This is a genomic window from Nonomuraea zeae (genome assembly GCF_005889725.1).
Taxonomy (GTDB): Bacteria; Actinomycetota; Actinomycetes; order Streptosporangiales; family Streptosporangiaceae; genus Nonomuraea; species Nonomuraea zeae.
In genome coordinates this window covers 1-54,852 of record NZ_VCKX01000047.1, presented here as the reverse complement: position 1 = coordinate 54,852, position 54,852 = coordinate 1, and the positions used below count along the sequence as shown (strand labels likewise).

Below are 54,852 nucleotides of genomic sequence, written 5' to 3'. Positions count from 1 at the left end.
CCCGCGACTGGGCCGACCCGCCCGCCGAGCCCCGCCCGGCCGAGGTACCGGTGGCGCTGCTGCTCTGGACGTCCAAGGGCTGGGTCCTCGACACCTGGACGGTGCGCCGCGAGCGGGTGGACCCGCCCGCCCGGCGCGGCTGGGAGAGCCGGCTCGGCCTGCGTCCGTGGAACGTGTTCCTGGCCCAGCTCCTGCAGTTCGAGGACATGCTGTCGGACGCCATGCGCCGGGCGGCGCCTCGTGACGCCACCGACGAGTACGTTCTCGGCCGGCTGCGGACCGCGCACAGCCGGTTGAGCCGGGGCCGTTCCGCGAGCCTGCGCGACGTGACCGAGGCGATGGACGCCATGGAGGCCCTGCAGTCCACCCAACTGCGCGATCTCGGCATCGTCGAGCTGCCGCCGGCCGGATTCCTGCCTCTCGTCCCGGGGCGGGGCAGCGCCGAGCAGCAGGTGAGCCGGTTGTTCGGCGGCTCCGCCACGCTGCGCTTCCGCCGCTGCCCGGCCGACGCCGTGCCGGAGGCCGTGGAGGAGGCTCGGCACCGGGACCGGATCGTGCTCTCCGATGCCGGGACGGCCGTCGAGATCCTCATCCCGCGGGCCTGTGGACGCGAACCGGGCTGGGTCGGCTTTCGCCGCCTGGCCGAATGCGAGTACGACGAGCCCTCCGACCTCGTGGACGTCTACCTGTGCACGGTGGGCGACGTGTCCGCGTTCGTGACCTCCTTCCTCGCCGATCCGGAGCTGCCGCCCGTCGAGTGGGCCATGCTGCGCGAGGTGGCCTACCCGCCCGGCGGCTGGGCGCTGCCCGAGGGCCAGGAGGAGATCGAGAGCTGGCGGAGCCTGACCGGGGAGATGGCCGCCGTCGCGCTGACGCCGAGCGCCGGGCGGCTCCCGCTCGCCGCCGGACGGGCCGCGATGCTGCTCGACCCGTTCGGGCGCACTCCCAGGGGAGCTATGCCCGACTATCACGCCCGGGTATGGGACGAGCTCGACCGGGACGTGATCGTCCTGGCCAAACCTGTGGAAATCGGCTGAGCTGGATCAGGAGTGGCGGAGACCCCGCACCCGCCTGATCCGGCTCAGCCGCCAGCGGGGGCCGACTGCGTGTCCGGTTGCATCCGGTCCAGCCGGCGGCGGGGCCCACGTGCCTGGGGCCCAGGTGCCCGGGGCCCAGGTTGTGGACAGGGTGCGGGTAGCGCGCATCCGTGGCCCGGGCCCCGGGTGGGTTGTGGGGATCGTGTGTCCGGTTGGTGGGGGTTGAGTCGGTGGCGGGGGTTGTGCGTCCGTTGCCCCGAACAGGGTTGCGGGGACCGAGTGTCCGGTTGGAGCGGGCTCAGCCGGCGGCCGGGACTGCGCGTCCGTCGCCCAGGCCGCGGACCGGTTGCGGGCGGCGTAGCAGGGCGGTGAGCTCGCTCGACGGTCGCACCCCCAGCTCACGGTTGAGCGTGCGGGCGTACCTCTCGAAGCTGCGCCGGGCCTCGTTCCAGTTGCCCTCGCTGAGATGCGCCTCCATCAGCACCCGCTGCGCGCTCTCCCGCAGCGGGTCGGCGAGCACCGCCACCATCGCCACGTCCACCGCGTCCCCATAACGCCCCGCCGCGGTCAGGGCGCGGCACTGCGCCTCCAGGGCGTGCAGCAGCCGCTGCCTGATGCGCTCGCGCTCCATCAGCGCCCAGTCGTCGTACCAGCCGGGCAGCAGGTCGAGGTCGCTGACGTCACGCAGCGGCGTGCTCAGGTCCTCCGGTTGCGCCAGGCCGCTGACCACCCGCCCCGCCCACGACGTGACCAGGTCGAGGTCGACCAGGACGTCCGGGTGCAGCATCAGCGAGTGCTGGTCGACGGCCAGCAGGTTGACCCCGGCCTTGCCGAGCCGCCACAGCGCCGAACGCAGGTTGCCGGCCGCCCGGGTGTCGTCGCCGACGGGCCAGAGGGCGCCGGCCGCGTACCGGCGCTCCACCGGCCCGCGACGCAGCGCCACGAAGACGAGCAGCCGCTTGCTACCCTCCGGGACATCGATCCTGCGGGCGCCCAGCGAGACGTAAGGGCCGCTGAACAGATGCAGGACCGGCCGCTCCACGGTGGTGTGCCGGCGAATCAGGATTTGAACGATGTCCGGGAACATCACGGCTACCCCCCTGTGAAGTCCACGCCGGTCCAGCGACCGTAACGGTATCGCCGTCACCGGGCCGTCACATCGCCTTCAGACCGTTTCGGTTTGGCTACTCTCCGTAAAAGAAGTCAAAAAGGCGCGGACGGTGTCCACAGCCTCCTCCACCCCCGCGACGGTGATCACTCGCTCGGCCGACTTCTGGCTGATGTCCTGCGTGAGGTGAATCGTGATCATGACCAGGTTCGCTTGGGCTTCCGCACGTATCAAACAGATGCCTGTCTGGTTCGCTTTGGGATGCATGTCCGCAAGGTTGCCACGCCGGTGTCACCAGACCGTCGGTATTGCGTCAGGGAGTGAAAGCCCGGCGGTAGGCGGTGGGGGTGGTGGCGAAGGTTCGGTGGAAGTGGGCACGCAGGTTGGTGGCGGTGCCCAAGCCGGTACGCCGGGCGACTTCGTCAACGGTGATGTCGCTGTCTTCCAGCAGGGCGCAGGCGGCGCGCAGCCGCTGCTGGATCAGCCAGGCGCGCGGGCTCATGCCGAACCGGGTCTGGAAGTTGCGGTGCAGGGTGCGAGTGGACTGCATGCCTCTGCGGGCGAGGTCGGTGACGGTGATGGGCAGGTGCAGGTTGGCGCTCGCCCACGCGGTGACGTCGGCCAGCTCCGCGCCTTCGGCCGACTCGCTGGAGGGGATGAACTGCGCCTGGCCACCGGCCCGGTGCAGTGGCGTGACCATGTGGCGGGCCCGCTGGATGGCCGCGGACTGGCCGTGGTCGCGGCCGATCAGGTAGAGGCACAGGTCCAGACCGGCCGCCAGGCCCGCACTGGTCAGGACCTGCCCCTCGTCGATGTACAGGGCATTCGCGTCGACCTCGATCAGGGGATGCTCGCGGGCCAGCGCGCCGGCGTGAAACCAGTGGGTCGTCGCCCGCCGGCCGTCGAGCAGGCCCGCCTGCGCCAGCGCGAACGCGCCCGAGCAGATCGAGGCGATCCGCGCCCCGCGGCGATAGGCGCGGGCCAGGGCGGCGAGTGCCTGCTCCGGCGCGCGCCCGCGGGCGAACCCGGGCACGATGACGGTGTCGGCGGCGTCGAGAGCGTCGATGCCGGCCTCGACGGTCAGGCTGAGTCCGGCCGTCGTGGTGGGGATCACGCCGCTGTCCGGCGAACAGACGGTGATCGAGTATCGGCCCTGCCCCTCGTGCCCGAACACCTGCGTCGCGATCGTCAGGTCGAAGGCCACGACCGGTGGCAGGGCGAGGACGACGACGCGATGCGTGGCGGGTTTCTTACGCATGATGGCAAGCATGCCACTCGCTGGCCCGGCGGCCCTGACGGGATGCTGGCCGGGTGCGGATCGAGATCGTGGTCTTCGACGGCTTTGACGAGCTGGACGTGTTCGGGCCGCTTGAGGTGTTGTCCGTGGCAGGGCTCACCGTCGAGCTGGTCGCCGCCGAGCGGCCTGGCCCGGTGACCAGCATGCGTGCCGTCCGGATCGACGTGCCCGCCGTGCTGGGGGAGCCTGACGGAGTGATCGTTCCGGGGGGTGGCTGGCTGAACCGCGCCCCGGCGGGCGCCTGGGCCGAGGCGCAGCGCGGTGTGCTCCCGGCCCGGCTGGCGGCGGTGGCGCCGTCGACCCGGTGGATGGCCTCGGTGTGCACCGGCGGGCTGCTGCTCGCCGCCGCCGGCCTGCTGGCCGGCCGGCAGGCGACCACCAACCACAACGCGTACGAGGAGTTGCGGTCCTACGGCGTGGATGTCGTGGCGGAACGCGTCGTCGATGCCGGTGACCGCATCACCGCGGGCGCCCTCAGCGCCGGGCTGGATCTCGGCCTGTGGATCGCCGAACGAGAGCTGGGCTCCTCGACCGCCGACCGCGTCGCCACCTCCATCGGGTACGCGCGTACGGCCAGGGTCTTTCACGCCCAGAGGGAGTAGCGACCCCGGGGCCGCGCACGGGACCGAACCCGGCGCCGCTCCGTGCAGATCCTGCGCCCAGCTGATCCCGAAGGAGCATCGACGTGACCCACCGGCCCGCAATCCGCCCGTTCGCCGCCGCCGACACCGAGCGGGTGGTCGAGCTCTGGCACGCCTGTGGACTCATCCGTCCCTGGAACGACCCGCGCAAGGACATCGAACGCAAGCTCAAGGTGCAGCCCGAGCTGTTCCTCGTCGCGAACGAGGCCGGTGACCCGCCGGCCGATGACGTGGTCGGCACCGCCATGGCCGGCTACGACGGGCACCGCGGCTGGATCTACTACCTGGCGGTCGACCCCGCGTGCCAGGGCCGCGGTTACGGCCGTGCCCTGCTCGCCGCAGTGGAGTCGCGCCTGATCTCGCTCGGGTGCCCCAAACTCAATTTTCAGATTCGCAAGGACAACGGATCGGTGATCGCGTTCTACGAGGCGCTCGGCTTCGACGAGGACGACTGTTTCAGCTTCGGCAAGCGGCTCATCCCCGATCCCTGGCCGGCGTCGCAATAGGGGGAACTTATGTCGAGCCGCCGCAGCAGAACCACTCTGGCCTCGGTCGCCGCCTCGGCAGGCGTGTCCGTGGCGACCGTGTCCAAGGTGCTGAACGACCACCCGCAGGTCGCTCCCGGCACCCGCTCGCTCGTGCAGTCCATGCTGCGGGAACACGGCTACGTCCCGCGCGCGTCACGCCGGGAATCAGCGAAGGCGGCGCCCGCGGTCGAGATCTGGGCCAACGAATGGTGCACCTACTCCACCGAGATCATCGCGGGCGCGATCGCGGCCGGGGCGGAGTCGGACGTGGCGGCCGTGGTCACCACCATCGAGCATGCCGCCACCGGCGACGCCTCCTGGGCCCGCGACCTGGCCGCCGCCGGACGCCGAGCGGTGATCACCCTGGCCGACGGGCCATCCCCGTCCCAGCTCGCCGCGCTGTCCCGAGCTCGCCTGCCCGTGGTCGTCGTCGACCCGCTGAACCCGCCGCGGCCTCCCGCGGCCAGCGTCGGCGCCACCAACTTCGCCGGCGGGCTGTCCGCCACCCGGCACCTGCTGGAGCTCGGCCACCAGCGCATCGCCTATCTCGGAGGCCCCGCGACCACGGCCACCAACCAGGCGCGCATGCACGGCTACCGCGCCGCGATGGAGGCGGCGGACCTGCCCGTACCCACCGAATACGTCCGTACCGCGGACTTCTGCTACCCGCACGGCGTGAAGGCGGGAGCCGCCCTGCTCGACCTACGCCCCGCGCCGACAGCCATCTTCGCGGCCTGCGACTACATCGCTCTCGGCGCCATCGAGACCGCCAGGGCGCGCGGCCTGCGCATCCCGGAGGACCTCAGCGTCGTCGGCTTCGACGACACCCAGCTCGCCGCCATGACCTCGCCGCAGCTGACCACCGTACGCCAGCCGCTGCGTGCGATGGGCGCCCTCGCCCTGCGCATCGCGCTCCGCCTGGCCGGCGGAGAAGAGATCGCATCTCACCACATGGAGCTCGCCACCGAGCTCGTCATCCGCGACTCGACCCAGGCGGCCTGACGCGTACGACGATCTCCCCGGTCAGGCCATGCCGCCGGTGGCTCGGATGTTCTGGCCGGTGATCCAGCGGCTGTCGGGGCCGGCGAGGAAGGCGGTGATGTCGGCTATGTCGGCCGGCTGGCCGAGCCGGCCGAGTGGGGTCATGGCGGCGATCGCCTCCAGGTTCGCGGCGGGGTTGGTGCTGCGCAGGAGGTCGGTGTCGGTCGCGCCGGGGGAGACGGTGTTGACGGTGATGCCGCGGGCCCCGAGCTCGCGTGCGGCGGCGGCGGTGAGTTGTTCGAGCGCGCCTTTGCTGAGCAGGTAGGGGGCGATGCCGGGGGCGGGGCGGACGGTGTTGACGGTGGAGATGTTGATGATGCGCCCTTCGTCGCGCATGTTCCTGGCGGCGTATCGGGTGGTCAGGAACGCCGCCTTGACGTTGACGGTCATGACGCGGTCGAAGAGCTCTTCCTCGATCGCGGCGATGGGGGCCGGGGCGAAGCTCGTGGCGGCGTTGTTGACCAGGATGTCCAGCCCTTGGAGGTGCTCGTGGGCGGTCTGCATCAGCTGCTCCGCGGCGCCCGGCTCGGCCAGGTCGAGGTGGATGGCGTGGGCGCTGCCGCCGGCCGCCTCGACCGCGCATCCTCCGCGAATTGTGAGCCCGTCATCGAACACCCAACCTACGGACTGCAATCGATCAACGGCCGTCCGTTTTGCAGTGGGCGAACATGCCATGCCGGACAGCCCGGCTCGCGACGCGCCGGCGCGCCGCGAGCCATCAGGCGGCGGCCTTACCCGAGGTGCCGGGCGAAGAACCGCAGCGCGTCATCGGTTTCGTGCGGGGGGATCCCCCCGTGGTCGCCGGGGTTCGCGTGCAGCGTCTTGTCCTTCGAGCCCAGAGCGTCGAACAGCGCCAGCGCCTGGTCCCGCGACACCCGCGTATCGTCCCACTGGAGCAGGAACCGCACCGGAACGGTGACCCGGGCAGCGGTCCCGGCCAGCCCGTGCACGCCGAGCAGGCCCAGCACCGCGGCGCGGATCCGGGAGTCGGCGGCGAGCAGCGGCACACCGACCCCGCAGCCCATCGACACGCCCCAGTAGCCGACCGGGCCCTCGCCCACGTGGTCGAGCTCCTGGACCGCGGTCACCACGGCCTGCCAGTCGTCGACGGTCTGTCCGGCCAGCAGGTCGTGCATGGCCGCGACCAGCTCGGCCGGGTGCTCTCCCGCGGCCATGCGGGCCCGCATGTCGCCGGCGAACTGGATGAACTGCTCGTCTTTCGGCCGGTCGCCGTGGTTGGGGGCATCGATCGCCGCGACGGCGAAACCCCCTTCGGCGGCGAACCGATGCGCGCCGGCCAGGATGCCAGGGGCCCTCTTGTGCTGGCCGCCGCCGTGTCCCATCAGGATCAGCGGGCGGGGGCCGGTGGCGTCTCGCGGCGTGAACAGCACGCCGGGGATCTCGCCGAGAGTGAAGGATTGTTCGGTGACGCCGTCGGCGGACGGCTGTGAGGTCAAGCTGAAGCGCATAGCGTTTCAAGGCCTTTCGGGGTGCCTGCGGGCGCTCCCTAGACCATGCACGCGAGGGAGCCCCGACCTGTGATGACAGCGTTGATCGGTCTCACCTCCTTCAGCCGTGGTGCTGCATAGCATCGCTGAACTTATCATGCGGATCTCGCCGGGTTCGCACGGCAGCCAGGCGTGGTCAGCCCGGCTGGGTGAGGGCGGTGAGCACCGTCTGCGCGAGGGTCCGGCCGATCCTGCGGGGGGACCATCCGAGGGTGGTGGACAGGTCGACGATGACGCGCTCGTCGAAGACGGTGACCCACAGGAGCACGGCGTACTCGACGTTCTGCTCGGGGATCTCGTGCTCGGTGACGAGCTCCCCGAGCACCGGTGCGAGCGCGCCGTACAGGGCGGAGGTCGGCGGATCGCCGCGGCGCACGCGTTCGAGGAAGCCCTCGGCGCTGCGGATGTGGGTGGCGGCCCGGCCCCAGCTCGTGGCGAGGTCGCTCCAGAGGGCGCACACGGCCTCGAAACGCTGCCTGCCGTGGGCTCGTACCGAGATCTTCTCAAGATCCTCGACCAGCTCGCCCATCAGGCGGTAGTAGAACTCCCGATGGACGTCGTGGACGTCACCGAAGTGCCGGTAGACGGTCGCGGTCGCGACTCCTGAGGCGCGGGCGAGATCGGGCAGCGTGAACGCGGTGCCGCGCTCGGTCAGCAGCCGGCCCGCCGCGTCCAGCAGGCGGTCACGGGTCTGTGCGGTGTCCTTGCGCATCGGCCGCCGCGCGGTCTTCCCTTCCGGCATCGCTTTCATCCTCCCACGCCGCCGCCTCGGCGGAGTAGCCACGGCTGATCGGTGGATGGTAAACATGGGAAGATGTTCTCATCTTTAGCAGTGAACGGGGATGGCGAGAGGGTGGCGGTCGTCGGAGGCGGGGCGATCGGCGGCTACCTGAGCGCTCGGCTGGCCGAGGCGGGCCGTGCGGTGACGGTGTGCGTACGCCGCCATCCGGGCGGCCTCGTGCTGGAGAGCGGCGGGACCGAGCGCGCGGTGCCGGTCGCGTTCGCCGCCGCACCGGGCGAGACCGGGCCCGCGGACTGGGTGATCGTGACGGTCAAGGCCCACCACGACCCGTCGGCCTGGCTCGACGTGCTCGTTGCCGACCGTACGAGGGTCGTGGTGGTGCAGAACGGCATCGCGCACGCCAGGCAACGGCGAGGACTCGTGCCGGCGCTGGCCTACATCGCGGTGGAGCGCTCGTCCCCGGGCCATCTCGTGCACCGGACGGGCAACCGGCTCGTGGTGGCCGCGGGCGACACCGCCCGGGCTCTCGACGCCCTGTTCGCCGGCACGGTCGAGATCCGGGCAGAGGCGGACTTCCTGACGGCAGCCTGGCGCAAGCTCCTCACCAACGTCGCCGCCAACCCCATCACCGCCCTGACCCTGCGCCGCATGGACGTACTCTCCTCGCCCGGCGTTCGCGAGGTGTTCCGCCAGCTCGTCACGGAGGCGGTCGCCATCGCCGTCGCGGACGGCGCCCGCCTGTCCGAGCAGGACGTCGAGGCCACGATGGACTTCTACGCCCGCTTCAGCGGCGAGGACGGCACCTCCATGCTGTACGACCGGCTCGCGGGCCGGCCCCTGGAGTACGAGGCCATCACGGGGGCGGTGGTGGAGCGGGCGCACCGGTACGGCGTCCCCGCACCGATCAACGAGACCCTGCTCGCCCTGCTGCGTGCTTTGCGATCACCTTCAGACGCGCTCGGGTGAGTGCTCACCGAGTCCCGGCCAGAGGTCCAGCGCGGGAGCTGGGCCCGGGAGGTCACGCCGAGTTCGGGATAGGCCTGGTACAGGTGATAGCCGACGGTGCGCGGGCTGAGGATCAGCTGGGCGGCGATCTCCTTGTCGGACAGGCCGTCGGCGGCCAGGCGGACGATCCGCAGCTCCTGCGTGGTCAGGGGTGTCCGGGTGCGGTGGCTTTCCCGGGCCGGCTTGGCGCCGGTCGTCGGCTTCGACGTCGCCGTGCTGGCCGCCGACGGCCGGATCACCGGGGTCCACGGCTTTCTGGACAAGGTTCCGGCGGCCATCTGAAGACGATCGCCGCCATGGCCTCCCCCGGCCGAGCCGCCGGCGGCACGGCCTGGCCGGGGAGGCGGATCTGCCCGGCACTCGTCATCCCGGCCACGGGTGGCCGCTGCCACTTCGCCGAGCGACCTACTTCGAGAGGAGAGATGTCCATGTCCACGCGCGCGCTCATCGTTGGCCCGTCCGCCCCTACGAGCATGGCCTTCGGAGAGTTCGCCGGACCCGTCGCCGGTCCCGGGCAGGTGCTCGTCGAGGTGCGGCATGCCTCCCTGAACCACGCCGACCTCAACAACGCGCGCTCCGGACGCGTTCCGGTCGGGGCGCCGCTCGGCCTCGCCCCGGACGGCGTCGGGCTGGCCGAGGCGGCGGCGCTGCCGACGGCGGGCCTGGCCGCGCTCCGCTCGCTACGGTCCGCCGGGGTCGCGCCCGGCAGGCGCGTGCTGGTGCCCGGCGCCTCGGGCCGCCCAAGACCCTCACGTCCTACGTCAACGAGTTCGCCGCCGCCGATGCGCTGCGGGGCCGGTGCGTATCGGGAAAGGCGGTCTTCGACCTCGATTCCCGCACACTGTGATGACCGATCGGGCCTGTCGCCCGCTTCGATGTCGGCCGGAGCCGGCACGTGCAGAAAGGACAGTGACGCTGTGATCACCAGATGGACGGAGCTGGACAGGGAACGCTTGACGGAGCTGCTGCCAGGCTCGCTCGTGGTGCTGCCGGTGGGCGCGGTCGAGCAGCACGGGCCGCACCTGCCCACGTGGACCGACGCGCTGCTGGTCACCACCGTGGTGGAGCGGGCGCTCGAAGCCACGCCGGCGCGGACGGTGCTCGCGCCGACGCTGATGACCGGGGCCTCCGACCAGCACCTGCCCTTCGGCGGCACGTTGTCGCTGCGTCCTGAGACGCTGCTGGCCGTACTGCTGGATCTGGCCAGGAGCGTGGCCGAGTGCGGCGGGCGCAGGCTGGTGCTGGTCAACGGGCACGGCGGCAATCAGGGCGCGTGCCGGGACGCGGCGTCGGCGGCGGTGGTGCGTTACGGACTGTCCACCGCCTATCTGAATTACTGGGACATGGCGGGGGAGGCGCCCAGCCACGCGGGCGTGGTCGAGACGAGCGCGGTGCTGGCCCTTCGGCCCGATCTGGTCCAGGAACTGCCGGACCGGGCCGCCCCCGCGATTCCGCAGGTCCCGGACGTGCTCGTACAGCCGGCCACGTTCTGGCGCGACGCCGACGGCTACACCGAGAATCCGGCCCGCGCCACCGCGGCCCGGGGCGAGAAGTGGCTGGAGGCCGCGGTCACCACTCTGGCGGCGCGGCTGTCCGAGCTCGAGCGCGTGCTGTGACCTGCCGGCCCGAGGTCACGGCAGTCACTCGGTGATCTCGTGGCCGGCGGCCCGCAGGGCGGCGATGGCGCGGTCGCGGTGCGGCTCGGGCGCCAGGACCAGATCGGCTTGGTAGGTGGAGGCGACGAACACCGGCACCGCGGAGTCGGCCAGCGGCTGGACGACGGATGCCAGGAGACCGGGGACGTCCAGGCCGTGTCCCGCGTCGGCGTCATATATGCCGATCCAGCGGTCCGCTGCGGCGGTCTGCCCGGACGCCTCGCCGATCACGGTGAGGCCGTCGGGGGTGCGTACGAGTGCGTGCCACGAGTCGTCCTGGGGATGACGACGATCCGGGAGATGGTCGAGGGAGAACAGCGTCGGCAGGATCGTCAGACGAAGCGTGGGCCGGGTCCTCTCGTCACGGTCGCCGGCCTGCGGTTGAGCGTCGAGATCGAGCGTGCCGCCGGTCCGCGGTTGAGCGTCGAGATCGAGCGTGAGGACGACGCGGTCGAGGCCGGGGCCGTCGTAGTCCGGCTGAACCGGCACGTCGCCGTCCCCGGGCAGCATCTCGAACCCGAGCCGGCCGTGGAACGCCTGCGAGGCGGTGTTGCCGGGGCTGGTGACGCAGTGGACACGACGGCGGCCCTGCGCACGCGCCTGGTCGAAGAAACCCCGGTAGAGGGCGGTGGCTACACCGCGCCCGTGCAAGGCGGGATCCACGCCGGCGAAGTGGATGTAGGCCACCTCCGGGTCGCTCTGCGAGAAGAAGCCGATCAGGAAGGCGGCGAGGTCACCGTCAGGGCGCTCGGCCAGGAAACTGGTCGTGGTGAAATGCTGGAAGAACAGCCGCGGCAGCAGCAGCGCCCGCTCTTTCGACCCGGCTTCGCCGCCGAACCCGCCCCACCAGCGATCGAGCACCGCGAGCACACGGGCGTGGTCCTCGGCCACCGGGCGGCGTACGGTCAGACCTTCAGGAAATTCGTTTGTCACCCACCGATTCTCACAGCCCGCCCCGTGAGAGCCGGCCCGCGGTACGGAGGAGCCATGACGTACGAGATTCGTCCGATCGGAGTCGTCGAGTCGTCCTTGACGGATCGCGCGAGCGCGCCGAAGCAGGGTGTGGAGGGCGCCGGCGATGCCTGGCTGAGGTTCGATCCCGCAGTGGCCGACGGTATCCGTGACCTCGCGGCCGGCGACGAGGTGTTCGTTCTGACCTGGTTGCACCTTTCCGATCGATCCGTGGTGGCCGTGCATCCGCGCGACGATCCGCGGAACCCGCTGACCGGCGTCTTCAGCACGCGCTCCTCCGACCGGCCCAACCCCATCGGCCTGCACCGCGTGCGGGTGCTCGCGATCGACGGGCTTCGGGTACGGGTGGCCGAGCTCGAGGCCGTCGACGGCACCCCGATCGTCGACGTGAAGCCGGCCCTGGACGCGACGCGCTAGGCCGCCTCCCAGGCGAAGCCGTCCGGGTCGGTGAAGGGCCCGCCGTCGCCGCCGATGACGAGCCGGTGCGATCCGGTGCCGTCGGGAGCGACGCCGGCGACCTTGGCGAGGGCCCGACGCTTGTAGAGCGACAGCTTGACGGGATCCGACGGGGCGGCGAACTCGACGTACTTGCGGCCATAGCTCTTCGTCACGGCGAGACCGTGGTCGACGTAGAACTGCTTGCTCGCGGCCACGTCCTCGACGCCCAGCTGGAGCACGAACTCGTCGAACTGCCGGGTGGCCGGGCCGGTGTCCTTCTTCGACGAGGACGCGACCGTCCAGATCGTCCCGTCCGGCGCTTGGACGACGCCGCCGTAGCCCCACAGCGACTTCGCGGCCGGCTTCAACGCCGTGGCGCCGGCGTCGAGGGCGGCGCCGATGAAGGCGTCGACGTTGCCGGGCTGGGACACGATGAGCGACAGCGTGAACCCGCGGAAGCCGGTCGTCGGCTCCTCCGAGGCCCGCAGACGCACCCGGGTGCCCAAGTCGAACGAAGCGGCGTAGAAGCTGCCGGCCGCCGCGGGGTCGGCCACTTCAAGGGTGACGGATTCGATGGAAGCCATAGCCGTCACGGTAGGTGCGGGTCGGTGAATCGTGCTTCTCGATTTCTGATCAGTCTGGTCACGCGTTGATGCGACTTCCACCGTCCTGGGCCCGCCGACGCCGCGCGGGAGTCGCTGTTACGACAGTCGTTGCGAGATTGAGCGCCTTCGCGCCGGCGATGATCAGCCATTGCGCGATGTCGTAGTAGCCCCCTCCGTATCTGAACTGCTGCGCGGTGTTCTCGCATCCGTCGAGCGTGACAAGGTAGAGGTACTGCCCGTCGGCGCTCAGGCCGACACCGGTGCGCCCGGCGACCTCCTCGACCGGGCTCTGCTCGGGTGTCGCCTGGTTGGCCCCGTTCTCGACCAGCAGAAGCGGCTGCGCCGGCAGTTGCGGCTGAGGCGGCCAGCCACCACCTCCGTTCGGCTGCGGGCCGCCCGCGATCGCCGTGTAGGTCTCCGATTCGGGATAGTCCGGAGTGGCCTGCGTGACGAGCTGGAAAGTCACCGCGTTCTCCTCCGTGATCAGCATTGCGATCGCGCCGACTGCAGCTCTGGTCCGGCACGTCGGCTTCCGTCGCCGGAGGGTTGGGCCGCGGCGCGGGCTTCGTGGGATCGCACACGACATTTCCCTGCGAGATGGCGAGGCCCAGCAGCGAGAAGTTGTTCGCCTGGTCGTACCACGAGAAGTTCGCGTTGATCGCGACCAGCACGGCCGGCTCCGTGTCCAGGAACTCGATGACCGTCTGTCCGGCCGTCTGATAGGAGCCGCCCGTCGGCGTGGTGTAGAAGGCGACGTGCTCGTTCGTCAGATCGACGCGCAGCGCGTTGACGTACTGCTTTCGCGCGACCGGCGGGATGGCGTCGAAGGCCAGATCGGCCGTGCCGACCGCTCGATCGATCCCTTGATACCAGGGCTGCCAGTCGCGGCTGGGCTCAGGCGGTTTTCCGGACGTGTGACGCCGCGACGGAGAGCGGCGTGCCGTCCTGGCCGAGCGGGTGGAGCTCGGGAAGCTCCCGCCCTTGGTCGTCGACGAGAACGGAGTGCGGCTCGTCCGGGGCGAAGGCGTGGCGCTCGCCCCATTGGCGCAGGGCGACGACGGCCGTGAAGAGGTCCTGCCCGGCTTCGGTGAGCCGGTACGTCTGCCGCCTGCCGTCGTCGGCGGCCCCCTTGTCGAGGATGCCGTGCTCGACGAGCTTGCGGAGCCGGTCGGTGAGGATGTTGCGGGCGATCCCCAGCTGCTGGTGGAACTCGGTGAAGGTGGTGGACCCGTCCATCGCGTCACGGATGATCAGCAGGCTCCACCGGTCGCCTATCAGGTCGACGGTCCGTGCGACCGGGCAGGCCGGGTCGGTCCAAGCGCCGCCTGCCGCGAGTGTGACGTCCACTGGCCCCCTCCGCGATGAGTTGCAATCTGAAACCAGTATGCCCTAACCTCCGATGAGTTGCATTTTGCAACTTATTGGAGGGTGATATGTCGTCAGGTTTGACGGGAAGGCAGCGGGCCGTGCTCGCGGTGGTGTGCGCGGTGGCGGTGTCGACCATCTACGGCATCCAGCCGGTCCTGGAGGCGGCGGGTGAGGATCTCGGGCTGGGGGAAGGAGCGCTGGGGTGGCTGGTCGCCGCCGGCCAGATCGGCTATCTCGCGGGGCTGGTGCTGCTGGTACCGCTCGGTGACCTGTTCGACCGCCGCCGGCTCATCACGGTGCACCTGCTGCTCACGGCGGTGGGCGCGGGGGTGGCCGCCGCCGCGCCCAGCGGGGGCGTCGCGATCGCGGGTCTGGTCCTGGCCGGGCTGTTCGCCGTGGTCGTCCAGGTCACGGTGGCGTACGTCGCCGCCGTCTCACCGGCCGGCGAGCGCGGCCGCAACATCGGAGCGGTCACCTCGGGCGTGGTCATCGGGATCCTCGGGGTACGGGTGGTCGCGGGCACGCTGGGCGAGCTGGCCGACTGGCGCATGGTCTACCTCGTACTCGCTGGGCTTTGCGCGGTGCTCGCGCTCGCCGCCCGGTTCATCCTCGACGCGGATCTCCGCCGGCCCCAGGCCCGCTACGGGCAGGTGCTGTCATCGCTGGGGCGTCTGGTCGTCGGCGACCGGCTTTTCCTCAGCCGCGGACTGGTCGCGTTCTTCCTGTTCGCCTCCTTCGGCACGCTGTGGAGCGGACTGGCGCTCCCGCTCGGTGACGCGCCGTGGCACCTCGGCACTGCCGAGATCGGATTGTTCGGACTCGCCGGTCTCACGGGGGCGCTGGGTGCGGCCCGGGCCGGCCGGTGGGCCGACCGGGGCCTGGCGTCCTCGGTCACCGGCTGGTCGCTGGCCCTGCTCGCGGCCTCGTGGCTGCTGATCGCTCAGGCGGGGTCGTCGCTGTGGCTGCTGATCGCCGGCGTCATCGTCCTGGACTTCGCCGTACAAGCCGTGCATGTCAGCAGCCAGCACCTGCTCACCACCGCCCGGCCCGGCCAGAGCAGCAGCGTCATCGGCGCCTACATGGCCTTCTACTCCCTGGGCTCCGCGCTCGGAGCGATCACCACCACCTGGGCCTACAGCGCCATGGGATGGCCGGCCGCCAGCCTGCTCGGCGCCGCCTACGCCGCGCTCGGACTCCTCGTCGCCGTCTCGACCCGGCGCTTCACCGTCCTGCCTCGGACGCAACAGCCAGGCGCGTCCGTGACGGCCACGTCCCGCTGACCGCCGGCGGCGGATGTCGGTAGCTGGCGGCTGCGGGCGAATGGCAACAGAACCTGGCGCCTCGAACAGGATGCGCCACCACCACCACCACCACCCGCCGCCGCGGCGGGCGGCGGGTGAGGCGCGTACGGCCCGACTGTCCCGGACACCCCGGAAACTTCCTCGCCGGATCTACCTGGGGAGCTCAGTGCTGCACCGGAGGGTGTCGCCGGCGTAGGCCAGGCCGAAGACGGCGCCCAGCTTGCTCGGGCTGTCCGGCAGGTAGTCGGGCGTCCTGATCCCAGCGATGATCTTCGTGCCGGCGGGCATGGCCGACGGATCGAAGGTGATCATTACGCGCCCGTTCTCCTCCTTGCTGCTGTACATGACCTTCTCGAAGCCCGGGATGTCGGCCGGGGACTGGCAGAACTCGTTGATCCGGATGTCGGCAGGGATGCCCGCCTGAGCCAAGGTGCTCTCCAGGGCCGCCGGGTCGAGAGTCTGCTCCTTGGTGAGCTCGACGGTGACCGTACCGTCGGCGTTGCTGTTGACGGAGAAGGCGGCGAGCTGGACGTGCACGCCCGCGGGAGGCGCGTTGACCTGCGGACCGCCGGTCGCGACGGCCAGCGACAGCCCTCCGGCCACGGCGACCCCCGCCGCGATCGCCGTGACTTTCCTGCGGCGGCGCGCCCGGCCTGCCGCGACGATCCGCTCGACGGGGGTGTGCATGTGCACGCCCTCCATCGACTCCCTCATGGTGTCGAAGACGTCGTTCATGATTGGCCCTCCTGGGTGATGGCGATGGCGAGGTCGGTGCGCAGCGTGGCGACGGCCCGCGCCAGGTGTGCGGTGACGGTCCCTGGAGCGATGCCGAGGGTTCTGGCGGTGGTCTCGGTGTCCAGGTCGAGGAAGACCCGCAGCGCCACCACCTCCCGCTGCCGCCTGGGCAGGCGCCGCAGGGCGGCCGTCAGCGCAGGGTCGATGCCCTGCGCCTGCTGGCGTCCTTCGGCGTCCTGGTCGGCCAGGGCGATCTCGCGGCGGCGTCTTCGCCACCACGAGACGTGGGTGTTGAGCGCGGTGCGCACGACCCAGGCGCGCGGGGCGGGATGCGTCCGCACCTTGCGCCAGGCGCTCCACGCCTGCGCGTACGCCTCGGCGACCAGGTCCTCGGCGAGGTGCGGGTTCCCGGTGCCGACCACTACGGCACGCAGGCACGCGTCCCTGCTGTCCCGGTAGAACTCCTCGAACTCCAGTTGCTCCACACCCTCTACACGCCTGGGAGAGCCGGCACACTTACCGGAATTCTCACAATTGTTCGCGCGTGGATTTGGCCCGCTCCCGAGCTCGTCGCCGAGGAGCCGCGAGCCCGCTCAGGTGTCGGTGGGGGCCGGGCTGACGAGGCCGTGCTCGTAGGCGAGGATGACCAGCTGCACGCGGTCCCGAACGCCCAGTTTGGTGATGGCCCTGGTGATGTGGGTCTTCACGGTCAGCGGGCTGATCACCAGTGCGGCGGCGATCTCGTCGTTGGACAGGCCCGTCGCCACCAGCCGGACCACCTCGCTCTCTCGCGTCGTCAGCGCGTGCAGCGTCGCCGCGGGCCGCGGGCGGTGGGCGAAGCGCTCGACGACGCGGCGGGTGACGCTCGGTGACAGCAGGGCCTCGCCCGCCGCCACGACCTCGACCGCCCGGCGCAGCTCGGCCAGATCGACCTCCTTGGTGAGGAAGCCGCTCGCGCCCGCCCGCAGGGCGTCGAAGACGTTCTCGTCGGTGTCGAACGTCGTCAGGATGATCACTTTGGTCGCCGGCAACTGGGACAGGATGTGGCGGGTGGCGTCGATGCCGTGCATTCCCGGCATCCTGATGTCCATCAGCACGACGTCCGGCCGTAGCCGGATTGCCTGGTCTATCGCCTCCTCGCCCGTGGCGGCCTCGCCGACGACGGCCAGGGTTTTGGCGCGGGCGAGCAGGGCGCGGAAGCCCGCCCGTACGAGGGCCTGATCGTCGACGAGCAGCACGCTGATGGTCATGACGCCAGGCCGCTCATGTGCGCCGTCAGAGGCAGGACGGCCCGTACGGCGAAGCCGCCGGCGTCGGCGTCAATGTCCAGCGTTCCCCCGATGACCGTGACACGCTCGCGCATCCCGGTCAGGCCGTGCCCCGCGGTGTAGCCCGCCGTCGTGTTCCCGTCATCGGCGACCCGCACCACCAGGTCCCGGGCTCCGGCCTGCACCTGGATCGTGAGGTTGTCGGCGTCGGAGTGGCGCAGGGTGTTGATCACGGCCTCCTGGACGACTCGGTACGCGGTGAGGGCCTGGGCCGCCGGGACGGCGGCGAGGTCGCCCTCCGGTTCGTAGCGCACCTCCAGCCCGGCGGCCCGAGCCTGTGCGACCAGGTCGGCGATGGACTCCACGCCCTGCTGCGGGGTGTCGCGGAGCTCGCCCACGAACGCCTTGAGGTCCCTCATGGCCTGGTTGCGCACGTCGATCGCGGTGCGCAGGGCGGCCTGTGCCTCTTCGGGTGAATCGTCCAGGGCGGCGACGGCGACGTTCAGGTGAACGCCGACGACGGCCAGGGTGTGGGCGACCACGTCGTGAACCTCCCGGGAGATGTGCAGGCGTTGCTCGGCCAGCCGGGTCTGCTCCAGCTGCGCGAGGCGGGCCCGGTGCTCGGCCCGCCACCGGCCGTACTGGCGCGTGGCACTCGCCGCGGCCAGCACCAAGGCCAGCCAGAGCAGCTCGACGCCGCCCCGGGCGAGCACTTCCGGGGTGTCCAGCCCTTGCCGGCTCAGGCCGTACGCCAGCGTGAGGGCGCCGACGCCGGCCGCCCACCCGGGCCGGGCCAGCGCGGCGGTGAACAGGGCGGCCGACAGCGGCCAGATCCAGCCGCCCTCGAACAGGCCGGAGCTCTGGTAGCCGATGAGCACGACGGCGGACACGACCAGGACGAGAAGTGGGCGGCGTCTGCGGGCCAGCAGCAGTCCTCCCAGGAGGACGCCCAGGGCGAACGCGCCGTGCCACAGCAGCGGCGCGCCCATCACGGTCGCGCCCGCGGCCACGGCCACGCCGGTCAGCAACGCCAGCATGAGGTCCGCCAGCAGGGCCCGGCGCGGCCTGATCGTGCCTGCGCTCACGCTCTGTCGCCCGCCGTCACGTGGCCCTCCGAGCCCGTTGTCACGTTGCCCTTCGAGCCTGTCGTCACGTTGCCCTTCGAGCCCGCCGTCATGAAGCGGGTCTTGGACGGGCCGGTGGCGGCCAGGGCGAGCCAGAGCACGTTCAGGCCGAGCAGGACCCGCTCGGCCAGGCCCAGCGGGGCCGTGTGCGTGAACGCCATCGCGTCCGCCATCGCCACCGCGAACAGCACGAACGCCGCCGACGACGCCCAGGCCAGCACGGTCAGCCCCCGCGCCTTCGACGCCCACGCGGGCTCGCGCCGCCAGCGCCTGGTCAGCCCGACGATCGCGATCGCCAGCGCGAGCAGCCCCACCCAGGCGGCCACCCCGTGCACACTCTCCGACAGCGACGGGTTGGCCCAGTTGCCGGGCGGATCGGCCGGGAAGATCGCCGTGACCAGGGCGCAGCCGGCCCACACCCACAGCAGCCCTCCGCCCCATCCGCGGTCCGCGGCCGAGCTGGCCAGGGCCGCGGTCCCGACGGCGAACCCCAGCAGGCCGATGGTCACCAGCCATCCGTACGGGAGGTTGACGTACCTGCTGATCGTCTCGTCCATCGGGTCGTATCCCCGGTTGACCACGTCGGACATCACGAAAGAAAGGATAGCGATTGCGAAACCAGTCAAAGAGAACTTCTTGCTCATAGCCCCCAACGGTAGGTTTCGGTGACGGCCGGGCACATCAGCCTCAACGCGTCACCTGAGCCTGCGCCATCGGAGTACCCGGCTACACCAATCGATGTACTACTCCCGTGGTCGTAGATCGGCCGATCCTCATCCCGGCGTCGTACGTCTGGCAGCTCCCCCTGCGGGACGACCGGGCGGCACGGCCCGGAGGACGATCTCGAGTCATGACAGCCGCCCAGAAGGCCGCTCCGGCGGTCAGATATGTCCAGGGTTCGCCCTGCTGGCGACCGGATTGCTGGCGGGGGCGTTCGGATACGGCGCCGCCAACGTGATCCCCACCTTCCACACGGTCGCGCTGCCGGTGCGGCTGACCTTCCACACCGCGATGATGGAGGTCAACGAGCCGGTCATGCAGACCGCGATGGCGCTGGCGATCCTCACCTCGTTCGGCCTGGCGGTCCTGACCCGGGGTCCGTCCCGGTGGCTGGCCGGCGGAGCGGGCGCGCTGGTCATCGTCGTCGGCGTCCGCACCCGGCCCGCTGCGGGTGCCGGGAACTCGTCGGGCGCGGCGGCGCTCGGCCGCCCGTAGGCCGCCTGGGCTCGGACGGTTACCAGCGGGAGGGCCGGCTGCCAGGAGACGATGCGCGACCACGTCGCAGGCTGCCGGCGGGCAGGTCAGGGAGTGGCCAGGTGGATGGTCCCGGAGGGCAGGTTCGCTGGGCTCGCTCTCGTCAAGATCGCCTGCGTACCATGTCCGCACCGAGGAGGACTGGGACGGGGTGAGCGGGATGGCGGTTGACGGACGTATCGAGCACACCAGGCTCTTGTACGAGCGCACCATCTTCACCGGCGATGCCGGTGCGCTGGCGGAAGCGGACCGGGAGCTGGACCAGGTCGAGGCCGACCTGGCGATGGCTCGGGGCCGCATCCTGCACGGGCGCTTTCTGGAAGGGGGGCGCGAAGATCCGCTCGAGCTGACCTTGTTCGAGCGCGCGACGCAGCTGTACCGGATGCTCGGCGACGCGACGGGCGAAGCCGAGTCGCTGTTCTGGGTGGGCTGCTTTCACCAGGTCGTACGTGGTGACGCCGGGACCGCCGTTCCCCTTCTCGAGCAGGCATACCACCTGGCCACGCGGGCCGGAGACCGGCGTACGCAGGCCGAGGCGCTTCGGCATCTGGGAATCGCGGACCATTTCGCGGGCCGGTTGGATGCCGCGCGGGAGCGGTTGGAGGAATCGCTGCGGGTGCGCCGGGAGCTCGGGCTGTCGGCCGGGGCCGCGGCCAACCAGGTCGGGCTGATCTACATCGCCGCCGCACAGGGCCGTCATGGCGACGCGCTGGCGCTGGCGGAGGAGGCGTACGCCACCGCCGAGTCGTGCGGGGCGGAACGCGTCATGCGCCAGGTCGAGGAGGCGCGTGCCCAGATGGTGACGCCGGCCGGCGATCACGAAGATCGTCAGTGAGGCGACCTACCAACCGGCGGGAATCCCGGAGGAGCTCTATCTTTGTCCATCTTCATCGACTATCGTCGATTAACGATGAAGAGTGAAGAGGGGCCGCTGCCGCGGGCGGAGGCCGAAGAGTACGCCGGCTGGTTCAAGGCGCTGGCGGACGCGACGCGCATCCAGATCGTGTCGCTGCTGGCCCGGCGGCGCGTGCCGATGAGCGTGGGCGAGATCGTGGCCGCGTCCGGGGTGGGCCAGTCCACCGTCTCCCACCACCTGAAGATCCTGGCCGAGGTGCGGTTCGTGCTGGTGGACAAGCGCGGCACCGCGAGCTTCTACCGGATCAACGACAACTGCGTGAGCTGCTTTCCCACCGCCGCCGACGTGGTGATGGGCAACCCCGTCCCGGCAACGCCCACCTGCGGCTGAGGAGCATCGCCATGGCACACGACGAGATCATCGATCACTACTCCAGCCTGGCCAGGGCGGCGCTGACGGGCGAGACGGTCACCGACTGCGATCCGGAGTCCTTCGGCCAGGAGTGCTTCGGCGTCGCCGGCTACGACGAGGACGCGGCCTCGCTGCCCGAAGGGGTGGTGCGGGCCAGCCTGGGATGCGGCAACCCCGTGGCGGCCGCCGAGTTGCGCGCCGGCCAGACCGTGCTCGACCTGGGCTCGGGCGGCGGCATCGACGTGTTGCTGTCGGCCCGCCGGGTCGGCCCGCACGGCACGGCGTACGGGCTGGACGCCAGCGCCGACATGCTGGAGCTGGCCCGGCGCAACGCGGCACAGGCGGGCGTGCCGAACGCCGAGTTCCTGCACGGCACGATCGAGAAGGTGCCGCTGCCGGACCGGTCGGTGGATGTGGTCATCTCCAACTGCGTGATCAACCTGTCTGATGACAAGGCCGGGGTGCTGGCGGAGGCGTTCCGGGTGTTGCGTCCGGGCGGCCGGTTCGGCGTCAGCGACGTCGTGGCCGACGGCGCGCTGGACGTGACCCGCCGGGCCGCGGTCGAGGAGCGCATCGGCTGCGTGGCCGGGGTGCTGCCGGTGGCCGGGTACCGCGAGCTGCTGGCGGCGGCCGGGTTCGTCGGCGTGCGCATCACGTTGACCGCGGACCACGGCGACGGCGTGCACTCGGCGATCGTCCAGGCCGCCAAGCCGTCCGCCGGCCCCGCCCTGGAGATCCGGCCGATGCGTGCGGGCGATGCCGATCAGGTCCTGGACATCTATCAGGCCGGGCTGGACACCGGCCAGGCCAGCTTCGAGACCACCGCGCCGAGCTGGGCAGACTTCGACGCGGCCAAGCTGGCGCACCTGCGCTACGTGGCCGTCGACGCATCGACCGGCCACGTCGTCGGCTGGGTCGCGGGCTCCCCGGTGTCCGCCAGGCCCGTGTACGCCGGGGTGATCGAGCACAGCATCTACGTCCATCCGGGCTGCCAGGCGCAGGGCATCGGCCGCGACCTGCTCTCGGCATTCGTCGCCGCCGGCGAGGACGCGGGCGTCTGGACGATCCAGTCCGCGATCTTCCCGGAGAACACCGCCAGCCTGGTACTGCACCGATCCCTCGGCTTCCGGGTGGTGGGCACGCGCGAGCGCATCGGCCGGCATCACGGTGTCTGGCGCGATGTGATCTTCATCGAACGCCGCAGTCCGCACGTCTGACCCGCCGGCACTGCCGCCCAGCCCGCTCGCGGTTGCGAGGTCAGGCGCGGGCCGATCGCGCCAGTGGCGTGAACAGCGCCCCGAGCCGGGTCACCTGCTGGGGGATGATCCAGTAGTAGACCCAGGTGCCGCGTCGTTCGCCGTCGATCAGCCCGGCGGTGCGCAGCACCTTCAGGTGGTGGCTGATGGTGGGAGCGGTCAGGTCGAAGGCGTCGGTCAGATCGCAGACGCAGGCTTCGCCGCCGGCATGGGAGCCGATCATGGACAGCAGCCGTAGCCGGACCGGGTCGGCCACGGCCTTGAGCAGCACGGCCAGCTCGGTCGCCTCGCTTTCGCCGAGCGGCTGGCGGGCGATCGGCGCGCAGCACGCCGCGTCCTGCGTGCCCTTGCTGTTCGGGACGAGGGGCAGGGTGGTGGCGGTCATGCGGGAGCCTCCGGACCGGGCGTGGTGGTTCGATGCCTGTCTAAATGATAGGCGGTGGTAGCCGATCAGCGACCCGGCGGCGATGAGGCGGGCCGGTGGACGGGACCTGCCGGTCGGTGGGTCCCGTCCAGGCGCGGCCCCGCCCGTTGTGCGGCGAGTGTGACGTGCCTCCTCGAACGGGGGTCAGCCGCAGCAGCCGCCGCCCTGCGCGGCCCCGGCGGTCGCCAGCGGCAGCGGGGTGCCCAGCAGGCCGCCGCTGATCCCGGTGGCCAGGCCCACCCGCTGCTCCTGGGCCTCGGCCAGGCTGGAGGAGCACACCCCGGTCTCGGGCAGGTCCAGCCGCACGTCCCGGGCGGCCTCCCAGTCGCCGGCCAGGGCGGCGACGACCGAGCGGGCCTGCTCGTAGCCGGTGGCCAGCAGGAACGTGGGGGCGCGGCCGTAACTCTTGACCCCCACCGCGTAGTAGCCGGGCTCGGGGTGGGCCAGCTCGTCGGCCCCGTGCGGCGGGACGGTGCCGCAGGAGTGCGCGTTGGGGTCGATCAGCGGTGCCAGCGCGCGGGTGGAGCCGAGGACCGCATCGAGGTCGAGGCGCAGCTCACCGGCGATGGCGTGGTCGGGCCGGTAGCCGGTGGCGGCCACGATGCGCTCGGCGGTGATGGTCTGCTCGGCGCCGGACGGGTCGCGGCTGATCACCCGTACCTGATCGCCGTCGCGCTCGATGGCGTGGGTGAAGAAGCCGGTCACCAGGCGGATGCGGCCGGTGGTGACGTGGGCGTGCAGGCGGGTGCCGAGCGCGCCGCGGGCGGGCAGCGCGTCGGCCTCGCCGCCGCCGTAGGCGCGGCCGGCGTCGCCGGCGCGGATGGCCCAGGTGATCGGGGTGTCCTCCAGCTGGGCGAGGGCGAGCAGGGTGGTGGCGGCCGAGTGACCGGCGCCGACGACCAGGACGTGCCTGCCCGCGTAGCGGTCGCGGTCGGCGCCGAGCACGTCGGGCAGCGCGTGGTCGACCAGGTCTGCCGCGTCGCTCTCGCCGCGGGCGGGCAGGCCGCTCGCGCCGAGCGTGCTCGGGGTGGCGTAGGTGCCGGAGGCGTCGATGACCGCGCGGGCGTGCAGCTCGCTGCCGTCGGCCAGACGGATCAGGAACGGCGCCGCCTCACGCCCGGCGGTGCGGACCCGGTCGTAGCCGAGCCTGCTGATCGCGCTCACCTTCGCGCCCAGGCGGATCCGGTCACCGAACAGCTTGGCCAGCGGGGCCAGGTAGTCATCGATCAGCTCGGCGCCGGTCGGCAGCCACTCGGCGTCCGGGGCGCTCCAGCCGTCGGCTTCCAGCAGGCGGCGGGCCGCGGAGTCGATGTTGTACTTCCACGGGCTGAACACCCGTACGTGGCCCCATCTGGCCACCGACGCGCCCGCCTGCTCACCCGCTTCCAGCACCACGAAGTCGAGACCGCGTCCGGCCAGGTGGGCGGCCGCGGCCAGCCCGACCGGGCCGGCGCCGATCACCACGATGGGCAGCTCGTCAGGCCGTGCGGCCTGCGTGCTGGGCTCCAGCTCGACGGCGGTAGGACCGCAGCATCCGCTCATGGCGCATCTCCTCGCTGGTGCACGTGGGCCTGTGCCACGCGCTGTTTTGAAGTCTGTCTAAGTACGCTCGTCTGGCAGGATGCCGCACAACTTAGAGATATGTCAAATTAGAACTTCATCGAATCAGACAGGGTCGGGTAGCGCGGTGATCGGTGTCGCTCAGCTGTCTGTCAGGAAGGCCAGCGCGTCGGGGGCGAAGCGCTTGTCGGTGAACGTGCCGCTGTGCCCGCGGTCCGGGTAGACGACGAGCTGGGCGTCGGGGATCCCCTCGACCGTCTGTCTGGCCAGGTCCAGCGGGTAGACGAGATCCTTGCCGCCCTGGATCAGCAGGGTGGCCGCCTTGATGTCGGCCAGCCGCCCGCGCAGGTCGAAGCCGTCCTCGGCCTGGAGCACGGTGACGGCGTCGGTGTGGTCCTCGTGGCCGCTGTCCGACAGCCAGAGCAGCCCTTTGACCAGCCGGCGGCCGACGGCCGATTCCGTGACGATCTCGGCCAGCGCCGGGCTCGGCCGCTTGCCCTGCCGCGCGCGTTCCATGTAGGCGCGCTGGGCTCGCCTGCCGGCCGGGCCGAGGGTGGCGGCCGTGCCGCCCAGGACCAGGCGGTCGACCAGGTCGGGATGGTCGGCGGCGAGCTGGAGGGCGATGGATCCGCCGGTGGAGATGGCCAGCACGTTCACCGGGCCGTCGAAGGCGCTCGTGATCCCTCGCGCGTACACGGTGGCGAGGTCCGCCATCGTCGTGGTCGGTGGCAGGCCGGGCGGGCGGTTGACGATGTGGACGGTGAAGTGCTGGGTGAACGGTCGCACCATCCGCATCGTCGACCAGCGGGCCAGGCCCGTCGGGTTGGCCGCTCGCGGGGTGTAGAGCAGGACGACCAGGGGCGGGCCGGCGCCGGCCGACAGGTGTGGAAGGTCGTTCATCATGAGGTGAGCCCTTCTGTGACGGCGTCGATCAGGCGGTCCATCACGGCCGGGTAGACGTCGGCCCCCAGATGTTCGGCGTGCAGCGGGGTGAGCAGGACCGCGCGCAGCACGCCGAGCAGCACCTGGGGGTCGCCGTCCAGCCGGGTGCCGAGGAACTGGAGCAGGTCGGCCATGGGGCCGCCCGAGGCCGCGGCCATGCGTTCGGGGGTGAGCCTGGCGGCGACCGCGGCCATCTCCTGAGGATGGGACATCAGCCGCCGGTAGAGCGGGTTGGTGTCGAGCTCGGCGACCGTGGCGCGCAGGAAGCGGCGCAGGGCGTCGCGGGTGTCGGTGCCGCGGTTGAGCCCCTCGTCGATCACCCGCTGTCGCACCTGCTCGCTCTGGCGCAGCATCGCCTCGAAGTAGAGGTCCTCCTTGGAGGCGAAGAAGGCGTAGAGCGAGGACTTGGCGATCCCCGCGGGAGCGGTCAGCTCTTCCAGGGAGGTCTTGCGCAGGCCCTGGGCCGCGAAGAGCCGGGTGGCGGTGTCGAGCAACCGCTCGATGATCCGCGACCGCTCCTCCGGTGAGAATGCTGGAGGCATGATGTTTCCATATGAACAGATTAGTTTTTTGTTCACAGGGTAGCTCATGGCGGGTGGGCCGGCGCTGCCGTGCTGACGGTCGGCCCGGCTCATCGGAACCCAGCCCCAGGCTCGGTCGTTCAGCTGAACAAGCGGCTGATCCAGGTGAAGCAGGGAAACCACCGTGGTCTTCAAACGGATGCTCGGTGCCTTCGGCGACGGCGGGCCCTCGGTGGGCACTCTCCTGGCCATGTCACGGACGCAGCCTGGGGGCACGCTGTCCGGTGAAGTACGCCTGAAGGGCGGCGATCACGACGCCCGCGTCGAGCGGATCGGCCTCGGGCTGGTCGCGCGGGTGGAGCCGGCGCGGAGGGAAGGCGGGGAGCAGAGCGGGCTCGTGGAGCTCGCGCACGCCGAGGTCTCCGGCCCGTCCACGCTCGGGCAGGGACAGGACCGTACGATCGCGTTCCAGGTCGCGGTGCCGTGGGAGACCCCGATCAGCGAGATCGGCGGCCGGCACCTGGCCGGCCTGGCCTTGGGCGTCCGCACCGAAGTGGTCAGCGCCGCCATGGTGGTGGAGCAGGGCGATCTGGACATGGTCGCCGTCCGGCCGCTGCCCTCCCAGCAGCGCGTGCTGCACGCGTTCGCCCAGCTCGGTTTCCACTTCGTGTCCGCTGTCCTGCGGGCCGGCGGGCTCGCGGGTGTGCGCCAGGATCTGCCGTTCTACCAGGGGATCGAGTTCTATCCCCCGACCCGTTATGCGGGCTCGATACACGAGGTCGAGCTGGCGTTCGTCCCGAGCCCGTCCGGATTGGACGTGGTCTTGACGGTGAACGGGCATGCCGGCCGCCACTGGTCCGGCGGGGCCGTCGGACGCTTCCAGATGACTCATGCGGAGGCGCTGCGCACCGACTGGCCCAGCGAGGTCGACCGCTGGCTGGGCGGTCTGACCCGGCACGCCCGCGGCTAGGGCGATCTTCGCCGGCGATGCCGGCGCTCACCGTCCTGGAACGCCTCAGAGCCAGTCGCGTTTGCGGAAGGCGAGGTAGAGGCCGAGGGAGGCGGTGACGATGACGATGCTGGAGGTCCAGAACCCGATCGGCTGATCCGCGCCGGGATAGGGCACGTTCTGGCCGTAGAAGCCGGTGATCATGGTGGGGATGGCGATGATCGCGGCCCAGCTCGTCAGCTTCTTCATGATGGTGTTGAGCCGGTAGCCCTGCTGGCTCAGGTGGGTCTCGCGGATGTTGCTGACCAGGTCGCGCAGGGAGTCGGTCCATTCAGTCACGCGGAGCACGTGGTCGTAGACGTCCTGGTAGTAGGGGGCCATGGGCGGCTCGACCACGTGCAGGTCGCGGCGGAGCAGGCTGTTGATCACTTCGCGCATGGGCAGGACGCCACGGCGGAACTGGACCAGGCTCTTGCGCAGGGCGAAGGTGTGGCGCTGCATCTCGCGGCTGGGCTGCTCGCCGAACAGATCGCCTTCGAGGGTCTCGATCTGGTCGTCCAGCGCCTGGATGACCTCGAAATGGCCGTCCACGACGACGTCCAGCAGGCCGTGCAGGAGGAAGCCGACGCCGTGCTTGGCCAGGTCCCGGCTGGCGTCCCAGCGTTTGACCACCTCGTCGATGTCGAACTGGTCGTTCTCGCGCACGGTGACCAGGGCGGTGCGGGTGACGAAGATGTTGATCTCGGTGGAGTCCAGCTGTCCCGTGTCGGGGTCGAGCCGTTCGCCGTACACGGTCAGGAAGAGGTGGCTGTCATAGACGTCCAGCTTGGGACGCTGGCGGTCGTGCAGCACGTCCTCCACGGCGAGCGCGTGCAGGCCGAGCTCCTCGCTGATCACGTTGAGGTCCGCAGGGCTGGGGGAGCACAGGTCGAACCAGATGGCGCAGCCCGGATCGGCCACGAAATCTGACACATCGGACACAGGGAAGCCCTCGGCCTCCAGCACTCCGTGACGGTAAAGACGGGTACGAGCCATGCAAGGCAGAGTAAAGCCCCGGCATCGGCGGTCACTTCACAGGACGGTCGCCAGGCCAGGGGCGGGGAGCGGCACGCCCGCGATACGGCCCGCACTGAATGTGTCCCGGAAAGGACCGGATGTGTCAGCGCCTTCCATAATGCCGTGTCGACATATCCCCGAAAGCGACACTTAATGCCTCTGGTTGGGTTTCGGAGAAAAAGTGGATCAGTGTGCTTATAGAGCCTTACTTGTGCCGTTTCCGGGAGAGGTTGAGGGGCTGAAGTGGCGGCCGGGACGCTCGACGGTGCGCGGCCCCCGAGGGGGGCGGGCGTCTTGACGCCTTCTTGACGCCACCGGCTCTTGTCGCGCGATAGTCGCCTATACAACGATTAGCTGCGGATTGGCAATCAATGCGATGTGGCAATGGAAATCGATGACATCTCCTGGGACCACCTGCTCGAACTGATCCGTTCGATGCAGAGCGACCTGCTGCCCAGCCTGGTCCGGATGCACGAGGACGACGATCTGTCCCTGCTCGACGGCACGATGCTGCGGTTACTCGACCGCGGCGAGGACCCCACCGTGCGCGAGCTCGCCGCGCTCATCGGCCGGTCGGACTCACGGACGAGCCGCATCGTCGACCGGCTGGTACGGCGCGGCCTCGTGGCCAGGGAAGAGGACGAGCGCGACCGGCGGGTACGGCGGGTCCGCCTCACCGGGCGGGGTGAGGCGCTCCTGCAACGGATCGACCGGCTGCGGGTGGAGACCCAGGCGGAGCTCTGGCGCCACGTCACCGACGACGACCGGATCGTGCTGATCCAGGCCATGGAGATCTACGCGAAGGCAGCAAGGAGAATCAGGGATGAACGTGATCGGTCTGGCTGACGTCGACGCCGGCATGATCGAGCTCGTCGGTGGGAAGGCCGCCGGGCTGGGCGAGATGATCAGAGCCGGGGAGCGGGTGCCGGACGGTTTCTGCCTCACGACCGAGGCCTTCCGCGCGGGAGGCATCCCCGATCGAGAGGTCGCCGACGCCTACGAACGCCTCGGGAAGGGGCCCGTCGCCGTACGATCCAGCGCCACCGCCGAGGACCTGCCCGAGGCGAGCTTCGCCGGCCAGCAGGACACCTTCCTGGAGGTCGCCGGGACCGACGAGCTCCTGGAAGCCATCCGCAAGTGCTGGGAGTCGCTCAACACCGAGCGGGCGATCGCCTACCGCGCCGCGCACCACATCGACGAGTCGGCGATCGCCATGGCGGTCGTCGTCCAGCGCATGGTCGAGCCGCAGGCGGCCGGGGTGCTGTTCACCGCCAACCCGATCACCGGCACGCGCGGGGAAGGCGTCGTGGACGCCACCCCCGGGCTGGGGACCGCCGTCGTCGACGGCTCCACCGACACCGACCACTACGTGCTCGACGGGACCCGCCACGACCACGGCTGCCTCAGCCAGGCGCAGCTCGACGAGCTCGGCGCGGCGGGACGGCGGCTGGAGGAGCACTTCGGCTCGCCGCAGGACATCGAGTTCGCCTTCGACCATGACGGCACGCTGTGGCTGCTGCAGTCCAGGGCGATCACGACGCTGTTCCCGCTGCCGCCCGGGCGCGGCCTGCCGCAGCCGCGGGTCTACCTGGAGATCGGGCACATGCAGGGGCTGCTCCACCCGGCCACGCCGATGGGGATGTCCGCGCTGCTCCTGGTCACCGAGCAGTGGCTGGAGTCCATGAGGATGCGGAACGTCCAGGACAAGGTCAAGCAGATGATGGTGGACGTCGACGGCCACTTCTACGTCGATCTCACCCCGTTCGCGCGCAACAAGAAGATCCGTCAACGGCTGCCGGCCGGCATGGAGATCTACGGGCCCCGGGTCAGCACGGCGCTGGCCAAGGTGCTGGAGGATCCCCGCTTCGCGCCGGTCCCGGGCCGGCCGTACCGGCTCAGCACCGTGACGAAGGTGGCCACGCGCCTGGGGCCGACCATCGCCACCGGGATCGTCGGCGCCCTGATCAGGCCGGAGGCGGCGCGCACGCGTACCTTCGGCCTCATCGACCTGGCGCGGCGGACGAGCACGCCGCCGGCGGGCGACCTCACCCCCGTTCAGCGGCTGCGGTTCGCCGAGGAGGTCCAGCGCCCGCTGTTCGCCAAGGAGCTCAACCAGGCCATGGGGCCGCTCTTCGCCGGCATCATGTGCCGCCAGATCCCGGTCGGCCTGCTCAAGGGCGTGGCCACGCAGGAGGAGGTGGAGTCGACCACGCGCGGCCTGCCGTACAACGTCACGACCGACATGGACCTGGAGCTGTGGCAGGTCGCGGTCAACGCGCGCCCGCACCGCGACCTGTTCCTGAACACCCCGGCGGAGGAGCTGGCCGGACGCTACCGGGCCGGGGAGCTTCCCGACATCGGCCTGGGGGCCTTCCTCGACAAGTACGGCCATCGCGGCGTGGCCGAGATCGACCTCGGCGTCCCGCACTGGGCGGACGACCCGGCGCCGGTCTTCTCGACGATCGCGAACTACCTGCGGGTCACGGACCCCGAGCAGGCCCCCGACCGCCGGTTCGAGCGGGCCAGGCGCGAGGCCGAGGCGAAGATCGACGAGCTGGTACGGCGTGCGCGCCGCCGCCGCCCGATCCGCGCGGCCCTGGCCGGGTTCTTCATGCGCCGCGCCCGGCAGCTCGCCGGGCTGCGGGAGCTGCCGAAGTTCGTGTGGCTGATCCCGCTCGTGGAGATACGCCGCCAGATGCTCATCATCGGCGCCGCACTTGTCGAGCGCGGGCTGCTGGACGAGGCCGGCGACATCATGTTCCTGTACGTGTCCGAGGTCCAGCAGGCCCTGGACGGCACCGACCTGCGCGGGCTCGTCGCCGAGCGCAGGCAGTCCTACCGCCGCGAGATGCGCCGCAGGAACGTCCCCGGGCTGCTGCTGTCCGACGGCACCGACGTGGAGGCGGCGCTGCCCGCACCACCGGCCACCGAGGGGACGCTCACCGGTCTGGCCGGCGCTCCGGGGCAGGTCACCGGCCGGGCCCGCGTCGTGCTCAGCCCGGCGAACGCCCACATCGAGCCGGGAGACATCCTCATCGCGCCGACGACCGACCCCGGCTGGACCCCGCTGTTCATGACCGCCGGCGGGCTGGTCACCGAGACCGGATCCCCGATGGCCCATGGACCGACGGTCGCCCGCGAGTACGGCATCCCCGCCGTCATCTGCGTCCGCGACGCGACCAGGGAGATCAGGACGGGCCAGCTGATCACCGTCGACGGTGCGGCCGGCACGGTCAGGCTGGAGGAGGAGCCCGCCACGCCGTGACGCCGGGGTAGTCCGTCCTGGTTTGCGCCCCAGCTATTAAGTGTTGCTAGATACCGGTAGTCAGTGTTACTGTTTACCGGTAATCAGCAATGCTTAGTAGCTGAAGGGAGGTGTTCCGTGGGCAAGCTGGTGACGGAGATGCTCAAGGGAACGCTGGAGGGCATCGTCCTCGCGATCCTGTCCGCCCGGCCCGCGTACGGCTACGAGATCACGGCGTGGCTCCGCGATCGGGGCTTTTCCGACATCGCCGAGGGCACGGTCTATGCGCTGCTGGTCAGGATCGAGCGGCGCGGTCTCGTAGACGTGGAGAAGGTCCCGTCCGAGAAGGGGCCGCCGCGCAAGGTGTACTCCCTGAACGTGCAGGGACGGGACTATCTCGAAGAGTTCTGGATGACCTGGAGCTTCCTCGCGGAACGGCTCGGAAAGCTTCGCGAAGGAGGCAAGTAGCCATGGCCGCAGAGTCGAGTGAGCCGAAGAGCCGCGCCCGGCAGTACCTGGAGGTGGTCACCGGGCCGCTGGAGGACAAGAAGCGCTGGCGGCAGTACAAGGCGCGGATCAAGGCGCTTCCGGAGAACTACCGGGTGGCGGTCGAAGCGATGGAGCGCTACCTGATGCACTTCGGGCCGGGAGACGGCGCCGACGCAGCGTCGATGTTCGAGGACCTGGCCGACCTGTTCGAGCGCGGCGCGGCGGACGGTACCCCGATCCGCGAGATCTTCGGCGAGGACCCGGTGGAGTTCGTCGAGGCGTTCATCCAGAGCTACTCCAGAGGGAGCTACATCCGCCGGGAGCGGGACCGGCTCACCAGCGCCGTCGAGCGCGCCGCCGGTGAGGACACCACGAGAGACAGGAGGGTCTGATGACGACCCAGCACGCCCAGGCGATCCAGGTGCAGGGCCTGGAGAAGTCGTACAAGGATCTGCAGGTGCTGCGCGGCGTGGACTTCACCGTGGCGCGGGGCAGCATCTTCGCCCTGCTCGGCTCGAACGGAGCGGGCAAGACCACGGTGGTGAAGATCCTGTCCACGCTGCTCAAGGCCGACGCGGGCACGGCCCGCGTCAACGGCCTGGACGTCGCCACGCAGGCGGCGGACGTACGGGAGTCGATCAGCCTTACCGGGCAGTTCGCCGCCGTCGATGAGATCCTCAGCGGGCGGGAGAACCTGGTGCTGGTCGCCCGGCTGCGGCACCTCAAGGACCCCGGCAAGGTCGCCGACGATCTGCTCGAACGGTTCTCGCTGACCGACGCCGGCGCGCGCAAGGCATCGACGTATTCGGGCGGCATGCGCCGCCGCCTCGACATCGCGATGAGCCTCATCGGCAATCCGGCGGTCATCTTCCTCGACGAGCCCACCACCGGACTCGACCCCCAGGCGCGCATCGAGGTGTGGCAGACCGTCAAGGAGCTCGCCGACCGGGGCACGACGGTGCTGCTCACCACCCAGTACCTGGACGAGGCCGAGCAGCTCGCCGACCGGATCGCGATCCTGCACCAGGGCCGGATCATCGTCAACGGCACGCTGGCCGAGCTCAAGCAGCTGCTCCCGCCGGCCAAGGTCGAGTACGTCGAGAAGCAGCCGACCCTCGAAGACGTCTTCCTCACCCTCGTCGGCGACAACGGCACAGACGGCGACGCCGGCAATCACCGCGTCCCAGCAGGCAAGTAAGGAACCATCATGACCAAGCACTTCTTCGGCGACACCGCCGTCCTCTTAGGGCGATCCCTGCGCCACATCACCCGCAGCGCGGACACCATCATCACCACCACGATCATGCCGATCGCCATGATGCTGATGTTCGTCTACGTCTTCGGCGGCGCGATCCAGACCGGGTCGGACTCGTACGTGAACTACATGCTGCCCGGCATCCTGCTCATCACCGTCGCCTCCGGCATCGCCTACACCGCGTTCCGGCTGTTCATGGACATGAAGAGCGGCATCTTCGAACGCTTCCAGTCCATGCCGACCGCGCGCTCGTCGGTGCTGTGGGCGCACGTGCTGACCTCGCTGATCGCCAACCTGATCTCGCTCGTCGTCGTCGTGCTCGTCGCCCTGCTCATGGGCTTCCGCACGAGCGCCGGAGTGATGGCGTGGCTCTCCGTCGCCGGCGTCCTGGTCCTGTTCACCCTGGCGCTGACCTGGATCGCGATCATCCCCGGCCTGACAGCCAAGACGATGGAAGGCGCGAGCGCGTTCTCCTACCCGCTCATCTTCCTGCCCTTCCTCAGCTCGGCCTTCGTACCCACCGCCACCATGCCCGGCCCGGTCCGCTTCTTCGCCGAGAACCAGCCGGTCACCTCCATCGTCAACGCCATCCGCAACCTGTTCGCCGAGCAGCCCGTCGGCACCGACATCTGGATCGCCCTGGCCTGGTGCGTCGGCATCCTCGTCGTCGCCTACGCCTTCGCCATGAACACCTACCGCCGCAAGATTTCCTGAGCCGGGCCGCCGGCTGAGCTTTCAGAGCTTCGGCGAGCACGTAATCCCGTGAGTAGAGAGGAATGGTCATGGAGCACACCTTCACCGCGCTGCCGACCGCGCGTCAGCCCGGCTGCCCCTTCGATCCGCCCAAGGAGCTGACCGAGGCCCGCGAGCACGGACCGATCAGCCGCTTCCCGTTCCCCGACGGGCACGAGGGCTGGATGGTCACCGGCTACGACCTGATCCGGTCGATCCTGGCCGACCCGCGGTTCAGCTCCCGCAAGGAGCTCATGCGTCACCACCCGCTGATGGACCTCGGCGACTTCGAGGTCCCTCCGGCGCCGCCCGGCGAGTTCCTGCTGATGGACGACCCGCAGCACAGCCGCTATCGCAAGCCGCTGGTGGGCACGTTCACCGTCCGGCGGATGCGGCTGCTCACCGAGCGGGTCGAGCAGATCACCGCCGAGCACCTGGACGCCATGGAGCAGGCCGGGCCGTCGGCGGATCTGGTGACCGCGTTCGCCAAGCCCGTACCCGCCATCGTGATCTGCGAGCTGCTGGGGGTGCCGTACGAGGACCGGGGTTCCTTCCAGGACAACATCGACAAGTTCCTCGGCGGCGAGGTCGGCGACGAGGAGCTGATCGCGGCCTACACCGCGACCCAGGAATACCTCGCCGAGCTGGTGGCCGCCAAGCGGGCCAACCCCACGGACGACCTGCTCAGCGATCTCATCGACGGCGAGTTCACCGATGAGGAGCTGCGGGGGATGGCCCTGATCCTGCTGTCGGCCGGGTTCGACACCACCGCGAACATGCTGGCCCTGGGCACCTTCGCCCTGCTGCAGAACCCGGCGCAGCTGGCCGCCCTGCGCGCCGACCCGGCGCTCACCGACAAGGCGGTCGAGGAGCTGATGCGGTATCTGACCGTCGCCAAGACGTCCATGCGCACGGCGCTGGAAGACGTCGAGCTGGGTGGCCACACCATCAAGGCCGGTTCGATGATCTTCCTGTCCTACCACACGGCCAACCGCGACCCCGAGCGCTTCACCGACCCCCACGTGCTCGACCTCGCCCGGCAGGACGGCGGCCACCTGGCCTTCGGCCACGGCATCCACCAGTGCCTGGGCCAGCAGCTGGCCCGGGTCGAGATGCGGGTCGCCTTCCCCGCCCTGCTCGACCGCTTCCCCACGCTGCGCCTGGCCGTACCGGCCGAAGAGGTCAGCCTGCGCCCGGAGACCGCCGACATCTACGGCGTCAAGAGCCTCCCGGTCACCTGGGACGTGTGACCGCCGGCCGGTGACCCGGCAGGGTCGCCCGCCCCCCTCCGCGAGATCGTGCTCCGGTCCGGCCCTTGACGACTTCGCCGGCCACGCCGCTGACAGCACTGTGACCTGTCGGGCCGCACCCGCACCCCTTCGCTCGCACCCCTTCGCCGCACTTTTGCTCGCACCGTGGTGAGCTCGCCGCTGCCCGCCGGCGTGCTCGCCACCGCCTCCGCATGCGCCGCGAATCCCGCTTTCAGCAGTAATCGACCCAGATGGAGGACGCATGTCCCGTTGGAAACGGCGAGGGCTCCTCGCCGCAGTCACACTCGCGGCCCCGCTCGTGGTCGCCGGTGCTCCCGCCGCGTCCGCGACCGCGGAGCCGAGGATCGAGGTCTCCGGCGGGGTCACGCAGCCCGCCTTCTCCTACCAGGACGCCATCCGCGAGCACGTCCGGGTGGAGTCGCCGGTGGACAGCGACGGCGATGGCAAGAAGGACCTGGTCCGGGTGGACATCATCCGGCCGAAGGAGTCCGGTTCCGGGCTCAAGGTTCCAGTGATCATGCAGGAAAGCCCCTACTACGATGATCCGGGGGTCGGCTACGAGATCGAGAAGAAGACGTACGACGCGCACGGGAACGTGACGAAGTTCCCGATGTATTTCGACAACTACTTCGTGCCGCGCGGGTACGCGTTCGTGTCCGTGGACATGATCGGCACCAGGTTGTCCGACGGCTGCCCGACCTCCTACGGCGCCGCCGACGTGCTGGGCGGCAAGGCGGTCGTCGACTGGCTGAACGGCCGCGCGACCGCGTACGACGACCAGGGCGAGCCGGTCGCAGCCACCTGGACCACCGGACGTACCGGGATGATCGGCCACTCCTACGAAGGAGCGCTCGGCGTCGGCGTGGCCGGCACCGGGGTGCCGGGGCTGGCGACGATCGTGAACCTCGCCGGCTACACCAGCGGATACGAGAACTCGCGCAACAACGGCACCATCATCTGGTTCAAGGGCGCGGCGGCCTGGCAGTCCAGGCGGGTCGACAAGGACCCGGACGAGAAATGCGCGGCGGTGCGCGAGCAGCTGCTCGAAGGCTCCGACGACGCCACCGGCAACTACAACGCCTACTGGCACGAGCGCAACTACCGGAACGGGCCGATCTCGAAGGCGCGCAACATCCGCGCCAGCGTCTTCGCGGTGATGGGCATGCAGGACCGCAACGTGGTCGGCAGCCAGTTCTCCGAGTGGTGGGCCGGGCTGCCCCGTAACGTGCAGCGCAAGGCGTGGGTGACGCAGTACGGGCATCTCGACCCGTTCTGGGCCCGCCGCGAGGTGTGGCTGGACACCCTGCACCAGTGGTTCGACCACGAGCTGATGGGCGTCGCCAACGACATCATGCGGCAGCCGCGCGTTGACGTGCAGCTCGGCCCGGACCGGTGGATCACCCAGGCCGAGTGGCCGGCACCGGCACGCACGACGACCCTGCGGCCGCAGCGGGACGGCTCCCTGGGCGGTAAGCCCTCGACCGGAACCGGCAGCTACATCGACGCCGCCCGGACCGAGGTCGCGATGGCCGACAATCCCGGCGTCACCCACCCCAACCGGCTGGCCTTCCTGACCCCGCCGCTGAAGACCGCGATGCGGCTGTCCGGCACACCGTCGGCGAGCCTGCGTCTCAAGCTCGACAAGCCGACCGCCAACCTGGGCGTCCTGCTCGTCGACTACGGCACCGACACCCGCATCAACTACCGCGAGAGCACCCTGACGGCCGCGCAGGGCCTCAAGTTCATCGGCGGCGAGGACTGCGTGGGCGAGAGCACGGCCGATGACGACGGCTGCTACCTCAGGGCCGGCGACAACACGGCGACCTCCGGCTTCAACGTGGTCACCCGAGGAATCCTGGACGCGCAGAACCACAGGTCGCTGAGCCGCTCGACACCGCTGACGCCGGGTAAGCCGTACCAGATCACCTGGAAGTTGCTGCCGCAGGACTACGAGTTCAAGGCCGGGCACCGGCTGGGCCTGGTGCTGACCGGAGCAAACGACGACTTCAACCTCGACGAGAGCGGCAACGGCACCGGCACCGACGCCGAACCCGGCACCGGGGCCACGGTCACCATCGACCTGGCCGGCACCTCGATCTCGCTGCCGGTGGTCAACGGCACAGGATCGCGACGATCGCCCTGATGCCCGCCCTGATGCCCGCCCTGCCGACCGGCGGCGATCCCTGGTCAGCGGCTTGAAGATCGTCCGCCGCGTCAGGCAGGTAGGCTGGCCCCGGCTGCCGCGCCGGCGAAGGGGCTACTCATGATCACCGACCCGACGATCACCCGGATCGGCCAGGGGGTGGAGCTGCATCACCACCGAGGCCAGCGGGATGCCGCTCGCGACCTCTTCGCCCAGATCTGGGACGACATCGGTGGCGAGGAAGGCGACCCGCTGCATGTCTGCGTCCTCGCCCACGCGATGGCCGACGTGCAGGACGACGTGCACGAGGAGCTGGCGTGGGATCTGCGAGCGCTTGCCGCCGTCGGCCTGGTCACCGACGATCGGGTGGCGCAGGCCGGCGTGACGCTTTCGGTGGCCGGCCTGTATCCGTCGCTGCACCTCAACGTGAGCGAGTGCTACCGCAAGCTGGGCGACCTTGATCGCGCCCGCGAGCACCTGGAGCTGGCGCGGGCCGAGATCGGCGCGCTGGGCGACGACGAATATGGGCGGCTCATCAAGGGCGGCCTGGAGCGGCTGACCGGACTGCTGGGTGATTCCACCTGACCGCGGGCCCGTACGGGCTCAGGTCATGGCCCGCGGGCGGGTCGCGACTCGCTCTTGAGAGTGAGTCGCGAGATCGCCCGCACCGGCGATGTGTGCGACCTCTGGGAAAGCCGAGGATTTACCCCATGAACCCCCGCTTTCCTTTCATCGCCGCGCCCCTGCTCACGCTCGCCTACGGTGTGATCCGCATTCTCGACGGCCTCGACGGCAGCCGGGGCCCCGGGCTGGCGTGGACCACCGGCCATCTGGCCTTCATGGCGGCGCTGGTCCTGTTCGCGGTGACCTTCTGGCAGATGCGGCGCATCGCCGGGGGCGGCCGGCTGGCCACCGTGAGCGCGGTGGCCGGGATCGCCGGCATCGTGGGGCTGCTGGCGCAGTTCGGCATCGACATCGTGGTCGGGTTCATGTCCGCCGACCACGCGGCCATGGGTGCGCTGTTCGCACAGGTCCAGGCCGTGCCCGTCGTGCCGTTCGTGATCTACACCGGCACCCCGTTGCTGTTCTACGTGGCCCAGGTCGTGATCGTGAGCCGGCTCGCGGTGCTGGGCCGCGTCCAGTGGTGGACGCCCGTCCTGGTCCTGGTCGACATGGCCCTGCCGCTCGTCGACAAGGACTTCATCCCGCTCGGCGCCCTGTGCCTGCTGGTCTCGTTCGTGCCGCTGGCCCGCCAGGCCGCCGCGCCGGTGGTCAAGCGCGAGGTCGCCCTCGTATGACGCGCCGGGCAAAATGGGGCGCTGTGTCCGATATACCGTACTTCGACCAGGCTCGGCGGTGGGCGAACTCGCTGCCGCCGATCTGGGTGGACGCCGCGCTGGCCGGCCTGGTGCTGCTCGTGCAGATGTGGCCGCTGCTGTCCCGGGACAACCCGGCCGGCGGGCCCTGGGACGGGTGGGGCTACCTGGTCGTGGTCGCCGCCTCGCTGCCGCTGATCTGGCGGCGCCGCGCGCCGGTGGCCGTCCTGATGGCCACGCATTGCGCCACGATCTCGTACGACTTCGCCGACCAGGTGGCCTCCCAGCCCATCTGGTACGGCGGGCTGATCGCGGTCTACACCGTGGCCGCCTACAGCGCCTGGCTGCCCCGCGTCATCTCCCTGACCATCACGGTCTGCGGCGGCCTGCTCCTGGTCGGCTCCGCCGAGACGGCGATGCGCGGCGTCGTGCTCGCCCTGGCCGCCTACGCCATCGGGCGCGCCTCGGCCACCTCCCGCGCGCACGCCGCCGCCCTTCAGGAGCGGGCCGCCCAGCTCGCACGGGAGCGGCAGGCCGAGGCCGAGCGGGCCGCCGAGCGCGAGCGGGCCAGGATCGCCCGCGACATGCACGACATCCTCGCCCACGCGGTCAGCCTCATGGTGGTCCAGGCCGAGGCCGGGCCGGTGGTGGTCAACAGCGATCCGGCCAAGGCCGAAGCCGTCTTCGACGCGATCGCCGCCGCCGGGCGCGACGCCATGGTCCAGCTGCGCCGCATGCTGAGCGTCCTGAAGGAGGACGAGGGCCCCCGCACGCCGCAGCCGACCATCGCCGCCCTCCCTGACCTGGCCGGACAGGTCCAGGCCACCGGGCTGAAGGTGACATACTCCACCTCGGGCGAGCCCGGATCGCTGCCGCCGGACGCCGAGGTGGCCGTGTACCGGATCACCCAGGAAGCTCTCACCAACATCGTCAAGCACGCCGGCGCGACCCGCGCCGACATCAAACTCGCCTGGCAGGACGACACTCTCATGATCGACATCACCGACGACGGCCGCGGCGGCGGAACGCCGCTGCCCTCGGGTGGCAACGGCCTGATCGGCATCAGGGAACGCGCCGCCGCCTGCGGCGGCACTGCCGTCACCGGCCGGCGCACCGACGGGCCCGGCTTCCAGGTCCGCGTCCGCCTGCCGCGGCCGGTGAACGCGTGAGCGTGCGGATCGTCGTCGCCGACGACCAGGAGCTGGTACGCGCCGGATTCAGCATGATCCTCGACGCCCAGCCCGACATCGAGGTCGTCGCCGAGGCGGCCGACGGGGCGCAGGCCGTCGCCGCCGTCCGCGCGCACCAGCCGGACCTGCTCCTGCTCGACATCCGCATGCCGAACATGGACGGCATCGAGGCGGCCGCCGTCGTGTCCGCGGAGAGCGACTGCCGCGTCCTGATGCTGACCACGTTCGACCTGGACGACTACGTCTACGACGCGTTGCGCGCGGGGGCGAGCGGGTTCCTGCTCAAGGACGTCCGCCGCGACGACCTCGTCCACGCCGTACGCGTGGTCGCGGCCGGCGAGTCGCTGCTCGCGCCCTCGATCACCACCAAGCTCATCGCGGAATTCACCTCCCGGCGCCCCGCCGGCCCTAAGGCGCCGCCGCCCGAACGCTTCGACGTGCTGACCGCCCGCGAGCGGGAGACGCTGCGGATGATCGCCCGCGGCCTGTCCAACGCCGAGATCGCGCAGGCCATGGTGGTCAGCGAGCACACCGTCAAGACCCACGTCAGCAACCTCCTGACCAAGCTCGGCCTGCGTGACCGCGTACAGGCCGTGATCGCCGCCTACGAGAGCGGCCTGACCGTTCCAGGACAAGCCCCGTGACCCGACCGCTGGGCACCGTTCGGGGCCCTCAGCGGAAGGAGCGGCGGTAGGCGGCCGGGGTGGTGCGCAGGGCCGTGTGGAAGCGGCGGCGGAGGTTGACCGCCGAGGAGAGGCCGACGCGGGTGGCGATGATCTCGACGGGCAGGTCGGTCTCCTCCAGCAGGGCGCGGGTGGCGGCCAGCCGGCGTTCCAGCAGCCAGCGGGCGGGCGGGACGCCGAGCTGGTCGGCGAACTGGCGGGTGAGGGTACGGGGGGAGACGCCCGAGTAGGCGGCCATGTCCTCGACGGTGACCTGCTCGGACAGGCGCGAGAGTAGCCATTCGAGCAGGGGTGCCAGGGAGTCCGGCATGGGGCCGGAGGTGGGGAGCGGCGGGTACTGGCGCTGGCAGCCCTCGCGGTGCGGACCGGCGGCGAGCTGGCGGCCGATGCGCATGGCGTGGGCCGCGCCGTGCTCCTGGAGCACCTGGTGGAGGCAGAGGTCGAGGGTGGCGGCCGAGGCTCCGGCGGTGGCGACGTCGCCGTGGTCGACGTAGATGACGGTGCCGTCGGGGATCACGCGGGGGTGGCGGGCGGCGAGCTCGCCGGAGAGCTCCCAGTGGACGGAGGCGCGGCGGCCGTCCAGGAGGCCCAGGGCGGCGGGGATGAAGATTCCCGCGCAGACGGCGACGATACGGGCGCCTCGGGCATGGGCCTGGGACACCGCGCGGAGTACGGCGGGCGAGGGGATGAGGGTCCAGCCCGCGATGACCACGGTGCCGGCGTCGTCGAGGGCTTCGAGACCGCGATCCACCTGGATGGGGACGCCGATGGTGGTGGGGAGGGAGCCGGGGTGTTCGGCGCACAGGCTGAAGCTGTAGTGCTGGGGGATGTCGGGGCCGTGGTAGCCGAAGACGGCTGAGGCGGAGGTGACCGGGTAGAGCTCCTGGTTCGGGGCGACCAGGGCGACCACGCGATGCGGGCGGGAGGCGGTCGAGGCCGTGGGGGGTGTCACCGGGCAATCCAGGGGCATGGCGCAAATGTACCCAATGATGTCATTTGGGACACCGGTGCTCTGATCTGGAAAGATCCAGAATTGGGCCCCATGTGGACGAGGAATTTCACCCTCTATTTCGGGGCCCGTACGATCTCGTTGCTTGGTGACGCGATGATGCCCGTCGCCTCGGCGCTGGCGATCGGGAAAGTCTACGGGATCGCCGGCGTCGGCTACGTGCTGGCGCTCTGGACCGCGTCGGCCGTGCTGGTCATGTTGTTCGGCGGGGTCGTCGCCGACCGGATCGGCGCCCGGCGCCTGATGATCGGCGCGGACGTGGTCAGGGTCGTCACCCAGGGGGTCGTGGCTGTCGCCTTCCTGGACGGTGCCCCGCCGTACGCCCTGTTGCTGGTGATGGCGTTCCTGTCGGGCCTGGCCGCCGGGATGTTCGAGCCGGGCGTCAACGGCATGGTCCCCCTGGTCGCGAAGGATCCGCAGCGGGCCAACGCGACGCTGAAGATCGCCGAGGCGGTTACCCAGCTGGCGGGTCCCGCGCTGGCCGGAGTGCTCATCGTGGTCGCCGGGCCGGTCTTCGTCTACACGGTGGACGCCGCGACGTTCCTGGTCAGCGGGGTCTTCCTGCTGCTGGTCCGGGTCGCCGTACCCAGGCCGGCGCCCTCCAACGTGCTGAACGACCTGCGCAGGGGATGGGAGGAGTTCAAGGCCAGGAGCTGGATGTGGTCGGTCATCCTGGTCTGGGTGTTCTGGGGCGTTCTGGTGGTCGGGCCGTACGTGCCGCTGTCGTCGCAGGTCATCGGGGCCGACTACGGCTGGGTGATGGCCGCGCTCGGCCTCGGCACCGTGCTGGGCGGGCTGGTGGCGATCAGGCTCAAGCCGCGCAGGCCGCTGGCGGCCGGTGCGGTGGCGTTGAGCGGGTACGTGGCGGTGCCGCTGACGGTCGCGCTCGGGCTGCCGCTGCCGCTGCTGATGGCCGGGCACCTGCTCGGGGGGTGCGCTTGGGCGTTCTGGTCGGTGATGTGGTCGACGAGCGTGCAGACGCAGGTCGCGCCGGACGTGCTGAACCGGGTCAACGCCTACCAGGTGGCCGGGTCGGTCGCGGGCATGGCGGTCGGGCAGGCACTGGCCGGTCCGGTCACCGCGCTGGTCGAACCGCGCGCGTTCATGCTGGGATCGGCCCTGGTCACGGTAGGCGTGGTGGCGGCGCTGCTGCTGATCAGGCCGATCCGGCGGCTGGGCCGACAACCTCAGGAGAACGCAGGCCGGTCGATCCCGGTCCCGGCCGGCTTGTCATCGCCTTGAGGGCGACGGGCGCGGTGACCTCCAGCGGGCCACCTGTCTCCCGGGACGAGCGATCCGGGCCGGTTCGCAGATGACCGGTTGCGGCCACGCGAGGACCCTGGCCAAGAGCATCGGGCCTGAGGATCATTGACAGTGCCGCTTATCAAGGCAGGAATGAGGAGGTCAATGTGAACGCACCGAGGGACGGCCGGGCCGAACGGCGACGATTAGGGAGGGGACGGCGACGGCATTCCCGGCTCGGCGCGGTCGCCTCGATCGCGCTCCTGCTCTCCGGGCTGCTGACTCCGACCGCGGCGCACGCCGGTCAGATCGTCCCCTGCCCCGCGAGCATCACCGAGTGGCGGCGCGTCCTCCAGACCGGCCGCCCGCCGGTGAGCATCTGGGAGGGCTACCGGTTCACCACGCTGTCCGTCACCCCGCAGTTCCTCATCAGCGACGGCCGCCAGCTCGACAACAACACGGACCTGTCCGTCGGCTACGAGATCCAGTCGTCGGTGTCCCGGACGCACTCCGTCTCGGCCACGACCGGCGTCACCGCGAACGTCGGCACCTACCTCACCGCCAACGTCAGCTCCACCATCGAGATGAGCCGCACCACCGCCATCGGAGTCACCCTGACGGTGACCGTGCCGCCGCGCACCCGCCTGATCGCCGAATACGGCGTGGAAGGCTACAACGTGAGCTACGCCGTGGAGGCGTGGCGCGTAAGGCGCGTCGGCAGCGGGACGCCCGCGCCCGGCGATCAGTGCGAGGAGTGGGGCTACTACCCGCAGAACACCATCGCCCCCACTCACCTTGAAGGCTGGCGCCTGAGAACCGCGTGATCCGAGCCGGCAGCGATCCGCCTGCAGACGGGCGCCTGGACGGCGTTCCCAGGCGCAGGCGGAACCGCCCGGCGGGGGTGCGCCCCGTCCTGGTCGCTCCTCACCGCCGGGCGGAGGCCTGGTTCGCGTCCCGCTGGTAGGTGTAGAGGATGAGCCCCTGGTGGAACTTGCCCACCTTGTCGTACAGCGCGCGAGCCGGGGCGTCCTCCAGCGTGTTCCAGTAGAGGCCTGAGAAGCCGCGCTCCTTGGCGTCCCGCGCCACCCACTCGATCACTGCCGTCGCGATGCCCCGCCGCCGGACGTCTGGGTCCACGAACAGGTCCGCCAGATAGCATCTCCCGGCGTACCAGACACTGGCGTGGAACAGGTAGTGCGCGATGCCGACCATCTTGCCGCCCAGCCGGGCGGCGACCCCGTGGATCTGCTCGTCGTCGATCAGGCGTCGCCAGGTCCGTTCGTAGACGTCGTCGCCGCGTTCGACCTCGAAGTAGGCGTCCTTGCCGCGGGCCAGCGATTCCCAGCAGGCGCGGTCGGATTCGGTCAGGAAGTTGATCTCCAACACGACGCCCATCCTGCCGTACGGTCAGGTCCGCGCCGGGCGCGTGACCAGGAAGCCGGGCGGCGTCGCACGCCTTGAGATCGGGGTGTAACACCCTTAGGGGTCAAGACACGTACGGAATGTCAGATTTCCGAACGAGAGAGAACAGCGTGGGCCCCCCTGATCACAAGCAGCGTTTCGAGCAGATCTACACGGCGAACTATGCCGATATCCTCGCCTACCTCCGGCGGCGCACCGACTCCCACGACGACGACGCCGACGCCCTTGCCGAGACGTTCACCATCGCCTGGCGCCGGCTGGACGACGTTCCCGAGGGGCACAGAGCCCGTCTGTGGCTCTACGGCGTGGCCCGCCGGGTGCTGGCCAACGGCCGCCGGGCCGATTCGCGCCGCAGCGAGCTGGTCGAACGCCTCGGCCGGCAGCTTGAGCAGTGGGCGGAGTCGGTCAGCGCGAACCATGACTTCGGCGGCGTACGAGAGGTCTTCATGCGCCTGAACCCGGACGATCGCGAGGTGCTCGCCCTGGCCGGCTGGGAGGGACCGGGCTCCCACGAGATCGCCACGGTGCTGGGCTGCTCGCGCGGGGCGGCCCGGTTGCGGCTGCACCGCGCCCGCAAGCGGCTGGCCAAGGACCTGAAGGCGGCTGGGCTCGACATAGCCCGCTACGGCATGCGTGCGATCACTTTGACGAAAGAGGCGACATGAAGAACGACATCGACCGCCTGGTGGCCGGCATTGCGCCCGATCCGGGACCGGGCGACACCGCGCTGGCCGGCGAGCTGCTGGAAGAGATCATCTCGACCCCCCGCCCCGCGCCCCGGAACGTACCGCGTCGGCGGAGCCTGCTGCGGCGCCGGTGGCTGGCCGCACCGGTCCTGGCCGCGGCGGCCGCTGTCGCGACCTTCGCCGTCAACCAGGTCCCGGCCGCCGCGGCGCTGGACATCGAACGCGTGGACGACCACTACGTCATCACCGTCAAGGACCTGATGGCCGATCCGAGCGTGTACCAGTCCGAGCTGAAGGCCCGTGGGCTGGACATCACGCTCACCTTGACGCCGACGTCCCAGAGCCTGGCCGGCAGCCTGTTCGTGCTGACCGGCCTCGACCCGCTGCGATCTGGCGAGCCCACGGCGGCCAACGGCCCCATCACGGCGATCAACGCCCCCGGCCCGTGCCACCGCTTCGGCGGATGTCCGACCGGGCTGAAGGTCCCGGTGGGCTTCGGCGGGAAGGCCGAAGTCATCCTCGGCCGGCAGGCTCAGCCCGGTGAGAAGTACGACATGCCCCCCGGGATCGGCATTTCCGGTGAACCGCTGTATTGCGTGGACTATGTCAACAAGAACGTCGCGGAAATCCGCACGCTGCTGCGGGGGCGCGGCGTGGAGCCGCAGTTCACCTCCTCAGGGCAGCAGGCCAAGCCCACCGCACCCGACGACTGGTACGTCCACGACGGCGTCATGAGCGCCGAGGGCAAGGCGCTCTTGCTGGTCGGCCCCGACCGGAGCGACAAACCGCATCCTGTGGACGCTTCCTGCTGAGCGTCAGGGTGGGCAGAGGGTGGTGAGGCGGGAGAGGTGGCGGCCGAGCGCGTCGGCGTCGCCGTCGGCCAGCGCCGCCCGCAAACCGAGCGCTTCGTCCGTCACCACGGGATGGTTGGAGCGGTCGGCCGCGTCCAGGAGCTGGAGCAGGATCGTCGACGGCAGCTCCTGGCCCGGCGTGGTGGTGGCGGTCCGCAGGCGGTGGAGCAGGTCACACGCCTCCAGCGCCGCCGGGTCCAGGCGAAGAGCGGGTGCGTACGAGGGCAAGGGGTTCGCGGGGCCGCTCGCGCCCTCCGGCAGCGCCAGTACGGCCAGCGCCGCGGCCGCCACGGCCATGGGCACGATGAGGAACGACCGTGCGCCTCCTGCCGAACCCGCGCCGATGGGGGATGGGCGGCTGAAGGCGGTGGAGGCGGCCGCGGCCAGGGAGGCGGCGGCCAGGGCGGTGAGGGTGCCGGCGACCGTCACCTGGCCGAGCGGGAGGCGTACCGCGGACAGGGACACGTCCCATGCGCATGGTCCCGGCCTGAGGCTGAAGGCGTCCAGGCAGCCGCCGAGCACGCCGGCCGACGGCATGGCGAGCGCTCCGGCGGCACCCGTGATGGACGCCGCCATCAGCCCCAGGACCACGGCGAACCGTTGCCGTCTCAGCGTGACCACGACGGCGACGACCGCGGCCGCCACCGCCTGCAGCAGGACGACCAGCACCACCTGCCAGTGGTTGAACAGCAGCGCGAACCCCGGCAGCGAGCGGTGGACCGGCGAGTACGCCTGATGAGCGGCGAACCGGACGACCAGCAGGCCGGCGACGTACACCGCGGCCGCCCCCAAGCCCGTCAGCACCGCCAGTCGGATGGCGGCGGGCGGCCGGGCGAGGGCCAGCGGCGCCCGCGCCAGCCGGGCCGGCCACGCCTGGTGCGTGCCGCCCGGCAGCCTGACCAGCCAGGCGGCCAGCGGAACGGCCCACACCCCGGCCAGCACGGCCGCGATCACCCACTGCTGCATGAGATACAGGGCGAACGGATGGTTCAGTGCCAGCCACAGCCACCACGGCCCGGCCCGGTTCGCCATGGAGGTGCCGTCGACGGTGCTCGCCCGCAGGTAATCGCTCGACGACAGCTCGGAGAGGTCCGGCACGTCGAGCGCCAGGAGCTGGACACCGTACCAGCAGGCGAACAGGCCGCTTGCCGCCACGATGATCGGCACGAGGGCGGCAACGAGCGGCGCCCGCGTCACGACGGGCAGCCAGGCCGCCGCCGTGGCGTCGATCCACCGCACGATCAGAAGGGCGCAGGCGACGGTGACCACCGCCGAGCCCAGCCAGAGCGCCGGCGCCACGTCACCTGTGCCGGTCCAGGACCCGGTGATGGCGCTGGACGCCGACAGCGGCTGCCCGAGCACCAGGCCGAGCCCCAGCCCCAGCCCCACGTACGGCAGCCGGGAGGGCGCGGCCCGCCGGACCGCGCGGTACGCGGCCCACCGCCAGACGGCGACGGTCACCACGCCCATCGCGAGCGGCGCGAACACCAGCGCCGACAGCCACCGGTTGACCAGCGCGTCGAGCTGGGGCGCCGCCAGCCAGAGCAGGGTGGCGAGGTTGCCGTGCACGATCGTCACCGCGAGCCCGGCGCCGAAGGACTCCCAGAAGCCCGGTGCGAAGAGCGGCTCAGGGTCGCGCAGCAGCCGCAGCCGGACCGCCGGATCGAAATGCCGCCGGACCGGCCAGTGCCACGAGCCCCTGCCCGGTTGTGCGTTCCGCCGGTCCAGCATGGTCTCCAGGCCCCCCGCGCCGGCCTCCCAGCCGTGGGCGCGCACGTCGGCGTACGTCTCGCGCGACCGCAGGACCGCGTCCCGCGCGAAGTAGACCACCGCGAGCAGGAACACCAGCCGCCAGAGGATCCCCAGTGCCGTCACGTCCAGCTCGCCGGCCAGGCTCACCGTGACCGGCACCAGCGCGACCACGATGAAGGCCCGCCAGAAGGCCACCGTGAGGTACGTCCTGTCGACATCGGCGTTGCGCAGGTGTGCCAGCTCGTGCAGGACGACCGCGCGGAAGGCCGCGCGGTCGGCGACCAGCTTCGTGATGAGCCCGGCGTCGAGGCCCAGACAGCGCCGGTCGGGACGGCCGAAGGCGATGCCGCCGACGGAGCCGGTCATCCGCAGCAGGTACGCGGGAGGCCGCGCGAGGCCGGCGACGGCGGCGAGGTCGTCCAGCTCGCGCACATGGGCCGGAGCGTCCGCCGCGAGCAGCGGACGCAGCTTGAGCCGGCGGATCCGCCAGGCGGGCAGGTACCAATAGATCAGCCCGGCCACCAGGAGGAGCAGCGCCAGCCCGCCGGCCACCCACAGCGCCTTGCCCTGCTCGTACGGCGCCACGCACGCGGCGAACCGCCGGCCGATCGCGCCGATGTCCGGCTCGCCCGCTCCGGGGGTGACCTCCCAGCAGCGCGCGTAGACCCGCTCCTCGCGCGCGCCCTGCGGTGACAGGGTGAAGTAGAGGATGTTGAAGGCGAACAGGCTCGTGCCGATGACCATGCCCATCAGCAGCACGAATCGCAGCGCCGTCTGCGAGGGCACGGCGAAGGGATCGGGCGGGCGATCCGTCACCGGGGCGGCATCACCCGGCCGCACCCAGACTCCCGGTGACGGCGTCGGCGAGCAGCGCGGCCTTGTCGCCGGGCAGGTCCATCTGGCGGGCCTTCTCGAACGCCGCCAGGCGTACCCGGGCGAGCTGTTCCGGGGTGAGCGGCGCGACGAGCGGGCCGCCGCCCTCTCCGCCGTCTCCGCCCTCCCCGCCCTCCCCGGCGTCGCGGCGCAGCAGGGCGCGTATCGCCCGGCGCAGGCCGTCCTTGCCGCGTTCGGTCGCGACGCGGGCGACGTCCTGCGCCAGCTGGTCCAGAATCGCCGCGACCACGGGCAGGATCACGGGCGTCAGGAGGACGACCGCCGACTCCAGGCCGAACCCCAGCATCTCGTCGCGCGTGGCGCGCTCGGAGGGGATGCGCCCGTTCGTGTCGAAGTAGATCTTGGTTACGATCGTGAACAGGGGCAGCTCCTCGGGAGCGACGCTGCTCACCGTTTCGCGGGCGATCTCCAGGATGAGCTCGCGGTCCACGAGATCGAAATCACCGATGCCGTTCATTCGCCTTCCGAATTTCGCGTAGAAGTTTCATATTCGGCTATTCGCCTAACAATCCTGGACGTAGCTGTAACCGCTCAGTGAAAGAGTCCGATAGGGATAGCCGAAACCGCCCGGGTACTGGCAGTCCTGCCATGACCAGGACTCCTGTCGAGGCGCGGAGCCGGGGATGTAGAAAGTCATTCGCCCGCGTTCGACGACGACCGTGCCCACCCATCGCAGCCGGCCCTTGACGATGATCAGATCCCCTTCCGGGCCGAGGGTGACCGAACCGTAGGCCGTGCCGCCGGACGTTCCGCCGCTCCAGGTGCCCTGGAGCTCGGGAGGGACGGCCGACCTGGGAGCGTCCCGCGGCGGTGGTGTGACGGTCTTCCCAGGTAGCGGGGGTGCGTCCGGTTGCGTCGGCGGCGGGACGTACGGGCCGCCGCCATCGTTCGCGGGACTCCCGCAGGCACCTGCCAGCAGCGCGGCGCACGCGAGCACCGTGCCCAGCCTCCTGGCGGCGGCGGCCCTTCCCGTACCTGTCCCGCCGATATCCGCCCGCCGCACGTGAATGGCGCCGGGCCTCTTCGGCGCCACGCCGAAGAATTTCCGCATTCCCCGCAACGGAAATGCTTTTCCGCCGGCGCGGCACCGCGACCCCATGTTCTGACACGTCATGATTCCCTCCCTGTCCGCTATTTTGCGGACAGGCTCCGGCGCCGAGCCATACGCTCTTTGACGTAGCCGGCGGGAATGGGGGCGACAATGAGCCGATCTTTGAAGACCAGCCCGATGGAGCTGAGCTACCAACTCGGCGGCCTGCCGGACCGCGCCGCCTACCTGTCCGCCGCGGCGGAATGCCTCCTGTCCGCCCTCGACGGCGACGTCGCCGGCTGGAACAACCTGGACCTCGCGGCCCGCTCGGTGGAGCTCTGGTTCGACCCGCCCGACGCCGAGATCCCGGTCGATCTGCTCGCCGCGGTGATCGACGTGCATCCTCTCGTCCGCCGCTACATGGACAATCCCGGAGACCTCGCTCCGCAGCGCATCAGCGACTGCCTGCCGGAACGCGTCTGGCGCTCGCACCGCGTCTACAGCGAGCTGTTCGTTCCGATGCAGGCCCGGCACCAGCTCGCCATCGTCGTCGGTGCATGGCTGCCCTGGGGAGGCCGCGGATGGGCCGTCAACCGGTCCGGCCGCGACTTCGGCCAGGCCCAGGTGGAGGTCGCGCACGCGCTGCAACCGGTCCTGACGCTGCTGGACCAGATCTACGGGCCGGGGCGCTCACCGTCCGAGGGGCAGAGCGAGCGTCGCGACGAGGCACGGGTGCGCGCCGGCCTCACCAGCCGCGAGCTGGACGTGATCACTCTCGTCGCGAACGAGCTCAGCGCGAAGCAGATCGCCTGCCTGCGCCGGATCAGCGTCCGGACCGTCCGCAAGCACCTGGAGAACGCCTACCGGAAGCTCGGCTGCCACAACCAGCTCTCCGCCGTCAACCGCGTACGCCACCTCGGCCTGCTCTGACGAGCCCGAGGCGCGGCCATCGTCAGGCTCTTGCCCGGAACGTCGGCAGGCAGCTCACACCGCCCGGCGGGGCCGGGCGGCGGGCGGCAGGAGATCGAGCGCTAGTTCACGGTGAAGGCGTAGGCACGTGCCGAGCTCAGGTAGCCTCGCGCATCGATGCTCCACACCGACAGCGTGTGCGGACCGGCCGTGTCGGGTGTGATGGTCACGGTGGGCGTGTCGGCGGGGCTCTGGAGCGTCTCACCGGAGTCCAGCCGGTAGCCGTACGCGATGACGTCCTGCGCGCCGTTGGGCGAGAAGGCGAACTCGCCCGGCACGCCCGCGCCGCCGCCGGGCGCGTTGTCCGGATAGACGGTCGAGGTGGCCAGCGGCGCCGGGTTCCGCCTCGGGGTGAGGGTCACGCCGGCCCTTCCCCCGGCGTCGGCCGTCACCGTCGCGGGTGGGGGGCTGCCCGGAGTGAGCCGGTAGCGATAGGACACGACGTCGGTGGACTCGCCGGGGGAGAAGGTGAACAGGCCGGGGGTGCCGACCAGCCCGCCCGTCGCGTTCTCCGGATAGGTCTCGGAGGCGATCACCGGCAGCGCGGGCCGGGTGACGTCGACGGTGAACTCCTGCCAGGCCGTCCAGTCGCCTGCGCCGCTGAGGATCTCCAGGGTCTCCGGCTCCTGGTAGCGATCCTCGGCGCGCACCCGCCACCGGTAGGTCTGGCCGTCGGCGAGCACTTCGTCAGGGATCTTGGTGCAATGCCTGCCCGCCGACCCGGGGGTGGAGGTCGCCGAGCCCAGGACGGTGCCGGCGGCGTCGGCCCACTCGAAGCGCGCCGACACCTGGTCGCCGTACGTGTCATCGGGGTTGACGACCTCGGCGCCCAGGGTGGGCGTGGTGGTGGGGACGAACCTCGTCGCCGGGCGCGGCTCTGGCCAGCAGGAGTCGCTGAGGTTGATGGCCGGATCGGTGGGCACCTCGGGCACGGTGTTGTACCAGAAGCGCAGCAGTGGCGTGATGACGCAGCCGAAGTACTGATGGTCGACCTGATCCGCGTCCAGGCGGGCTGGTTGAACCAGGTGGTCCTCGGGCTGGTCTCCCCGGTCAGCCAGAGCTCGATGCCGGGGTCGCAGGCGCCGCTGTTGAGATAGCCCTGGCGCTGTTCCAGTGGGAGGACTTCGGGTCGGCCCGGGAGACGTAGGTCCAGGCGAGCTTGCGGGTGCTGGTGGCCGCCGACGCGTGTGCCTGCGCCGGCGGCATCATGACGAGCGTGACGATGAAGGCGCATAACAGCGCCAGGACGCGTTTCACTGTGACTCTCCCCGTTGACGACGTGGGCCCCCAAGCGACGACGGTCGCCCGGGGAGACAACGCGGCGGGAGCCATTTCGACGACGAATGAGTAACGCCGGCCTCAGGAGTGGTGCAGACAGTCCCAGTAATCGTCGGCGCAGGCAGATGTGCACCGGTCGAACTCCGGGCCGCCGTCCGGGTACTGATCCGCGCAGTAGCCGTAGCACTCCTGGTAAAGGACATCGCAGTAGAAAGGGTCGGTCCGCACTCGCCGGGGCCGGCGAGATCTCGGGGCCGGTCCGGCGGCACGTGGAGATCGCCGGGGGACTTCTCGTGGGAACGCCTTGCTCAGCTGCCGGAGCACGTCGTTCAGGATCGGATCGGCGAAAGTGGTCTCCACCACCGGAGTCCGCCTGCCGCAGCAGGTGTGCGACTCCTCGGTGACGGTGAGGGTCTCGACGGCGTCCTTCGGCACGACGAAGGCATAGGAACGGAGCGGACCGGCGCCGGCGGCATACGGCGTGATCTTGACGTGGTCGGGCCGGTCGGCGACGGCTTCGACGATGCTCGGCAGGCCCTGCTGCTCCTGCTGCGCGATCAGATCGTCCACTGAGATCGACTCGCCTGCCATCTCGGCCCCCGGTCGGTAGGAGACATGCTTCCGGCTCCAACCTGTTCAGTGTCGTGGCGGATGCCGCACGCGACATGCCGTTCCATACGGAACGCTGCACATCTCCATGCGGTCCGCTTGACCTCCGTGACCGGCCGGGTCCCCGGCGCGAGCGAGTGGCGGAGCATGATGTGCTCCGCCACTCGATGGCGCACCAGGCGGACCTGAACTGCCGGGACCGTCAGAAACGCTGCCAGGTGTTCTTCGTGCGCTGCTGGGACACGCCGGGCCTGGAGTAGTCGCACACTCCTTGCGAGAAGATCGTCCGCAGCCGTTCCCACTGCTCGTCGGTCCACTGCGCCGCGTAGTCGTCGCGCTCCGGCTGGGTCAGCCGGCACTTGATGATGTCGGCGGTGACGTCCTCGCCCGCGACCTCCCGGGGGAAGGACGCGGTCGGGTACAGCCGCTCGCACTCGCTCGCCGGATCGCGCTCAAGTGTCTCGGCCACGAACCGCGGCTTCTCGTCGCGGGTGTTGCAGCCCTCGACCAGGGTGTCCGGCCGCGCGGTGGCGATCCGCTCGATCGGCTTGCCGCCGGTGGGTACGCCGGCGAGGTTCGTCAGCCAGTGGTCCATCTGGGTCACCGCCTGCCGCACCAGCGGGCTCTCGGTGCTGAACAGCCCGTAGCGGGCGTCCTCCAGCAGGCTGACGTGGTTGGCCGTGGTGCCGTTGGCCTCCTTCAGCCGTTCCCGCATGGAGAAGGTGTTGAAGCGGACGTGGATGTCGCCCCAGGACACGTCGTCCCAGTACGAGCGGTAGTCGATGATCGGCGTCCGGGCCAGCCCGCGACCGCCGCTGATCACTCGCCCGGTACGGTAGGCGATCTTGGTCGCCTTCGGGTCGGCCTCGGTCCGGCGCGGCACGACGTTCGCGTCGGCGTCGAGGCCGCCGATGTGCTCGTTGAGGTCGAGGAACTGCTCCGGCGTGATGCCGCCGTCCTTCAGGGCGCCGAGCCCGTACTGGATGCCGACGTTGTCCAGCGGCCTGCGGGCGAACCCGGTGGCCGGGTCGGCGCCGTAGATGTTGATCATGTGGTCGTAGACGTCGCAGCGGACGCCGGTCGGGTTGGAGATCGGTTTGTAGCGCTGCTGCTCGGGGACGATGTCGCAGTCCTGCCGCGGGTCGATCCGGTTGGCGCCCCGCGACATGGCGGACACCATGGCGGCGGTCGCGAAGCCGGAGGCCCGGCGCTTCTGCTCGTCCGTCCACGGGACCGTCGTGCCGGAGTTGAAGTAGGTGTCGAGCAGCCGCGCATCGGTGAGGTAGTCGACCGTGCTGATGCCGACCTCGGGGAAGGAGCAGCCGACGACGATGCCGTCGAAGATGCCTGGGTAGTTGTCGGCGATCTGGTGGGCCTGGTACGACCCGCCCGAGCAGCCGTAGCCGATCGTGTGCTCGACCGGCCCGTGCCTCTCGACGAACAGCTCCTTCGTCATCATCGCCGACTCGGCCGCCGTGACGTCGTTGCAGTTGCTGCCGAAGACGTTCAGCGAGGACGACATCAGCGCGAACCCGCGGCCGAGCATGAACTCGTCGGTGACGGTGCCGGTGCCGCTGCCCGACCGGTACCACCCGGCCGCGCAGCCGCCGCCGAGCGTGAACACGGCCCGCCCGTTCCAGCCGGCGGGACGCACCGTGGGGGACGGCGCCGGCTCGGCCAGCGGGTCGTGCAGCATGCTCATCTGGACCACCGCGCGGTTGGCGCTGTCCGTCTCCATCCGGACGATGAACTTGGCCGGGACGCCGAGCGAGGTCGTCGTGGTGGCCAGGTCGGCGGGGTAGGCGGTGGCGCCGGCCGGCCACTTCTTGTACGCGCCGGCGGTGGTCCGGTAGAAGTAGTCGACCCTGGGGGCGATCGTGCAGTTCGCGTCGAGCGGCTCGCCGAGCCGGCCGCCGATCACCGGGATCGCGAATGCCGCGGTCTCGCAGGCGAACGGCTGCTCGTGCGGGCCGGAGAACACCGGGCCCTGCGCGGGGTGGTTGACCAGCGTGATCTCGGCGCGCGGCCGGTTGGGCGCCTGCGCGGTGACCTCGACCGTGTTCTCGCCGTCACGCAGCCCGGTCACCAGCCCGACGAGCTCGCCGGTGCCCGGCCCGGTCTGGAAGGCCGGCGTGAGGTCGGTCTCGCCGTTCAACGTCACCTGGAGGCCCTCGCGCGGGACGGCGCGGGGCAGGTCGATCCGGAGCAGCGAGTCGCCTCCGGTCACCATGTCGGCCCGGCCGGAGATCGCGGAGATCCGCAGCTCGTCCGGCCCCGACTCGTCCGGCTTGGCGGTCACGGTGACCGTGACGGTCGCGGTCGAGCGCTCGGAGTCGTCGCCGACCCCGTAGGTGAACGTGTCGACGCCGACGTACCCGCGGTCGGGGCGGTAGCGGAACGACCCGTCCGCGGCCGTCGTCAGGGTGCCGTGGGCCGGCTCGGACCACGTCGCCACAGCGGGCGTGACGTCGTCGGGGAAGCTGTCGTTGCCGAGCACGCCGGGCGCGTCGGCGACCAGCTCGGTCCCCTCCGTGACGGTGCGGAAGTCGTCGGCGGCGGTGGGGTGCGGCGTGGGCGGCCCCTCACCGGGCGCCCGGACGACCACCTCGTACACGCGGGCCGCGTTCGTGCTGTGCCGGGACTTCTTGGTGATCACCAGGCGGAGCGTGTCGGTCACGAGGTCGGTGCTGAAGGTGACCACCGGCTTGGTGTTGTCGACCTCGGTCCCGACGGTCACCCAGCCGTCATCGGTCTGGGCCTCGACGGTGAAGTCCACCAGGACCGTGTCGGCGAAGGGGTTGGGCCAGCCGGAGCCGCTGTAGATCCCGACCGTGCCGACCCGGGTCCTGGCCGGGAACTTGATCGTCAGCGTGGGGGTGGCCTCGCTCGCCGACGACATCCAGCGGGAGGACTCCGCGCACAGGCCGTCGACGGCGTTCTTCGCGCCGTAACTGGAGCTGAAGGTCGAGGACGCCGTGACGGTCGCCCCCATCGCCCGGTGGCCGGTGCATTCGATGTCCGATGCCTGGGCGGAACTCTGTGTGGTGGTCTGGGCCGACAGCGGTGCGGCAATCAGGTTGCCCGCGGCCAGCAGGGCGGTGGTCAGCAGCGCGATGACCGAGGACCTCAGGTGCATCCTCGCGGACACGACGTCTCCTCGTCTGGAGAGGGGGGTGGGGGTGGGGG

At 70.8% G+C, this 54,852-nt stretch carries 60 protein-coding genes and 1 pseudogene; 31 read left to right on the top strand and 30 right to left on the bottom strand.

The genetic code is table 11. The features are described 5' to 3' along the window. Positions 1-1,037 (top strand): hypothetical protein (locus ETD85_RS63160; RefSeq protein WP_170246727.1); only part of this gene is annotated, 1,037 nt, incomplete at its 5' end. A gap of 298 nt (positions 1,038-1,335) precedes the next feature. Here ETD85_RS63160 and ETD85_RS17635 read toward each other — a convergent pair. The 3 genes from ETD85_RS17635 to ETD85_RS17625 all read right to left on the bottom strand — a co-directional run bounded on the left by ETD85_RS17635 (position 1,336) and on the right by ETD85_RS17625 (position 3,403). Next, positions 1,336-2,124, bottom strand: coding sequence for an AfsR/SARP family transcriptional regulator (locus ETD85_RS17635; RefSeq protein ID WP_240779208.1), 789 nt, complete (start codon positions 2,122-2,124; stop codon positions 1,336-1,338). Positions 2,125-2,202: 78 nt separating this feature from the next. Beyond that, the gene (locus ETD85_RS17630) at positions 2,203-2,412 is read right to left on the bottom strand and encodes a hypothetical protein (RefSeq protein WP_138690807.1); all 210 of its coding nucleotides are present in this window, start codon (positions 2,410-2,412) and stop codon (positions 2,203-2,205) included. Positions 2,413-2,458: 46 nt separating this feature from the next. Next, the gene (locus tag ETD85_RS17625; RefSeq protein ID WP_138690806.1) at positions 2,459-3,403 is read right to left on the bottom strand and encodes a GlxA family transcriptional regulator; all 945 of its coding nucleotides are present in this window, start codon (positions 3,401-3,403) and stop codon (positions 2,459-2,461) included. A gap of 53 nt (positions 3,404-3,456) precedes the next feature. Here ETD85_RS17625 and ETD85_RS17620 point away from each other — a divergent pair, with 53 nt between their 5' ends. From ETD85_RS17620 to ETD85_RS17610, 3 genes are all read left to right on the top strand, one after another. Beyond that, on the top strand, positions 3,457-4,044 hold the full coding sequence (locus ETD85_RS17620; protein ID WP_138690805.1) for a DJ-1/PfpI family protein: 588 nt from the start codon (positions 3,457-3,459) through the stop codon (positions 4,042-4,044). An 83-nt stretch (positions 4,045-4,127) separates the two neighbouring features. After that, on the top strand, positions 4,128-4,589 hold the full coding sequence (locus ETD85_RS17615) for a GNAT family acetyltransferase (protein WP_138690804.1): 462 nt from the start codon (positions 4,128-4,130) through the stop codon (positions 4,587-4,589). Between the two features lie 9 nt (positions 4,590-4,598). Then, complete coding sequence (locus ETD85_RS17610) at positions 4,599-5,612, top strand: LacI family DNA-binding transcriptional regulator (protein WP_138690803.1); 1,014 nt, start codon at positions 4,599-4,601, stop codon at positions 5,610-5,612. Positions 5,613-5,633: 21 nt separating this feature from the next. Here ETD85_RS17610 and ETD85_RS17605 read toward each other — a convergent pair whose 3' ends face one another. The 3 genes from ETD85_RS17605 to ETD85_RS17595 all read right to left on the bottom strand — a co-directional run bounded on the left by ETD85_RS17605 (position 5,634) and on the right by ETD85_RS17595 (position 7,901). Then, positions 5,634-6,266 (bottom strand): SDR family oxidoreductase, encoded by a 633-nt coding sequence (locus ETD85_RS17605; protein ID WP_240779206.1) that lies wholly within the window; start codon positions 6,264-6,266, stop codon positions 5,634-5,636. 116 nt (positions 6,267-6,382) lie between these two features. Further along, the gene (locus ETD85_RS17600) at positions 6,383-7,108 is read right to left on the bottom strand and encodes an alpha/beta hydrolase family protein (protein WP_240779205.1); all 726 of its coding nucleotides are present in this window, start codon (positions 7,106-7,108) and stop codon (positions 6,383-6,385) included. A gap of 187 nt (positions 7,109-7,295) precedes the next feature. Continuing rightward, complete coding sequence (locus ETD85_RS17595) at positions 7,296-7,901, bottom strand: TetR/AcrR family transcriptional regulator (protein WP_138690800.1); 606 nt, start codon at positions 7,899-7,901, stop codon at positions 7,296-7,298. Positions 7,902-8,012: 111 nt separating this feature from the next. Between ETD85_RS17595 and ETD85_RS17590 the strand changes: the two genes are divergently transcribed. Continuing rightward, the gene (locus tag ETD85_RS17590; protein ID WP_170246726.1) at positions 8,013-8,867 is read left to right on the top strand and encodes a ketopantoate reductase family protein; all 855 of its coding nucleotides are present in this window, start codon (positions 8,013-8,015) and stop codon (positions 8,865-8,867) included. Between the two features lie 89 nt (positions 8,868-8,956). Here the strand turns inward: ETD85_RS17590 and ETD85_RS67280 are convergent. Next, positions 8,957-9,184 (bottom strand): annotated as a pseudogene (locus ETD85_RS67280) (LuxR C-terminal-related transcriptional regulator); the annotation flags it as partial. Positions 9,185-9,823: 639 nt separating this feature from the next. Between ETD85_RS67280 and ETD85_RS17580 the strand changes: the two are divergent. Further along, positions 9,824-10,522 carry a creatininase family protein gene (locus ETD85_RS17580; protein ID WP_206058371.1) on the top strand — a complete coding sequence of 233 codons (699 nt, stop codon included), beginning with the start codon at positions 9,824-9,826 and terminating at the stop codon, positions 10,520-10,522. Between the two features lie 24 nt (positions 10,523-10,546). On the opposite strand, the gene ETD85_RS64670 is transcribed toward ETD85_RS17580, so the two are convergent. Beyond that, positions 10,547-11,494: a GNAT family N-acetyltransferase gene (locus tag ETD85_RS64670; protein ID WP_206058370.1), complete on the bottom strand. Its 948-nt coding sequence runs from the start codon at positions 11,492-11,494 to the stop codon at positions 10,547-10,549. Between the two features lie 54 nt (positions 11,495-11,548). Here ETD85_RS64670 and tsaA point away from each other — a divergent pair, with 54 nt between their 5' ends. Continuing rightward, positions 11,549-11,950, top strand: coding sequence for a tRNA (N6-threonylcarbamoyladenosine(37)-N6)-methyltransferase TrmO (gene tsaA / locus ETD85_RS17570; protein WP_138690798.1), 402 nt, complete (start codon positions 11,549-11,551; stop codon positions 11,948-11,950). On the opposite strand, the gene ETD85_RS17565 is transcribed toward tsaA, so the two are convergent. Then, on the bottom strand, positions 11,947-12,555 hold the full coding sequence (locus ETD85_RS17565) for a VOC family protein (RefSeq protein ID WP_138690797.1): 609 nt from the start codon (positions 12,553-12,555) through the stop codon (positions 11,947-11,949). The two genes, tsaA and ETD85_RS17565, sit on opposite strands and share 4 nt — an antisense overlap. 58 nt (positions 12,556-12,613) lie before the next feature. Next, on the bottom strand, positions 12,614-13,066 hold the full coding sequence (locus ETD85_RS17560; RefSeq protein WP_170246725.1) for a phosphodiester glycosidase family protein: 453 nt from the start codon (positions 13,064-13,066) through the stop codon (positions 12,614-12,616). Between the two features lie 107 nt (positions 13,067-13,173). Between ETD85_RS17560 and ETD85_RS66845 the strand changes: the two genes are divergently transcribed. Further along, positions 13,174-13,296, top strand: coding sequence for a hypothetical protein (locus ETD85_RS66845; protein WP_276617229.1), 123 nt, complete (start codon positions 13,174-13,176; stop codon positions 13,294-13,296). Positions 13,297-13,470: 174 nt separating this feature from the next. Here the strand turns inward: ETD85_RS66845 and ETD85_RS17555 are convergent, their stop codons facing one another. Then, on the bottom strand, positions 13,471-13,923 hold the full coding sequence (locus ETD85_RS17555) for a winged helix-turn-helix transcriptional regulator (RefSeq protein ID WP_138690795.1): 453 nt from the start codon (positions 13,921-13,923) through the stop codon (positions 13,471-13,473). Between the two features lie 86 nt (positions 13,924-14,009). Here ETD85_RS17555 and ETD85_RS17550 point away from each other — a divergent pair, with 86 nt between their 5' ends. Next, the gene (locus ETD85_RS17550) at positions 14,010-15,224 is read left to right on the top strand and encodes an MFS transporter (protein ID WP_138690794.1); all 1,215 of its coding nucleotides are present in this window, start codon (positions 14,010-14,012) and stop codon (positions 15,222-15,224) included. Between the two features lie 171 nt (positions 15,225-15,395). Here the strand turns inward: ETD85_RS17550 and ETD85_RS17545 are convergent, their stop codons facing one another. The 5 genes from ETD85_RS17545 to ETD85_RS17525 all read right to left on the bottom strand — a co-directional run bounded on the left by ETD85_RS17545 (position 15,396) and on the right by ETD85_RS17525 (position 19,016). Further along, positions 15,396-15,980, bottom strand: a complete 585-nt coding sequence (locus ETD85_RS17545) for a hypothetical protein (RefSeq protein ID WP_138690793.1) — start codon at positions 15,978-15,980, stop codon at positions 15,396-15,398. Next, positions 15,977-16,465 (bottom strand): SigE family RNA polymerase sigma factor, encoded by a 489-nt coding sequence (locus tag ETD85_RS17540; RefSeq protein WP_138690792.1) that lies wholly within the window; start codon positions 16,463-16,465, stop codon positions 15,977-15,979. Before ETD85_RS17540 ends, ETD85_RS17545 begins: the two co-directional genes overlap by 4 nt. Positions 16,466-16,573: 108 nt before the next feature. Continuing rightward, complete coding sequence (locus tag ETD85_RS17535) at positions 16,574-17,230, bottom strand: response regulator transcription factor (RefSeq protein WP_138690791.1); 657 nt, start codon at positions 17,228-17,230, stop codon at positions 16,574-16,576. After that, the gene (locus ETD85_RS17530; protein WP_138690790.1) at positions 17,227-18,333 is read right to left on the bottom strand and encodes a sensor histidine kinase; all 1,107 of its coding nucleotides are present in this window, start codon (positions 18,331-18,333) and stop codon (positions 17,227-17,229) included. The genes ETD85_RS17535 and ETD85_RS17530 overlap by 4 nt, the downstream gene beginning before the upstream one ends. Next, a complete protein-coding gene (locus tag ETD85_RS17525; RefSeq protein ID WP_138690789.1) occupies positions 18,330-19,016 on the bottom strand; it encodes a DUF998 domain-containing protein in 687 nt (228 codons plus the stop codon). Before ETD85_RS17525 ends, ETD85_RS17530 begins: the two co-directional genes overlap by 4 nt. Positions 19,017-19,326: 310 nt before the next feature. On the opposite strand from ETD85_RS17525, the gene ETD85_RS17520 reads away from it, so the two are divergent. The 4 genes from ETD85_RS17520 to ETD85_RS63145 all read left to right on the top strand — a co-directional run bounded on the left by ETD85_RS17520 (position 19,327) and on the right by ETD85_RS63145 (position 22,110). Next, positions 19,327-19,587 (top strand): hypothetical protein, encoded by a 261-nt coding sequence (locus ETD85_RS17520; protein ID WP_138690788.1) that lies wholly within the window; start codon positions 19,327-19,329, stop codon positions 19,585-19,587. A gap of 199 nt (positions 19,588-19,786) precedes the next feature. Next, entirely contained in the window at positions 19,787-20,461 is a 675-nt protein-coding gene (locus ETD85_RS17515) for a tetratricopeptide repeat protein (protein ID WP_138690787.1), read from the top strand. A gap of 75 nt (positions 20,462-20,536) precedes the next feature. Further along, entirely contained in the window at positions 20,537-20,872 is a 336-nt protein-coding gene (locus ETD85_RS17510) for an ArsR/SmtB family transcription factor (protein ID WP_138690786.1), read from the top strand. An 11-nt stretch (positions 20,873-20,883) separates the two neighbouring features. After that, on the top strand, positions 20,884-22,110 hold the full coding sequence (locus ETD85_RS63145) for a GNAT family N-acetyltransferase (protein ID WP_170246723.1): 1,227 nt from the start codon (positions 20,884-20,886) through the stop codon (positions 22,108-22,110). 40 nt (positions 22,111-22,150) lie between these two features. On the opposite strand, the gene ETD85_RS17495 is transcribed toward ETD85_RS63145, so the two are convergent. From ETD85_RS17495 to ETD85_RS17480, 4 genes are all read right to left on the bottom strand, one after another. Beyond that, the gene (locus ETD85_RS17495) at positions 22,151-22,534 is read right to left on the bottom strand and encodes an ArsR/SmtB family transcription factor (RefSeq protein WP_138690785.1); all 384 of its coding nucleotides are present in this window, start codon (positions 22,532-22,534) and stop codon (positions 22,151-22,153) included. A gap of 183 nt (positions 22,535-22,717) precedes the next feature. Beyond that, entirely contained in the window at positions 22,718-24,115 is a 1,398-nt protein-coding gene (locus tag ETD85_RS17490) for an FAD-dependent oxidoreductase (RefSeq protein WP_138690784.1), read from the bottom strand. A 159-nt stretch (positions 24,116-24,274) separates the two neighbouring features. Beyond that, positions 24,275-25,036 (bottom strand): alpha/beta fold hydrolase, encoded by a 762-nt coding sequence (locus ETD85_RS17485; protein WP_138690783.1) that lies wholly within the window; start codon positions 25,034-25,036, stop codon positions 24,275-24,277. After that, entirely contained in the window at positions 25,033-25,617 is a 585-nt protein-coding gene (locus ETD85_RS17480; RefSeq protein ID WP_138690782.1) for a TetR/AcrR family transcriptional regulator, read from the bottom strand. Before ETD85_RS17480 ends, ETD85_RS17485 begins: the two co-directional genes overlap by 4 nt. A 163-nt stretch (positions 25,618-25,780) precedes the next feature. On the opposite strand from ETD85_RS17480, the gene ETD85_RS17475 reads away from it, so the two are divergent. After that, positions 25,781-26,566 (top strand): sporulation protein, encoded by a 786-nt coding sequence (locus tag ETD85_RS17475; RefSeq protein ID WP_138690781.1) that lies wholly within the window; start codon positions 25,781-25,783, stop codon positions 26,564-26,566. Between the two features lie 45 nt (positions 26,567-26,611). On the opposite strand, the gene ETD85_RS17470 is transcribed toward ETD85_RS17475, so the two are convergent. Then, positions 26,612-27,580: a magnesium transporter CorA family protein gene (locus tag ETD85_RS17470; RefSeq protein WP_138690780.1), complete on the bottom strand. Its 969-nt coding sequence runs from the start codon at positions 27,578-27,580 to the stop codon at positions 26,612-26,614. A gap of 405 nt (positions 27,581-27,985) precedes the next feature. On the opposite strand from ETD85_RS17470, the gene ETD85_RS17465 reads away from it, so the two are divergent. From ETD85_RS17465 to ETD85_RS17410, 12 genes are all read left to right on the top strand, one after another. Beyond that, a complete protein-coding gene (locus ETD85_RS17465) occupies positions 27,986-28,447 on the top strand; it encodes a MarR family winged helix-turn-helix transcriptional regulator (RefSeq protein ID WP_138690779.1) in 462 nt (153 codons plus the stop codon). After that, on the top strand, positions 28,425-30,866 hold the full coding sequence (locus ETD85_RS17460) for a PEP/pyruvate-binding domain-containing protein (protein ID WP_138690778.1): 2,442 nt from the start codon (positions 28,425-28,427) through the stop codon (positions 30,864-30,866). The genes ETD85_RS17465 and ETD85_RS17460 overlap by 23 nt, the downstream gene beginning before the upstream one ends. A 117-nt stretch (positions 30,867-30,983) precedes the next feature. Further along, a complete protein-coding gene (locus ETD85_RS17455; protein WP_138690777.1) occupies positions 30,984-31,313 on the top strand; it encodes a PadR family transcriptional regulator in 330 nt (109 codons plus the stop codon). A 2-nt stretch (positions 31,314-31,315) separates the two neighbouring features. Continuing rightward, the gene (locus ETD85_RS17450; RefSeq protein WP_138690776.1) at positions 31,316-31,726 is read left to right on the top strand and encodes a DUF1048 domain-containing protein; all 411 of its coding nucleotides are present in this window, start codon (positions 31,316-31,318) and stop codon (positions 31,724-31,726) included. Then, positions 31,726-32,532 (top strand): ABC transporter ATP-binding protein, encoded by an 807-nt coding sequence (locus ETD85_RS17445; protein WP_138690775.1) that lies wholly within the window; start codon positions 31,726-31,728, stop codon positions 32,530-32,532. Before ETD85_RS17450 ends, ETD85_RS17445 begins: the two co-directional genes overlap by 1 nt. Before the next feature lie 9 nt (positions 32,533-32,541). After that, positions 32,542-33,303, top strand: coding sequence for an ABC transporter permease (locus tag ETD85_RS17440; protein WP_138690774.1), 762 nt, complete (start codon positions 32,542-32,544; stop codon positions 33,301-33,303). Positions 33,304-33,371: 68 nt separating this feature from the next. Continuing rightward, a complete protein-coding gene (locus ETD85_RS17435) occupies positions 33,372-34,571 on the top strand; it encodes a cytochrome P450 (protein ID WP_138690773.1) in 1,200 nt (399 codons plus the stop codon). 262 nt (positions 34,572-34,833) lie between these two features. Further along, entirely contained in the window at positions 34,834-36,735 is a 1,902-nt protein-coding gene (locus tag ETD85_RS17430) for a CocE/NonD family hydrolase (protein ID WP_138690772.1), read from the top strand. A gap of 120 nt (positions 36,736-36,855) precedes the next feature. Then, positions 36,856-37,320, top strand: coding sequence for a hypothetical protein (locus tag ETD85_RS17425; RefSeq protein WP_138690771.1), 465 nt, complete (start codon positions 36,856-36,858; stop codon positions 37,318-37,320). A gap of 125 nt (positions 37,321-37,445) precedes the next feature. Then, positions 37,446-38,033, top strand: coding sequence for a hypothetical protein (locus ETD85_RS17420; RefSeq protein WP_138690770.1), 588 nt, complete (start codon positions 37,446-37,448; stop codon positions 38,031-38,033). A gap of 23 nt (positions 38,034-38,056) precedes the next feature. Continuing rightward, entirely contained in the window at positions 38,057-39,220 is a 1,164-nt protein-coding gene (locus ETD85_RS17415) for a sensor histidine kinase (RefSeq protein ID WP_138690769.1), read from the top strand. Then, positions 39,217-39,885 carry a response regulator gene (locus tag ETD85_RS17410; protein ID WP_138690768.1) on the top strand — a complete coding sequence of 223 codons (669 nt, stop codon included), beginning with the start codon at positions 39,217-39,219 and terminating at the stop codon, positions 39,883-39,885. The genes ETD85_RS17415 and ETD85_RS17410 overlap by 4 nt, the downstream gene beginning before the upstream one ends. 28 nt (positions 39,886-39,913) lie before the next feature. On the opposite strand, the gene ETD85_RS17405 is transcribed toward ETD85_RS17410, so the two are convergent. After that, on the bottom strand, positions 39,914-40,876 hold the full coding sequence (locus ETD85_RS17405; protein ID WP_338087149.1) for a GlxA family transcriptional regulator: 963 nt from the start codon (positions 40,874-40,876) through the stop codon (positions 39,914-39,916). Between the two features lie 90 nt (positions 40,877-40,966). On the opposite strand from ETD85_RS17405, the gene ETD85_RS17400 reads away from it, so the two are divergent. Both ETD85_RS17400 and ETD85_RS17395 read left to right on the top strand, forming a co-directional pair. Continuing rightward, complete coding sequence (locus tag ETD85_RS17400) at positions 40,967-42,175, top strand: MFS transporter (protein WP_138690766.1); 1,209 nt, start codon at positions 40,967-40,969, stop codon at positions 42,173-42,175. A gap of 167 nt (positions 42,176-42,342) precedes the next feature. Then, positions 42,343-42,999 (top strand): hypothetical protein, encoded by a 657-nt coding sequence (locus tag ETD85_RS17395; RefSeq protein WP_138690765.1) that lies wholly within the window; start codon positions 42,343-42,345, stop codon positions 42,997-42,999. Positions 43,000-43,099: 100 nt separating this feature from the next. Here ETD85_RS17395 and ETD85_RS17390 read toward each other — a convergent pair whose 3' ends face one another. Further along, positions 43,100-43,570 (bottom strand): GNAT family N-acetyltransferase, encoded by a 471-nt coding sequence (locus tag ETD85_RS17390; protein WP_138690764.1) that lies wholly within the window; start codon positions 43,568-43,570, stop codon positions 43,100-43,102. 137 nt (positions 43,571-43,707) lie between these two features. On the opposite strand from ETD85_RS17390, the gene ETD85_RS17385 reads away from it, so the two are divergent. Both ETD85_RS17385 and ETD85_RS17380 read left to right on the top strand, forming a co-directional pair. Next, positions 43,708-44,262, top strand: a complete 555-nt coding sequence (locus ETD85_RS17385) for an RNA polymerase sigma factor (protein WP_138690763.1) — start codon at positions 43,708-43,710, stop codon at positions 44,260-44,262. After that, a complete protein-coding gene (locus tag ETD85_RS17380) occupies positions 44,259-45,095 on the top strand; it encodes a hypothetical protein (protein ID WP_138690762.1) in 837 nt (278 codons plus the stop codon). Before ETD85_RS17385 ends, ETD85_RS17380 begins: the two co-directional genes overlap by 4 nt. Positions 45,096-45,098: 3 nt before the next feature. Here the strand turns inward: ETD85_RS17380 and ETD85_RS17375 are convergent, their stop codons facing one another. Genes ETD85_RS17375 through ETD85_RS17365 form a run of 3 tightly spaced genes read right to left on the bottom strand, consistent with a single transcriptional unit; the run spans position 45,099 to position 48,831 of the window. Then, positions 45,099-47,702 (bottom strand): M56 family metallopeptidase, encoded by a 2,604-nt coding sequence (locus ETD85_RS17375; RefSeq protein ID WP_138690761.1) that lies wholly within the window; start codon positions 47,700-47,702, stop codon positions 45,099-45,101. A gap of 10 nt (positions 47,703-47,712) precedes the next feature. Next, entirely contained in the window at positions 47,713-48,237 is a 525-nt protein-coding gene (locus tag ETD85_RS17370) for a hypothetical protein (RefSeq protein ID WP_138690760.1), read from the bottom strand. A 45-nt stretch (positions 48,238-48,282) separates the two neighbouring features. Then, positions 48,283-48,831, bottom strand: coding sequence for a hypothetical protein (locus tag ETD85_RS17365; protein WP_138690759.1), 549 nt, complete (start codon positions 48,829-48,831; stop codon positions 48,283-48,285). A 150-nt stretch (positions 48,832-48,981) separates the two neighbouring features. Here ETD85_RS17365 and ETD85_RS17360 point away from each other — a divergent pair, with 150 nt between their 5' ends. Further along, positions 48,982-49,740: a response regulator transcription factor gene (locus tag ETD85_RS17360; protein WP_138690758.1), complete on the top strand. Its 759-nt coding sequence runs from the start codon at positions 48,982-48,984 to the stop codon at positions 49,738-49,740. Between the two features lie 101 nt (positions 49,741-49,841). Here ETD85_RS17360 and ETD85_RS17355 read toward each other — a convergent pair whose 3' ends face one another. From ETD85_RS17355 to ETD85_RS17340, 4 genes are all read right to left on the bottom strand, one after another. Further along, positions 49,842-50,702, bottom strand: a complete 861-nt coding sequence (locus ETD85_RS17355; RefSeq protein WP_138690757.1) for a hypothetical protein — start codon at positions 50,700-50,702, stop codon at positions 49,842-49,844. A gap of 127 nt (positions 50,703-50,829) precedes the next feature. Further along, positions 50,830-51,036: a hypothetical protein gene (locus ETD85_RS17350; RefSeq protein WP_138690756.1), complete on the bottom strand. Its 207-nt coding sequence runs from the start codon at positions 51,034-51,036 to the stop codon at positions 50,830-50,832. Between the two features lie 102 nt (positions 51,037-51,138). Next, positions 51,139-51,648, bottom strand: a complete 510-nt coding sequence (locus ETD85_RS17345; RefSeq protein WP_138690755.1) for a hypothetical protein — start codon at positions 51,646-51,648, stop codon at positions 51,139-51,141. Positions 51,649-51,868: 220 nt separating this feature from the next. Then, complete coding sequence (locus ETD85_RS17340; protein WP_138690754.1) at positions 51,869-54,814, bottom strand: DUF6351 family protein; 2,946 nt, start codon at positions 54,812-54,814, stop codon at positions 51,869-51,871. Positions 54,815-54,852 lie beyond the last annotated feature (38 nt).

Bases quoted from the DNA above. Each gene is read 5' to 3' on its own strand.
- ETD85_RS17490 (WP_138690784.1), bottom strand. From the start codon at position 24,115: ATGAGCGGATGCTGCGGTCCTACCGCCGTCGAGCTGGAGCCCAGCACG.
- ETD85_RS17595 (WP_138690800.1), bottom strand. From the start codon at position 7,901: ATGCCGGAAGGGAAGACCGCGCGGCGGCCGATGCGCAAGGACACCGCA.
- ETD85_RS17625 (WP_138690806.1), bottom strand. From the start codon at position 3,403: ATGCGTAAGAAACCCGCCACGCATCGCGTCGTCGTCCTCGCCCTGCCA.
- ETD85_RS17400 (WP_138690766.1), top strand. From the start codon at position 40,967: ATGTGGACGAGGAATTTCACCCTCTATTTCGGGGCCCGTACGATCTCG.
- ETD85_RS17480 (WP_138690782.1), bottom strand. From the start codon at position 25,617: ATGCCTCCAGCATTCTCACCGGAGGAGCGGTCGCGGATCATCGAGCGG.
- ETD85_RS17440 (WP_138690774.1), top strand. From the start codon at position 32,542: ATGACCAAGCACTTCTTCGGCGACACCGCCGTCCTCTTAGGGCGATCC.
- ETD85_RS17495 (WP_138690785.1), bottom strand. From the start codon at position 22,534: ATGACCGCCACCACCCTGCCCCTCGTCCCGAACAGCAAGGGCACGCAG.
- ETD85_RS17365 (WP_138690759.1), bottom strand. From the start codon at position 48,831: ATGCGGAAATTCTTCGGCGTGGCGCCGAAGAGGCCCGGCGCCATTCAC.
- ETD85_RS17525 (WP_138690789.1), bottom strand. From the start codon at position 19,016: ATGAGCAAGAAGTTCTCTTTGACTGGTTTCGCAATCGCTATCCTTTCT.
- ETD85_RS17370 (WP_138690760.1), bottom strand. From the start codon at position 48,237: ATGAACGGCATCGGTGATTTCGATCTCGTGGACCGCGAGCTCATCCTG.
- ETD85_RS17610 (WP_138690803.1), top strand. From the start codon at position 4,599: ATGTCGAGCCGCCGCAGCAGAACCACTCTGGCCTCGGTCGCCGCCTCG.
- ETD85_RS17465 (WP_138690779.1), top strand. From the start codon at position 27,986: ATGGAAATCGATGACATCTCCTGGGACCACCTGCTCGAACTGATCCGT.
- ETD85_RS17450 (WP_138690776.1), top strand. From the start codon at position 31,316: ATGGCCGCAGAGTCGAGTGAGCCGAAGAGCCGCGCCCGGCAGTACCTG.
- ETD85_RS17435 (WP_138690773.1), top strand. From the start codon at position 33,372: ATGGAGCACACCTTCACCGCGCTGCCGACCGCGCGTCAGCCCGGCTGC.
- ETD85_RS17550 (WP_138690794.1), top strand. From the start codon at position 14,010: ATGTCGTCAGGTTTGACGGGAAGGCAGCGGGCCGTGCTCGCGGTGGTG.
- ETD85_RS17460 (WP_138690778.1), top strand. From the start codon at position 28,425: ATGAACGTGATCGGTCTGGCTGACGTCGACGCCGGCATGATCGAGCTC.
- tsaA (WP_138690798.1), top strand. From the start codon at position 11,549: ATGACGTACGAGATTCGTCCGATCGGAGTCGTCGAGTCGTCCTTGACG.
- ETD85_RS17425 (WP_138690771.1), top strand. From the start codon at position 36,856: ATGATCACCGACCCGACGATCACCCGGATCGGCCAGGGGGTGGAGCTG.
- ETD85_RS17565 (WP_138690797.1), bottom strand. From the start codon at position 12,555: ATGGCTTCCATCGAATCCGTCACCCTTGAAGTGGCCGACCCCGCGGCG.
- ETD85_RS17470 (WP_138690780.1), bottom strand. From the start codon at position 27,580: ATGGCTCGTACCCGTCTTTACCGTCACGGAGTGCTGGAGGCCGAGGGC.
- ETD85_RS17345 (WP_138690755.1), bottom strand. From the start codon at position 51,648: ATGGCAGGCGAGTCGATCTCAGTGGACGATCTGATCGCGCAGCAGGAG.
- ETD85_RS17390 (WP_138690764.1), bottom strand. From the start codon at position 43,570: ATGGGCGTCGTGTTGGAGATCAACTTCCTGACCGAATCCGACCGCGCC.
- ETD85_RS17445 (WP_138690775.1), top strand. From the start codon at position 31,726: ATGACGACCCAGCACGCCCAGGCGATCCAGGTGCAGGGCCTGGAGAAG.
- ETD85_RS17430 (WP_138690772.1), top strand. From the start codon at position 34,834: ATGTCCCGTTGGAAACGGCGAGGGCTCCTCGCCGCAGTCACACTCGCG.
- ETD85_RS17420 (WP_138690770.1), top strand. From the start codon at position 37,446: ATGAACCCCCGCTTTCCTTTCATCGCCGCGCCCCTGCTCACGCTCGCC.
- ETD85_RS17510 (WP_138690786.1), top strand. From the start codon at position 20,537: ATGAAGAGTGAAGAGGGGCCGCTGCCGCGGGCGGAGGCCGAAGAGTAC.
- ETD85_RS17635 (WP_240779208.1), bottom strand. From the start codon at position 2,124: ATGTTCCCGGACATCGTTCAAATCCTGATTCGCCGGCACACCACCGTG.
- ETD85_RS17485 (WP_138690783.1), bottom strand. From the start codon at position 25,036: ATGATGAACGACCTTCCACACCTGTCGGCCGGCGCCGGCCCGCCCCTG.
- ETD85_RS17630 (WP_138690807.1), bottom strand. From the start codon at position 2,412: ATGCATCCCAAAGCGAACCAGACAGGCATCTGTTTGATACGTGCGGAA.
- ETD85_RS17515 (WP_138690787.1), top strand. From the start codon at position 19,787: ATGGCGGTTGACGGACGTATCGAGCACACCAGGCTCTTGTACGAGCGC.
- ETD85_RS17560 (WP_170246725.1), bottom strand. From the start codon at position 13,066: ATGCTGATCACGGAGGAGAACGCGGTGACTTTCCAGCTCGTCACGCAG.
- ETD85_RS63145 (WP_170246723.1), top strand. From the start codon at position 20,884: ATGGCACACGACGAGATCATCGATCACTACTCCAGCCTGGCCAGGGCG.
- ETD85_RS66845 (WP_276617229.1), top strand. From the start codon at position 13,174: ATGGCGAGGCCCAGCAGCGAGAAGTTGTTCGCCTGGTCGTACCACGAG.
- ETD85_RS17535 (WP_138690791.1), bottom strand. From the start codon at position 17,230: ATGACCATCAGCGTGCTGCTCGTCGACGATCAGGCCCTCGTACGGGCG.
- ETD85_RS17360 (WP_138690758.1), top strand. From the start codon at position 48,982: ATGAGCCGATCTTTGAAGACCAGCCCGATGGAGCTGAGCTACCAACTC.
- ETD85_RS17380 (WP_138690762.1), top strand. From the start codon at position 44,259: ATGAAGAACGACATCGACCGCCTGGTGGCCGGCATTGCGCCCGATCCG.
- ETD85_RS17545 (WP_138690793.1), bottom strand. From the start codon at position 15,980: ATGAACGACGTCTTCGACACCATGAGGGAGTCGATGGAGGGCGTGCAC.